Source organism: Acinetobacter sp. P1332 (assembly GCF_044057475.1).
GTDB classification, from domain to species: domain Bacteria; phylum Pseudomonadota; class Gammaproteobacteria; order Pseudomonadales; family Moraxellaceae; genus Acinetobacter; species Acinetobacter johnsonii.
On sequence record NZ_CP171158.1, the window covers coordinates 173015 to 230685 of the forward strand.

The 57671-nt window shown below is 41.4% G+C and carries 48 protein-coding genes, 4 pseudogenes and 1 other annotated feature (2 of these 53 running past the window's edge); of the genes and pseudogenes, 32 read left to right on the forward strand and 20 right to left on the reverse strand.

Going from position 1 to position 57671, the window contains the following annotated elements:
- The 6 genes and pseudogenes from merP to ACFN7Z_RS18370 form a co-directional block, all read left to right on the forward strand.
- Positions 1–66: the 3' portion of a mercury resistance system periplasmic binding protein MerP gene (gene merP / locus ACFN7Z_RS18345; protein WP_005028432.1), read on the forward strand. Its footprint begins 213 nt before the window's first position; 66 of the gene's 279 nt are visible here — the last part of the coding sequence; its start codon lies off the left edge, out of view; it ends in the stop codon at positions 64–66.
- A 186-nt stretch (positions 67–252) separates the two neighbouring features.
- Positions 253–1962, forward strand: a complete 1710-nt coding sequence (merA, locus tag ACFN7Z_RS18350) for a mercury(II) reductase (RefSeq protein ID WP_395442684.1) — start codon at positions 253–255, stop codon at positions 1960–1962.
- A gap of 35 nt (positions 1963–1997) precedes the next feature.
- The gene (gene merG, locus ACFN7Z_RS18355) at positions 1998–2651 is read left to right on the forward strand and encodes a phenylmercury resistance protein MerG (RefSeq protein WP_395442685.1); all 654 of its coding nucleotides are present in this window, start codon (positions 1998–2000) and stop codon (positions 2649–2651) included.
- 83 nt (positions 2652–2734) lie between these two features.
- Positions 2735–3373, forward strand: coding sequence for an organomercurial lyase MerB (gene merB, locus ACFN7Z_RS18360; RefSeq protein WP_063977244.1), 639 nt, complete (start codon positions 2735–2737; stop codon positions 3371–3373).
- Positions 3370–3600, forward strand: a pseudogene (gene merD, locus ACFN7Z_RS18365) (mercuric resistance transcriptional repressor MerD); the annotation flags it as partial. The gene merB and the pseudogene merD, both read left to right, overlap by 4 nt.
- A 93-nt stretch (positions 3601–3693) precedes the next feature.
- Positions 3694–4398, forward strand: a complete 705-nt coding sequence (locus ACFN7Z_RS18370) for an IS6-like element IS1006 family transposase (protein ID WP_174894744.1) — start codon at positions 3694–3696, stop codon at positions 4396–4398.
- Positions 4399–4433: 35 nt separating this feature from the next.
- Here the strand turns inward: ACFN7Z_RS18370 and ACFN7Z_RS18375 are convergent.
- The 3 genes and pseudogenes from ACFN7Z_RS18375 to ACFN7Z_RS18385 all read right to left on the reverse strand — a co-directional run bounded on the left by ACFN7Z_RS18375 (position 4434) and on the right by ACFN7Z_RS18385 (position 7871).
- Positions 4434–5626 (reverse strand): IS3 family transposase gene (locus ACFN7Z_RS18375; protein WP_395442686.1). Its coding sequence is split into 2 segments (ribosomal slippage): positions 4434–5350 and positions 5350–5626, totalling 1194 coding nucleotides; the frame shifts between segments, so codons are not numbered across the junction.
- Positions 5235–5351, reverse strand: a sequence feature (AL1L pseudoknot). (Overlaps the previous gene by 117 nt.)
- Before the next feature lie 50 nt (positions 5627–5676).
- Positions 5677–6843, reverse strand: a pseudogene (locus ACFN7Z_RS18380) (tyrosine-type recombinase/integrase); the annotation flags it as partial.
- A gap of 275 nt (positions 6844–7118) precedes the next feature.
- Complete coding sequence (locus ACFN7Z_RS18385) at positions 7119–7871, reverse strand: hypothetical protein (protein WP_171553502.1); 753 nt, start codon at positions 7869–7871, stop codon at positions 7119–7121.
- Positions 7872–8018: 147 nt separating this feature from the next.
- Here ACFN7Z_RS18385 and ACFN7Z_RS18390 point away from each other — a divergent pair, with 147 nt between their 5' ends.
- Together ACFN7Z_RS18390 and ACFN7Z_RS18395 are read left to right on the forward strand one after the other, a co-directional pair.
- A complete protein-coding gene (locus ACFN7Z_RS18390) occupies positions 8019–8660 on the forward strand; it encodes an N-acetylmuramoyl-L-alanine amidase (RefSeq protein ID WP_005028445.1) in 642 nt (213 codons plus the stop codon).
- 106 nt (positions 8661–8766) lie between these two features.
- Positions 8767–9911 (forward strand): IS3-like element ISAba14 family transposase gene (locus tag ACFN7Z_RS18395; protein WP_099046175.1). Its coding sequence is split into 2 segments (ribosomal slippage): positions 8767–9031 and positions 9031–9911, totalling 1146 coding nucleotides; the frame shifts between segments, so codons are not numbered across the junction.
- Positions 9912–9983: 72 nt separating this feature from the next.
- On the opposite strand, the gene ACFN7Z_RS18400 is transcribed toward ACFN7Z_RS18395, so the two are convergent.
- Positions 9984–10517, reverse strand: a complete 534-nt coding sequence (locus tag ACFN7Z_RS18400; protein ID WP_005006266.1) for a hypothetical protein — start codon at positions 10515–10517, stop codon at positions 9984–9986.
- Between the two features lie 189 nt (positions 10518–10706).
- Between ACFN7Z_RS18400 and ACFN7Z_RS18405 the strand changes: the two genes are divergently transcribed.
- Positions 10707–11135, forward strand: a complete 429-nt coding sequence (locus tag ACFN7Z_RS18405) for a hypothetical protein (protein ID WP_005006263.1) — start codon at positions 10707–10709, stop codon at positions 11133–11135.
- Between the two features lie 75 nt (positions 11136–11210).
- Here the strand turns inward: ACFN7Z_RS18405 and ACFN7Z_RS18410 are convergent, their stop codons facing one another.
- The 6 genes from ACFN7Z_RS18410 to ACFN7Z_RS18435 form a co-directional block, all read right to left on the reverse strand.
- The gene (locus tag ACFN7Z_RS18410; RefSeq protein ID WP_227553516.1) at positions 11211–11873 is read right to left on the reverse strand and encodes a hypothetical protein; all 663 of its coding nucleotides are present in this window, start codon (positions 11871–11873) and stop codon (positions 11211–11213) included.
- 20 nt (positions 11874–11893) lie between these two features.
- The gene (locus ACFN7Z_RS18415; RefSeq protein WP_171488522.1) at positions 11894–12061 is read right to left on the reverse strand and encodes a hypothetical protein; all 168 of its coding nucleotides are present in this window, start codon (positions 12059–12061) and stop codon (positions 11894–11896) included.
- A 429-nt stretch (positions 12062–12490) separates the two neighbouring features.
- Positions 12491–13441, reverse strand: a complete 951-nt coding sequence (locus ACFN7Z_RS18420; protein WP_227541429.1) for a tyrosine-type recombinase/integrase — start codon at positions 13439–13441, stop codon at positions 12491–12493.
- An 8-nt stretch (positions 13442–13449) separates the two neighbouring features.
- A complete protein-coding gene (locus ACFN7Z_RS18425; RefSeq protein WP_046127922.1) occupies positions 13450–14022 on the reverse strand; it encodes a hypothetical protein in 573 nt (190 codons plus the stop codon).
- A 113-nt stretch (positions 14023–14135) separates the two neighbouring features.
- Positions 14136–14981: a hypothetical protein gene (locus tag ACFN7Z_RS18430; RefSeq protein ID WP_395442687.1), complete on the reverse strand. Its 846-nt coding sequence runs from the start codon at positions 14979–14981 to the stop codon at positions 14136–14138.
- Positions 14982–15100: 119 nt separating this feature from the next.
- The gene (locus tag ACFN7Z_RS18435) at positions 15101–17017 is read right to left on the reverse strand and encodes a hypothetical protein (RefSeq protein WP_395442688.1); all 1917 of its coding nucleotides are present in this window, start codon (positions 17015–17017) and stop codon (positions 15101–15103) included.
- Positions 17018–17128: 111 nt separating this feature from the next.
- Between ACFN7Z_RS18435 and ACFN7Z_RS18440 the strand changes: the two genes are divergently transcribed.
- Positions 17129–18166 (forward strand): hypothetical protein, encoded by a 1038-nt coding sequence (locus ACFN7Z_RS18440; RefSeq protein WP_201954048.1) that lies wholly within the window; start codon positions 17129–17131, stop codon positions 18164–18166.
- A 263-nt stretch (positions 18167–18429) separates the two neighbouring features.
- Here ACFN7Z_RS18440 and ACFN7Z_RS18445 read toward each other — a convergent pair whose 3' ends face one another.
- Positions 18430–19119 carry a hypothetical protein gene (locus tag ACFN7Z_RS18445; RefSeq protein ID WP_042892482.1) on the reverse strand — a complete coding sequence of 230 codons (690 nt, stop codon included), beginning with the start codon at positions 19117–19119 and terminating at the stop codon, positions 18430–18432.
- A 218-nt stretch (positions 19120–19337) separates the two neighbouring features.
- On the opposite strand from ACFN7Z_RS18445, the gene ACFN7Z_RS18450 reads away from it, so the two are divergent.
- The 4 genes from ACFN7Z_RS18450 to ACFN7Z_RS18465 all read left to right on the forward strand — a co-directional run bounded on the left by ACFN7Z_RS18450 (position 19338) and on the right by ACFN7Z_RS18465 (position 23011).
- On the forward strand, positions 19338–19856 hold the full coding sequence (locus tag ACFN7Z_RS18450) for a DUF2726 domain-containing protein (protein ID WP_338841538.1): 519 nt from the start codon (positions 19338–19340) through the stop codon (positions 19854–19856).
- Between the two features lie 111 nt (positions 19857–19967).
- Entirely contained in the window at positions 19968–20429 is a 462-nt protein-coding gene (locus ACFN7Z_RS18455) for an H-NS family nucleoid-associated regulatory protein (protein WP_042892477.1), read from the forward strand.
- A 242-nt stretch (positions 20430–20671) separates the two neighbouring features.
- A complete protein-coding gene (locus ACFN7Z_RS18460) occupies positions 20672–21001 on the forward strand; it encodes a hypothetical protein (protein ID WP_024160894.1) in 330 nt (109 codons plus the stop codon).
- A gap of 201 nt (positions 21002–21202) precedes the next feature.
- Complete coding sequence (locus ACFN7Z_RS18465; RefSeq protein WP_024160893.1) at positions 21203–23011, forward strand: zinc ribbon domain-containing protein; 1809 nt, start codon at positions 21203–21205, stop codon at positions 23009–23011.
- 79 nt (positions 23012–23090) lie between these two features.
- Here ACFN7Z_RS18465 and ACFN7Z_RS18470 read toward each other — a convergent pair whose 3' ends face one another.
- The 3 genes from ACFN7Z_RS18470 to ACFN7Z_RS18480 form a co-directional block, all read right to left on the reverse strand.
- A complete protein-coding gene (locus ACFN7Z_RS18470) occupies positions 23091–23324 on the reverse strand; it encodes a hypothetical protein (RefSeq protein WP_024160719.1) in 234 nt (77 codons plus the stop codon).
- Between the two features lie 195 nt (positions 23325–23519).
- Entirely contained in the window at positions 23520–24530 is a 1011-nt protein-coding gene (locus ACFN7Z_RS18475; protein ID WP_270429363.1) for a hypothetical protein, read from the reverse strand.
- A gap of 16 nt (positions 24531–24546) precedes the next feature.
- On the reverse strand, positions 24547–27210 hold the full coding sequence (locus ACFN7Z_RS18480; RefSeq protein ID WP_024160892.1) for a type IA DNA topoisomerase: 2664 nt from the start codon (positions 27208–27210) through the stop codon (positions 24547–24549).
- 355 nt (positions 27211–27565) lie between these two features.
- Between ACFN7Z_RS18480 and ACFN7Z_RS18485 the strand changes: the two genes are divergently transcribed.
- The gene (locus tag ACFN7Z_RS18485) at positions 27566–28093 is read left to right on the forward strand and encodes a hypothetical protein (protein WP_270429361.1); all 528 of its coding nucleotides are present in this window, start codon (positions 27566–27568) and stop codon (positions 28091–28093) included.
- Here the strand turns inward: ACFN7Z_RS18485 and ACFN7Z_RS18490 are convergent.
- A pseudogene (locus ACFN7Z_RS18490) lies at positions 28090–29928 on the reverse strand (Tn3 family transposase); the annotation flags it as partial. The gene ACFN7Z_RS18485 and the pseudogene ACFN7Z_RS18490 overlap by 4 nt on opposite strands.
- A 60-nt stretch (positions 29929–29988) precedes the next feature.
- Between ACFN7Z_RS18490 and ACFN7Z_RS18495 the strand changes: the two are divergent.
- Positions 29989–30693: an IS6-like element IS26 family transposase gene (locus ACFN7Z_RS18495; RefSeq protein ID WP_001067856.1), complete on the forward strand. Its 705-nt coding sequence runs from the start codon at positions 29989–29991 to the stop codon at positions 30691–30693.
- 91 nt (positions 30694–30784) lie between these two features.
- Positions 30785–30964: a hypothetical protein gene (locus tag ACFN7Z_RS18500; RefSeq protein ID WP_000902128.1), complete on the forward strand. Its 180-nt coding sequence runs from the start codon at positions 30785–30787 to the stop codon at positions 30962–30964.
- A 153-nt stretch (positions 30965–31117) separates the two neighbouring features.
- On the opposite strand, the gene ACFN7Z_RS18505 is transcribed toward ACFN7Z_RS18500, so the two are convergent.
- Complete coding sequence (locus ACFN7Z_RS18505; protein ID WP_000018326.1) at positions 31118–31933, reverse strand: aminoglycoside O-phosphotransferase APH(3')-Ia; 816 nt, start codon at positions 31931–31933, stop codon at positions 31118–31120.
- Positions 31934–32062: 129 nt separating this feature from the next.
- On the opposite strand from ACFN7Z_RS18505, the gene ACFN7Z_RS18510 reads away from it, so the two are divergent.
- The gene (locus ACFN7Z_RS18510) at positions 32063–32767 is read left to right on the forward strand and encodes an IS6-like element IS26 family transposase (RefSeq protein WP_001067856.1); all 705 of its coding nucleotides are present in this window, start codon (positions 32063–32065) and stop codon (positions 32765–32767) included.
- A gap of 54 nt (positions 32768–32821) precedes the next feature.
- Here the strand turns inward: ACFN7Z_RS18510 and ACFN7Z_RS18515 are convergent.
- Positions 32822–33877, reverse strand: a pseudogene (locus tag ACFN7Z_RS18515) (DUF4158 domain-containing protein); the annotation flags it as partial.
- 125 nt (positions 33878–34002) lie between these two features.
- Between ACFN7Z_RS18515 and ACFN7Z_RS18520 the strand changes: the two are divergent.
- From ACFN7Z_RS18520 to ACFN7Z_RS18550, 7 genes are all read left to right on the forward strand, one after another.
- Positions 34003–34617, forward strand: coding sequence for a recombinase family protein (locus ACFN7Z_RS18520; protein WP_000904906.1), 615 nt, complete (start codon positions 34003–34005; stop codon positions 34615–34617).
- Positions 34618–34735: 118 nt separating this feature from the next.
- A protein-coding gene (locus tag ACFN7Z_RS18525) for an IS3 family transposase (protein WP_245118860.1) occupies positions 34736–35868 on the forward strand; the annotation gives its coding sequence in 2 pieces (ribosomal slippage) (positions 34736–34988 and positions 34988–35868; 1134 coding nt in all).
- A gap of 99 nt (positions 35869–35967) precedes the next feature.
- Positions 35968–36771: an aminoglycoside O-phosphotransferase APH(3'')-Ib gene (gene aph(3'')-Ib / locus ACFN7Z_RS18530; protein WP_001082319.1), complete on the forward strand. Its 804-nt coding sequence runs from the start codon at positions 35968–35970 to the stop codon at positions 36769–36771.
- Complete coding sequence (locus ACFN7Z_RS18535) at positions 36771–37607, forward strand: aminoglycoside O-phosphotransferase APH(6)-Id (RefSeq protein WP_000480968.1); 837 nt, start codon at positions 36771–36773, stop codon at positions 37605–37607. The genes aph(3'')-Ib and ACFN7Z_RS18535 overlap by 1 nt, the downstream gene beginning before the upstream one ends.
- A 1239-nt stretch (positions 37608–38846) precedes the next feature.
- Positions 38847–40046, forward strand: coding sequence for a hypothetical protein (locus tag ACFN7Z_RS18540; RefSeq protein WP_005028487.1), 1200 nt, complete (start codon positions 38847–38849; stop codon positions 40044–40046).
- Between the two features lie 68 nt (positions 40047–40114).
- The gene (locus ACFN7Z_RS18545; protein WP_024160890.1) at positions 40115–41023 is read left to right on the forward strand and encodes a hypothetical protein; all 909 of its coding nucleotides are present in this window, start codon (positions 40115–40117) and stop codon (positions 41021–41023) included.
- Positions 41024–41051: 28 nt separating this feature from the next.
- Positions 41052–42719, forward strand: coding sequence for a virulence-associated E family protein (locus ACFN7Z_RS18550; RefSeq protein WP_010591044.1), 1668 nt, complete (start codon positions 41052–41054; stop codon positions 42717–42719).
- 144 nt (positions 42720–42863) lie between these two features.
- Here ACFN7Z_RS18550 and ACFN7Z_RS18555 read toward each other — a convergent pair whose 3' ends face one another.
- On the reverse strand, positions 42864–43352 hold the full coding sequence (locus ACFN7Z_RS18555; protein WP_395442689.1) for a GIN domain-containing protein: 489 nt from the start codon (positions 43350–43352) through the stop codon (positions 42864–42866).
- On the opposite strand from ACFN7Z_RS18555, the gene ACFN7Z_RS18560 reads away from it, so the two are divergent.
- A protein-coding gene (locus ACFN7Z_RS18560) for an IS3-like element ISAba14 family transposase (protein ID WP_099046175.1) occupies positions 43314–44458 on the forward strand; the annotation gives its coding sequence in 2 pieces (ribosomal slippage) (positions 43314–43578 and positions 43578–44458; 1146 coding nt in all). The genes ACFN7Z_RS18555 and ACFN7Z_RS18560 overlap by 39 nt on opposite strands.
- A 17-nt stretch (positions 44459–44475) precedes the next feature.
- Here the strand turns inward: ACFN7Z_RS18560 and ACFN7Z_RS18565 are convergent.
- Positions 44476–44811 (reverse strand): hypothetical protein, encoded by a 336-nt coding sequence (locus tag ACFN7Z_RS18565; RefSeq protein ID WP_395442690.1) that lies wholly within the window; start codon positions 44809–44811, stop codon positions 44476–44478.
- 297 nt (positions 44812–45108) lie between these two features.
- On the opposite strand from ACFN7Z_RS18565, the gene ACFN7Z_RS18570 reads away from it, so the two are divergent.
- A complete protein-coding gene (locus ACFN7Z_RS18570) occupies positions 45109–47952 on the forward strand; it encodes a hypothetical protein (protein ID WP_395442691.1) in 2844 nt (947 codons plus the stop codon).
- Between the two features lie 321 nt (positions 47953–48273).
- On the opposite strand, the gene ACFN7Z_RS18575 is transcribed toward ACFN7Z_RS18570, so the two are convergent.
- Complete coding sequence (locus ACFN7Z_RS18575) at positions 48274–48939, reverse strand: hypothetical protein (protein WP_005006156.1); 666 nt, start codon at positions 48937–48939, stop codon at positions 48274–48276.
- A 168-nt stretch (positions 48940–49107) separates the two neighbouring features.
- Between ACFN7Z_RS18575 and ACFN7Z_RS18580 the strand changes: the two genes are divergently transcribed.
- The 5 genes from ACFN7Z_RS18580 to ACFN7Z_RS18600 all read left to right on the forward strand — a co-directional run.
- Positions 49108–51111 (forward strand): class I SAM-dependent DNA methyltransferase, encoded by a 2004-nt coding sequence (locus tag ACFN7Z_RS18580; RefSeq protein ID WP_005006153.1) that lies wholly within the window; start codon positions 49108–49110, stop codon positions 51109–51111.
- Positions 51112–51113: 2 nt separating this feature from the next.
- Positions 51114–52439, forward strand: a complete 1326-nt coding sequence (locus ACFN7Z_RS18585) for a restriction endonuclease subunit S (protein WP_044431827.1) — start codon at positions 51114–51116, stop codon at positions 52437–52439.
- Between the two features lie 140 nt (positions 52440–52579).
- Positions 52580–53617 carry an Abi family protein gene (locus ACFN7Z_RS18590; RefSeq protein WP_005006148.1) on the forward strand — a complete coding sequence of 346 codons (1038 nt, stop codon included), beginning with the start codon at positions 52580–52582 and terminating at the stop codon, positions 53615–53617.
- A 17-nt stretch (positions 53618–53634) separates the two neighbouring features.
- Positions 53635–56919, forward strand: a complete 3285-nt coding sequence (locus ACFN7Z_RS18595; RefSeq protein WP_044431830.1) for a type I restriction endonuclease subunit R — start codon at positions 53635–53637, stop codon at positions 56917–56919.
- 12 nt (positions 56920–56931) lie between these two features.
- Positions 56932–57671, forward strand: the 5' portion of a protein-coding gene (locus ACFN7Z_RS18600) for an ISL3 family transposase (protein ID WP_005006145.1). 610 nt of this gene lie beyond the right edge of the window; the window shows 740 of its 1350 coding nt (coding positions 1–740); it begins with the start codon at positions 56932–56934; its stop codon lies beyond the right edge, outside the window.

A 57671-nucleotide genomic window follows, 5' to 3' on the forward strand; every position in this document is an offset into this window, starting at 1 on the left:
ACCAGCGTCCAGGCATTGAACAAGGCGACGACGGACGTGGGCTACCCTTCTGAACTGAAGAAATAAGGCATCAAATGACGGCGGCGTCGCCAGAGCCAGATAGAGATGTTGTTCTGGCGATTCTACTGTCAGTCATTCCGTGCACAACCTGTAAATGACGTACGGAGCCTGTTCGCTGATGCGAAAAACTGATCCAGTTACCGAGGCGTTGTACGACTCGGCTTGGGCATAACGGATGAAAGAGAGAGCAAAATGCAAGAATTAAACGAAGTTGGTCTGAGCGTGGCGGGCATGACTTGCCCAAGTTGCACAAAGCACGTTGAGGACGCGCTGCTGGCGGTTCCCGGCGTGATACGAGCGTCTGTCGATTATCCGGCGAACAGGGCGCAGGTCACGGGCAATAGGCTTGACGTATCGGCACTCGTGACGGCGGTGGGGGCACTTGGTTATCGTGCTAAGCCTGCAGACGAAGTGGAAAGCAAAAGGCGCAGTGCTGAACGGCCAGGACTTCTTGGCAGAGCCGCCCAGTGGCTGAGCGGTGACCGCGCGGTGGAGGAGCTGGCCGGTCAGTTACATGTGGCGGTTATCGGTAGCGGCGGAGCCGCTGTGGCGGCTGCGCTCAAAGCGGCGGAAAACGGTGCCCGGGTCACGCTGATCGAGCGCGGGACTATCGGCGGCACCTGCGTCAACGTGGGTTGCGTTCCCTCCAAGATCATGATTCGGGCAGCCCATATCGCTCATCTGCGCCGGGAAAGTCCTTTTGACGTGGGGCTCACTGCGACGCCGCCTGTTGTCTCGCGTGACCGTTTGCTTGTCCAGCAACAGGCGCGCGTGGACGAGCTGCGAATTGCCAAATATGAAAGCATCCTCGAAAGCAATCCGTCAATCAATCTGGTACGAGGCAGCGCCCGTTTCAAGGATGGCCACACGCTTATCGTGGAAGCTGCAGAAGGGGACTGGCACGAAGTGGCGTTTGACCGCTGTCTCATTGCTACCGGCGCGAGCGCAGCCATTCCGCCGTTGCCTGGTCTTGCAGAAACCCCCTATTGGACTTCCACCGAAGCGCTGGTTAGCGAGACCATTCCGAAACGGCTCGCAGTAATCGGTGCCTCAGTAGTAGCGCTGGAACTGGCGCAGGCGTTTGCACGGCTGGGCAGCGAAGTCACGATCCTGGCGCGGCGCACGTTGTTTGCGAGCGAGGACCCTGCCATTGGCGAGGCCGTGACCGCTGCCTTCCGAGCGGAAGGCATCACGGTGTTGACACAGACACAGGCAAGTGCCGTGACCTATTCCGATCGCCAATTCATCCTCACGACCCCGCAGGGAGAGTTGCGCGCGGATCAATTGTTCGTTGCTACCGGCCGCGCACCGAATACCACCAGCCTGGATCTTGAACGAGCAGGTGTGGCGCTCGACTCGCAACATCGCATCGTGATCGATAAAGGCATGCGAACGAGCGCACCGAACATTTATGCAGCCGGCGATTGCACCGACCAACCGCAGTACGTCTACGTTGCAGCCGCCGCTGGCACCCGTGCCGGTATCAACATGACAGGCGGCGACGCAACGCTCGATCTCGACGCTATGCCGGCAGTCGTGTTCACTGATCCGCAAGTTGCCACGGTTGGCTACAGTGAAGCAGAAGCCCAGCGCATCGGCCTGCAAACCGACAGTCGTACTCTCACGCTCGACAATGTGCCGCGTGCACTCGCCAACTTCGACACGCGCGGCTTTATCAAGCTTGTCGCTGAGGCTGAATCTGGACGCATTCTTGGGGTTCAGGCTGTAACACCGGAAGCAGGCGAGATCATCCAGACTGCCGCGATTGCCATCCGGGCTCGCATGACCGTCCAGGATCTTGCCAACCAACTTTTCCCCTACCTCACCATGGTGGAAGGTCTCAAACTGGTGGCACAGACTTTCTCGAAGGATGTGACACAGCTATCGTGCTGTGCGGGCTAAACCAAGGACACGAAAAGAGCGACAGAGGAGTTTTTATGTTTTGCGATATTAGACTAACAGCACGTTGCACCCGTGCATGCTTAACCATTCTGTTGGCGGGTACTGCAGCGTTTGGCTTGTCAAACAATGCGCTGGCGGCCTACGACTTTTCTAAGCTGGGAGCAGCGATCGAAACATTGGCGCCGGAGACCGTCGACGGCTGGGAAAAGAAAGCGAGGGCGGGCGATGCCATGGCGCAGAACATCATGGGTCTTGCCTACAAATGCGGTATGGGCGTAAAACAAGACCATGCTGCATCGATCCAGTGGTTTCGCAGGGCGGCCGAGCAGGGTGAAGCTGATGCGCAGTTCAACCTGGGGCGCCTCTACGCAAGCGAAGTCGACGGTATGTATAAGAAAGGGCGTGCGGCTCCTGCCGACGATGCACAGGCGTTCAAGTGGTACCGCCTCTCTGCCGAGCAGGGACACACGCAGGCTCAAGTCAGGCTGGCTCAACTGTTTGCAAAGGGTCTTACCGACATCGCGCCCGACCAGGTGCAGGCATACCAGTGGATGAGTCTGGCCGCAGCGTCAGGAGAACCAACGGCAGCAAAAGTCATTGCCGACTATGCGGCTCAAATGAAGCCCGAACAGGTGCAGCAAGCGCAATTGCTGGTCCAGGAATGGAAACGCCGGCAAAGCGCACGCTGACGTGATCTTTGAAAAGCGCGGCATGTAATCGCCAAGGGTGGGTTTATGCCGCGTAACCGCTGCTTGGATGTTGGAGGTGGAAATTGGACAAGACTATATATTCCAAAAAGATTGCCGAGAGCCTCTCATCTGGCAATCATCCAGAAGAGTTCGCAACCCTCTTCGTCACCCTGCTTCGTCAGCTTGTGATGGGAAGGCCTGTGTCACGCGAAGCGCTCGGCACCGCACTCGGATGGTCTGGGCAGAGGGTTGCAACTGTACTTGAGCCGGCGCCCGGTACCGAATATGACGAGCAGGGCAATATCATTGGACTGGCCCTGACGCTACGCGAAACCCCTCACGTTTTTGAAGTGGATGGCCGCCGTTTATACACCTGGTGTGCGCTCGACACCTTGATGTTTCCCGCTTTGATTGGCAAAACAGCCCGTGTCACGTCGCGCTGTGCTGCCACCGGCAGGCCGATTACGCTCACAGTTGCGCCAGAAGCAGTGCTTCAGGTTGAACCGGCGGAAACAATGGTGTCTCTGCTAACGCCGGATGCTTCACCCGACATTCGCTGTTCCTTTTGCTGTCATGTGCATTTTTTTGCATCGCCTTCTGTTGCAAATGCATGGGCTTCGACGCACCCGGGGATAGAGCTCGTGCCTGTCGAGAATGCATTCGGTCTCGGACATCTGATCGCGCATAAGCTGTTAGAAGACAGCGAGCGAAACACGGCATGAATGCCTACTCGATTTCGAAGCTTGCTGAAGATGCAGGCGTAAGCGTGCATGTTGTGCGCGACTACTTGATGCGCGGGTTGTTGCATCCCGCCTGGCGAACCGAAGGTGGCTACAACGTTTTCGATGCCAAAACACTGGAACGGTTGCGTTTCCTGCGCGTGGCCTTCGAGTCGGGACCCAGGCTCGACGAGTTAACGCGACTTTGCAGGGCGTTGGATGCAGGCGATAGCAAGTGCGTACACGGATGTGTCGAGTAACGGCACTGTTGCAAATAACCACGAATGGTAAGCTGAAGACTGTTTTAGCTAAAGGTGCAGCATATGAATCCTTTCCATGGTCGGCATTTTCAGGGCGAAATCATTCTTTGGGCTGTGCGCTGGTATTGTAAATATGGCATTAGCTATCGTGAACTGCAGGAAATGCTGGCCGAACGGGGTGTGAATGTTGATCACACGACTATTTACCGTTGGGTTCAACGTTATGCTCCTGAAATAGAAAAACGTTTACGCTGGTATTGGCGTAATCCTACAGATCTGAGCTCGTGGCATATTGATGAAACCTATGTAAAAGTGAATGGACGATGGTCTTATCTGTATCGTGCAGTCGATCAACGTGGCGATACCATTGATTTTTATCTTTCTTCTAGACGTAATACCAAATCAGCATATTGTTTTCTTGGAAAAATTTTAAATAATGTGAAGAAGTGGCAAATTCCACAAGTGATCAACACGGATAAAGCACCCACATATGGACGTGCTTTATCACGGTTAAAACGGGAAGGTAAATGTCCACCAGACCTTGAGCACAGGCAGATTAAGTATAAAAATAACGTGATTGAATGTGATCATGGCAAGCTAAAGCGGATCATCAGGGCCACATTAGGATTCAAATCTATGAAGACGGCTTATGCCACAATTAAAGGTATTGAAGTCATGCGTGCACTACGTAAAGGACAAGCATCGTCATTTTATTATGGTCAGCCTCAGGGTGAAGTGTGTCTAATCAACAGGGTTTTCAGTCTCTAAGTACTTTTTAAAGGGAACATCATCGACTCAAATCTCTATTTGCAACAGTGCCCTTCAAACTCAAAAGGCGATACATAACCCAGTGCACCGTGTACACGCTTTTTGTTGAACCAATCTACCCAATTTAATGTCGCAAGTTGTACATCTGCTAAACCTTGCCAATCTGCTTTTAAATATTCAATCACCTCTGTTTTGTATAAGCCATTCACCGTTTCAGCCAAAGCATTATCGTATGAATCACCCGTTGTACCGACTGATGCTCGTAAATTTGCTGCTTCTAAACGATTGGTATAGCGAATAGAAAGATATTGAACACCTCTATCTGAATGATGAATTACATTCTTTGGCATGCCTCGATCGTGCAATGCTTGCTCCAATGCATCGAGCACCATATCTGTATTCATCCGTGTAGATACTTTCCATCCAACAATTGCTCGTGAGAACACATCAATAATAAATGCGGTGTAGACCCAGCCAGAATTGGTTTGAATATACGTAAAGTCACTGACCCATAATTGGTCAGGTCGATCAGCACTAAAATTCCGTTTCACTAAATCACCTGCCCGTTTTTGATCATCTCGGCTGCGGGTAGTTTGTTTGTTCTTACCACGCCAAACACCTTGTATATCTAGCTTTTGCATCAATCGAGCAACTGTACAACGTGCAATAACATAGCCTTCACGTTTCAATTGTTGCCAAACTTTACGTACACCATATCGACCTGAACTTTCTTTCCAAATACGTTTGATTTGTTCAGCATGATGCAGGTCATGCAGATCCCGTTTCGCTCGATGTTCTGTATTTACTGTGAGATCTAAAGTCCGGTAATAGGTTGAAGGTGCGATAGGTAAAATTTTACAAATCACATCTACGCCATACAGCTCTTTATTATTGTGGATAAAATCCACCATTATTTGTGTGGGCGGTCGAGTTCCGCCTGGGCGAAAAAAGCGGCTGCTTTACGTAGAATTTCATTGGCACGTTTTAATTCTTTAATTTCACGTTCCATTTGCTTCATTTTTTCTTGGTCAGATACCTGTTGTACTTTGGCGGGATTTTGTTGATCTAAGTATTTTTGATACCAAACACGTAGTGTTTCAGGAGTACAACCGATTTTGGGAGCAATAGCTGTGATTGCAGCCCAATTCGATGGATAATCTTTTTCAGATTCAATTAGTAATTGAACCGCTCTTTCTCTAATTTCGGGGGTATAGTTTGGTTTTTTCATCGGAATAGTCTCTCAGAATATTGACTCTCCGACAAACCCGGTACGGTTCAACTATCATTTTCTTTCTTATACTTCTCAAAAGAAAAGCTTAACATCATATAAGCCCAAGAATGTCTACAAACGTGCGGAGTGAGACGTTCTATTGAATCATATGCTGAAGTATCAAAACACTCAGGTAATAATGCTTTTAATGACGAATCTACTTGATCAAATATCTTTTTAACACTGGCATAACTTAAAGCAGAATAGGGAGGCTTTAAGGATGTAAATAAGATATGTGAAGGAATTTCTTTTCGGATTTCATTTATATAGATTTGAAGAATTCTGTAGTCTCGTTCCTGCAGTTTAATTACTCGGTACGAATATTCATTTTTGATTTTTGGCTTTTTTGATCGATCATCGAACTCATCATCTGTATTTGTAATAATTAAACTAAAACTATGATTCTGAATTGATTTTTTAATAGAGTTGGTTGTTAGTAGCATAAGCTCACCAATTCTAAGACCATAGTTGAGCATGAGATGTATGATCAGAAAGTTTCTGAGTTGTACATTTTTAGATCTAAAAGGATTTAATTCATTGTATTTATTAGAGTTACTTGGTGAAATGACTGAATACAATCCTTTAATCATTTCCTGATTCATGCTCTTAAAATTATGATTTATCTCACTTTTAATTGTCTTATTGGCTTTTGAAAAATTATTTATAATTTTTTTCTTTATTGTCATATATTTATTCAAGTTTTCTTTAATTTTTTGAATTTCCTTCAACGTAAGTTGTGGCTGTGATTGCATGCTTAAGTATTCATTAATCAAGAAGTTGTAAAACTTTAAGAAGGATCTAACTCTATGACCAATTGTTGTGTAATTAATATGTTCTGAATTGCTTAGCCGTATAAGATTACTTTCAAGTTTTTTATTATTTTCTAAGTAAACAATGAAATTATCAATTTCACATTGAATGATCTCAAAATTATAGGATGTCGAATAGAACGACTCACAAAAGGACGTGGCAAACTTTTCAAACCAAAATTCATACCAAAATTTTATTGCGATTAAATCTGCATGCTGCGTAGAGATACTTTGAAATCTAAGAAATTTCATGGTGTACAGCATAGGGTACATACATGGACAGAATGAATCTAAATCAAATAAAAGAATAATTTGATTTTCGTTTGAGACTTTCTTTTCTAAATGAATTGTTTTTAAAGCAAACATAGTAAAGTTTATGAATTATTCTTAAGGTCAACATATCATATTTTATGATTGAAATAGAAATTAGTTAAGTTATTGAATCTTAGTTCAAGAAAGAAAAATATGAAGTTATTGTTAGGTGTATCGGAATTGTCATAATTAAAATTCTCAACGGAGTAGAAAAGGCACTACCCCACAATTTTTTTCTCTCAAAATGTCATTCACTGTCATTTTTTAGTGGCAAGTACCAGGTGCAATTCTTTTTACGGTGTATTACACCGTAGATGTTTTGAGTGAGCTTAGCTGGCACCGTAAAAGTTTTGATCGACAAAATATCCAAAGTCAACTGGACTGTTAATCCATTTGCTAAACAAAACGTGAAACAGCAAATTATTGTAGTCTATATATTTTTCATAATTGTTCACGATACCTAAGTTCAGCAAGTTTTTTTCAAACTCAATGCGTTCAATGGGTTCTGATTTCACAAATGCATGGATGGATGCTTTGATTACATGATAATTATAACTTTCTGATGGACATTGACGTTCACATGAAATAATTCCAGCTTCAATGAACAAATTAATATTACGCTGCCAAGAACGTCCGTGAATGTGGTAATTCAGGCAGTCACCAAGTTTTTGCAGATCTGACAATTTAAAGGATTTGTTTTGGCAAACTGCAAAATATGTAAAGGTAAAATAACGATATGAAATATCTTTTTTTAATGTCTTAAACTTAGGATTGTCATAAAAGTTAACATTAGCATTCGTTCTATATATTTTAAGGAACAGCTCACCATACTTACTTAATCTATAATATTTAGATGAGCGACAAGTAGAACGCCCTAGATCCTCTATCATCCCCAATTGGACCCAATTTTTAATAAGACGCTGAATAGAACGAACGAGCCATTTAGACTTATAACCCTCTAATTCATCTATATAGGTGCCTTTCAGGAAGTGAACACTCAATGGTCGTGGGTGATGTTCTACAAACTGAGTGAACAGTCGATGTATAAATTTTATATCCAAAATTGTATTTAGAGCTCTCATGATAAGTACTTTAAAACCATCTTAAAACCATTTTAACAAAACCTTTTAAACCTTTTAATTTTTTTTAAATTAAATATACTTAAAACCATAATAATAGCTTAAAGGGTTTTAATTATGCTAAAGCTAAAATGTATATCGATATTAGCAATGTCAATCATTACACAATCTATCTTTGCTGAAAATTCAGTAGTACTTGATGTTGGCCATTCACCAAAACAAGCTGGATCTACTGCAGCTAACGGCTATCCTGAATACACTTACAACCTTAGCATGGTCAATTCTATTGAATACTTTCTTAAATCGCGTCATGTCCAAGTGCTCAGATCTTCAGTGAATGAAGATAAAGTCTCACTGGTTCAACGTGCGACCAGATACCCTAATGCTAATCTTTTTATTTCGGTGCACCACGACTCAATACCTACTGAGCTGACCAAGTACAAGAATCAACTCAAAGGTTTTTCAATTTTTGTATCAAAGAAAAATCCAGAATACGGAAAAAGTTTGAAATGCGCCAATCTCATTGGCCAGAACCTAAAATCAATTGGTGAAAGCCCTTCTACTTACCATGGCATTAATATACCAGGTGAAAACAAAAAGCTTTTGACCTCAAATGGCGTATATCAATATGACAATCTAGTGGTCCTGAAGAAATCACAAAAGCCGGCGGTTTTAATTGAGATCGGCGTGATTGCCAATCCTGAAGAAGCAAATCGCTTATCTAATCAGAAAGTAATCTGGAAAATATCTGAAAATATTGCTCAGTCGATACAGCAATGTTTAAACCAATAAGGTGCATGCTGCAGTAATCAATATGCACCCAGAGATGGATCCGGAAATTTGAACAACTCCTATAAGTGATACTCTGCTCCTCAAATGATGTTATAAACATCAATATATGGAGTATTTTATGGCACGTAGACCAAGAAGAAATCATTCAAACGACTTTAAGGCTAAGGTAGCACTTGCTGCGATCAAAGCAGAAAAAACACTTGCTGAATTGAGTTCTGAGTTTGATGTTCATCAAAACCAAATTATTGACTGGAAAAATCAATTGATCTCAGCTTCCTCACAAGCTTTCGATCAATCAAAAGCTCCATCAGAACCTCCCATTGATCTTAAAAAGTTACATGCAAAAATCGGTGAGCAGGCATTAGAAATTGATTTTTTAGAAGGTGTGTTGAAGAAACTGGGCCGCTTCAACCACAAAAGTTAATCGATCACTCACTTCAGATTTCAGTATCTAAACAAGCTAAGTTACTGAAAGTCTCTCGTGGTTGTTATTATTATCGCCCAAAACCTGTTAGCTCATCAGATCTGAAGCTGATGCGATGTATTGATGAATTACATATGCAATATCCTTTTGCAGGCAGTCGTATGATGCGTGATTTGTTGAATCGTCAAGGGCATCATATAGGACGACGTCATACACGTACTTTAATGAAGAAAATGGGTATTCAGGCGTTATATTGCAAACCAAATTTAAGCCAGGCTAATCAAGCTCACCGTAAATATCCATATCTGCTCAAAGGATTGGCTATTCAGCGCAGTAATCAAGTGTGGTCTACTGATATAACGTATATCCCTATGGCAAAAGGCTTTGTTTATTTATGTGCTGTGATTGATTGGCATAGCCGCAAGGTACTTGCGCATAGGGTATCGATTAGTATGGAGGTGGATTTTTGTATTTCGGCTTTAAATGAAGCGATTGAAAAATATGGATCACCTGAAATATTGAATACAGACCAAGGCAGTCAGTTCACCAGTGATGCATTTATTGATGTATTGAAATCAAATGGCATTCAAATCAGTATGGATGGTAAAGGTCGATGGGTAGATAATGTGATGGTTGAACGATTATGGCGGAGCGTTAAATATGAAGAGGTGTATCTCAAAGCTTATAGCAGTGTCACAGATGCGAAAAAGCAATTGAGTGCATATTTTGAGTTTTATAATCTGAAACGACCTCATTCGAGTCTAGACAAAATGACACCAAATGAGTTTTACTATGATCAGCTACCCCAACAAAACAAGGTGGCTTAACTAGAGCGGAATATCACTTATAAATACGCTTTTAGTTGTTCAAACAAGTGGAACCACCTCTCCCCTCTAGAATTAGAATCTTATGCCGACCGTTTCACCATCATCATTGACCGCACCAGCATCATAAGTGTTATGCCATACGCCATTAATCATGACCAAGTGTGGCGCCCAAAATGACACTGTTTGAATATTATGCAAAACATCATCTGGCGTATCGAAACTAGAAGCACCTATATAGCGGAAGAACATCAAGTTTTCGCCTAGTTCTTCAATATACATTTCAGGATCAAAGTCATCCAAAAACTCTTTATCTTCACGTATCACTTCGTTTAACTCAGTTTCAACGAGTTTGAGTAAAGCGGTAGGCGTAGGTAAACCATCATAAGCCCATTCAGACTCTTTACCTTCAAGTTCCATCCCATCTTTAATATCAAATGCAGCGACATATCCAGTAAAGTAATTTTCAGCTTGCGAGAAGTTATTCGGCATGTCTTGATAGTATCTATCAAGTACGGTCTTAATCTTTGCCAAGGTTGCATCAATCGTACTTTGAATTGCACTTTCAGCACGTTCTTGAGCTGTACCTCTTTGCTTAGCTTGCCCCATGTGTACCCCCTGATTATTCACATTTTGACTAGTATTTTATTTCTAAAGCCTATTGTTTCAGCACTTTAAACCGATTCAGTATATACCAAAGGTTTGCTATTTATATTTCATATATACGATAAGTCTCAAATACTACAAATGGCTTGGTAGCTAAGTGATATAACATGTTTTTGTGCTTCAGGCTTTACAATGCTTTTCTCAGATTATCTAGACCAACATGCCGTTATTCTTGCGCTATGTTTGGCAATCTGCATATCTTCAGTTGTGGTTTATACAAAGTATAGAACTCTACGCGCCGTTTATCTTACTGGTGCATCCCTATTCACTTTAACCGCCACAATATTTCTATCGATCGGATTTTATTTAACTACATTGGATGTATCTGCTTCAGATAGAAAGGAGATCCAAAGCATTATTTCTCAAGTGAGCCAAGACAAAAATATCGCTTCAGCAATTGAACTCAATCAAAGAAATAACTATGAATTATTGGTTGCAGTATCTCAAAAGAAAAACCTTACCTACTCAGATCTAGGCAGTATTCAATATGGCCAAGTACGTGACACAGTAAATTTGACGAAATATTCTCAATACAAAACTTTGGTGAATGCTGAGTACTAATATTTATTGTTGTTTGCGTTGTTCAAGAACACTGATTTATGCACTACTCGTTGTTCTTCCTCATATCGTATCACTTCATGAGCCACGCAATATAGAGATATATTTCTTAGACATTGTTTCCATAAAAGTTCTGGATAGAGTTTTGTATAGGTCAGGAATGTTCTTTTCCCAAAACAACAATATTTCACCCTTCGTTTTGCATAATTTAAAATCATCGGTATTGGTGAGATCCTCTACCTGTTGAATCATCACTTCCCTTTCTTTTTCTTTGGCTTGTTTTTCTAAAACTTTTTGTTCCTTGATTTTGTCTTGTTCAGACAAAAAGTTCCTACTTTTCTCGCGTTTTTCACTGTCAGTAATGAACTTAACCAAGTGGAATAAATGTTCCATCCATTCATCCGTATGGGTTAAGCCAAGGATGCAACCATTTAGATTAAAGCCAACATTAACCAGGCCTATATCTGATGATGTTTTATTTCTGATATTCAAAATGACATCTTCATCCAGTTCATTTTCTGCAATGAATTCGTCTATATAGTGTTGGTACTCTGGAGATAGAAAACCGTCAAAGGTATATCGAACAACTTCTACCAGTAAAAAATTAACCCCGAAAAGTTCAATGTGTTTTTCAATCTCTTCAACAGGGATTTCCAACTGCATTGTAGATACGAGGCTTTCTACGTGGACCAGTGGCTTACCAATTTGCTGTAACTTTTCATAAAGCTCATTTGCATTCATGGGTTGGTTCAATCCGTTTTTTATATTTTATTCAGCACAGCCAATGTCGCATTGAGCATATCGACTGAAACCTCTAATTTTTTTGCTAAACGGGCCATGTGGCCGTCATCAAGTATTCTTAATGCCTTATGTAATGAAGTATAGTTTTTTAGCTCTGAAAACTCTTCAATTTTTTCATTGATATCCAAACTTAAATAATTAAATCTAAACTTAATTATTTGATACAAACTTAATTATACGAACACAACGGGCCATGTGGCCGTCATCAAGTATTCTTAATGCCTTATGTAATGAAGTATAGTTTTTTAGCTCTGAAAACTCTTCAATTTTTTCATTGATATCCAAACTTAAATAATTAAATCTAAACTTAATTATTTGATACAAACTTAATTATACGAACACACATATGTTGATTGTTTTTGGTCTATTAAACCAAGTTTCACAGCAATTTTGTGGCTTTCACCACGCTTAGGTAGTCGATTGTTTGTGATGACCCTTGTATTGAAAAATTCTTTTTTTACTTGTTCAAAAGTCTTAGCCATTACGGGCACCATCAAAAGTTAATTATTTCGATCGTTTACGATATATCTTTAGAAGTACAAGAAGCGAATAAATTATTAATCTTGGTTCGCTCTAGCGCGTGGATGTGCATCTTTATAAGAACTAATCAACGTTTCGTGATCTACAAGAATATATACTTGTGTCGAAGATAGTGATTTATGACCTAGCATTTCCTGAACGGCGCGAATATTTTTTGTTTTGTTATACAAGTGCGATGCAAAACTATGTCTCAAAGCATGAGTACTACCAATATTTCCAGAACCATGCGCCTTTAACAGAGCTGTAATGCATGCACCTAAATGGTTTTTCGCAATATGTTTGCCAGATGGTGCAATGAATAAATATCCGCAGTCTTCTACTCCAGCTTTTGAAATCCAACGATTACGAACTAAAAGCCAAGTAGAAATAGCCTCTAGTGATTTTTTTCCTAAAAAAACAATCCGTTCATTATTTCCTTTACCCAATACCTTTAGTTGCATAGCACTGAGGTTGATATCACTTAGTTTGATGGCATGTAATTCAGAGATACGTAAACCGCCAGAATAAGCAATTTCTGCAGCTGCTAGATCTCTTAACTTTTGATTATTGTATTTCGGATTTAATGGCGTCTTGTTATCAAGTATCTCATTCAACGTATTCACGGCGATCGGGCGCGGTAAGCTTTGGTTTTTGAACTTAACCCGAATGTCAGAAAAGAAGTTTTCAGGTATATATTCCTTACGCAGACAATAGTTCAGGAAGTTTTTTAAAGCTGATAAATTTTTGTTGAGTGTTCTTGCAGAAACAATATCAACATCGATTCGATGCAACCGAAATGATGTGATGTAATCGCGGTCTAGTTCCAATAGATGTTTACCTTTAAAAAAAGGCATTTCTAACATCAAAAGTAAGCTCTTTTTGTATTCATTAATCGTCATGTCGGACTTATTTTCAAGCTTCAGGCTATCAAGCCATTCTTGAATCAATTCCTCATTCGACATGCTATGCATGGATAGATTTTCCGACATATGAATACCTAAAGCTCTTGAATAGTTTTCTCTAGCTGAACCTGTTTGTCAGCTCCACTTAATTTTATGACAATCTGCACAATATCCATATATTCTTTTACTGAGATTTTGCCATCTGCTTTCGCAGCATCCACGGTCTTACGTAAAAATGGATTGTCTGCATATTTTTGGAATAAAGGGAACGCTTTAAGGTCATTCAGCGCATCAGCATTAATTGAGTCATTTGAATGTTTAATGATGCAATTTTTCACCTGGTTTTCAGGTGTTTTGATGTAGGTCACTTCGGGCATGAATGGCTTGATTTTTGTCACCAATTCCACCTCATTAGAAGTTAAGCAACTATATACAATTTGCGATACTGGCTCTTTTGGACCACTAACACTCCACCCTTTCGTCACTAGAAAAAACGGTATTTTTGAATAAGGATACTTAAACGTATCATCAACAAGCTTATTAAATTGATGTGCAGTTGATAGGTAGCGATCGGAAGAAAAAACATCGATATGCGACATATCATTCGGCACTTCTGAGCATCCCCCGACCATGATTACAGTGGCAATTGATAGGAGAGCTTTTTTCATAGTTTTAACCTTAATTTGATTAGTGGGAAAAGCAACTTATAACTTTTGCTTAGGCTACGGTTAATATTTATCCAGGAACAAAATAAAGCGGTCGATAGTGACCGCTATATACATTAGAAATTGAATTTTTCAGTGTTGTACGCATAGATTTTATTAATATCAATGCGTTTACCTTGCATGGTTGTTATTGCAGTTGGTTGGAATTTAATTGCAAGATCTTTAATTTCAACGTCTTTCCATTCTGGCATGGAAGACGGTATATCAATAGTACGGCGCTCTTTGGTACGGGTAGCTGGTATCCAGTGGTTTAACTTAACCATTGAGTCACCTAACAATGTACCTGTTTTGCGATCAACAATGCGTAAGTTTCCTTCCACCGAACGTATTTTTAAACCAGAATAGTTATCAATTCCATAAGTAAATGTGTTTTGGTTTTTACCGTAAAAACGTACTGTAAATTGATCGCGCATATAATAATCGTAATGTGCTTTTAATGCTTGGAGCATCGTTTCACGGTCTACAACTTTTTCAACCAGGCCATTATCAGTACGGAATGACTGGAGCTTTTTAAGTACCGGCTCTACATTTAATTGTTCGTCAGATACGTTCGGATTGGTCAGCGGATTACGTTGAGGATAGAAAATATCGTTTAAGTACGCTGTATGTTGAAGCAATATATACATCGCACGTTGCTGAGTATTCATTTGCTGGTAAAGGTGAGCTGTCGCTTTATAACGCTGATTTGAATTGTTTTCAAAATAGCTATCAGACAGTTTGTATTCGCTAATCTCAGGTCTAAGACCACCAGCAACAACATTAAAGCTTTTAGATGGCGTTAAAAGTCCTACATACGCTTCCTTAAAGTTCGGTGTTGGGATAGTTTCATCCTCAAATGCGAAAGCTGTATGCGCTAATACAGTACCAAGGATACCCACCATCGCAGTTTTTAATAGTTTCATTCAGTATTCTCTATATAACTTTAAAAAGGGTTTTAAGTTTGAAACTATAATACTTTATTTTTGTGCATTTAAAAAACCACTATTTAAACTTAAAGTAAAAATAATAATATTCCTTAAACCTATTTAACGCCATTCGTTAAACTATCGCTTAATCTCATTAGTCTTTTAAAGGTCAGGTAGTTTTTTGGTAGTAGTTTAGAATTAAGCGTTAAATTTGAGCATTGATCTAAGTCAATTTGGGCATTTTGATCGATAGGAAAGAGTTGTCCTTGATATGCAAAACCTGTCGAATTTTTAGTGATCGACTCAATCAAAAATACACCGTATTTATCTTGTTCCGTGGCCACTGAATTTAAACCACCTAAGGATGTAATCAGGTTTTTAAAATATCCTGGTATTGCGTTCTTCGTGCGTAAGAATTCTATTTGATTTTCAAGTGCTTCAGGTGTGAGACATAACATAAAAGCATTTTTCTTTTCTTCTGGCGTTTCAAATACCTTGCCATTGGTCCACGACAGGATATTCGGCTTGAATACATGCAGTACTTCAACCGATTTAAGAAGATCCGCTACATTTGTTTTATGTTGTTCATCTGCTTCAGGCACAAACTGATTTTTGGTATATACCGCAGTAGAAAACCACTCATAATCAATTAACTGATTATCGGCATCTAATGGTTCATACAGCAAATACACGGCGCTATCACGCTTAATGGCCAACAGTGGTGATACTGCATATTGTTCTGCAAACTGAGTGATTGCATCCAAGAGCTCACTTGATATGTTGAGTTTTTTAGCATTGAATTCATCGCAGATTAACAGTAATTCTTGAGTGAGTGTTGGTACCACGTTTAACGGCGAACCAGTCTTGTTCAGCATCTCGTTAATAGCATTCTCAATTGCCCCTTTTGTTAGGCTATTGATGAACTGCAGCTGCTCTAATGAGATCCCTTCATGATCCAAAGCCTGTATGACCAGATCAAAAGCATGACGAATTTTCTTCTCAAAATGGTTTGCGTACGATAATCCCCAAGCGTCAGAAAAAAATGAGACTGTTTGTTCTGTATAGCTGGTATTCATTAGGGTTTTGGCAAGTTGCGCGTTACCGATTAAGTCACTTTCATCTTCTAATTTTTTACGCAAGTACTTCTCAATACCTTGTTTGCGAACGTACTGGATCTTCTTCAGGTTTTGACTTGATAGCCAAGTCTTATATTGCGATACAGCATATTGAATGTTCATATCGGCATATGCAGTAATACGGCAAGGCATACCATCAAAGAACGTTGGTAGAAGCCCCTGTAAGAGCTCTAAATCACAAAGAGAAGCATAGATAACGCCGTCAGCCACTTCAAGGTCTGTAATCTTCACTGAGAATGAGTGAATACCGGCTCGAACCAGTATTAATTTATCGGCATTTAATAGCACCGCATCATAAGAACTTTCACTGGTGATATTGTTTGCTTTAACCCATTTTTCCCAATGGTTAACGATATGGCCAGAAAGCGCTTCACGAGTATCGAAAGGTTGATCTAGATCTGCAGTTGCACTTATGAACGTATCTAAGCTAAACGCATATCGTAAAGGCTTTAGCTCGATATATGTCTCAATCGCTGTTGTATGCTGCTGAATACCATTAGTAATGCTTTGGAGCTTCAGTGCATAGTTCAAAGCCTCAAGCTGGAGCACTTCATCATCACCGATCTGCTGAAACACCGATGTAGCATATGAAAAATTAGTTTGTTCGCCGTGAATATAACGTCTTTTTTGCCCAATCTGCAGATACAGATTTTTGGCATCAGATTGGACTAAATCTAGGTAATTTTGTGGCTGAAGATCCTGAGCAAGTTGCGTAAAAGGTATTTTAATTTTTGATACTTTAGGTGCTTTTTTGAAACCTTCAATTGATGTCGGGAATTCAATAACATCTAAAATAAAATCTAGGTTTAAAGTTTTAACAACTAGGATCAAATGATTTTTATAAAAACGTCCAATCAGGTTATTAAAAAAACAAACTTGGGTTTTATGGTTTAGCATAAATATACCTTTATGAATCTTAAAGATCATCTTATAATACTAGTATAAGTTTTAATACTATTTATCATGTGGTATTTTTAAACAAAGATAAAACTTTTAGTGAGTTGTTTCATGACAGAATCAGTTGTACCAAATAATAGCGCTTCAGAGAACGCACAAATACCAGGTACGATCGGAACATCAGCCGTTGCAGAACACAAGGGCGATAGTTTTAACGGCACAAGCATCATCACGATTGGTCGAGTTGACTTAAGTAGTGCTATTGAGCCTCTATTTGTACCAGTCTCAACATTGTGGTCCATCACACCGGGTAATTATCCTTTAAGCGCAGAAAATATTAAAAACTGCACGGCAGTACGATTTGAGGGTGAAGAACTACTTACCCAAAACTTCGCATTAGGCTCAATTGTGGTTTATAAAATCAATGGTGTTTTAGGGAACCATGTAATTGTGGTCAGTGAGGATCGAGACGGCGGTAACGATAACCGTGCGATTTACTGCAATAGCTTCAATACAACATGTAATATCTTATCTCAGTACGGTATTGCCTTCGCTGAGCTATATCGCCGCAAAGTATTAGAGCTTGATCAAGTCCTCTATACCAACCTCAATAGATCCCTTTTACAAACTCTCTATGTAGAAAATGAAACTGACGTTATTGATTTAGAGTGGAATACAAAGCACCACCCTACTCTATACGTTCATGCGTCAAACTTAGTTGCATCTGAAGAGCACGGTTTTGTGAAATATGATGGTCGTATGGCTGGTATTGGTACCTTTTCTACAAAATGTCTAACTGCAGACCGTAACGGCAACTTAATTAAACCAGAGCTAGCCTTCCTCAATAACATTATTGAAATTAATGTTACTGAAAAAGATGCGTTAGAGTTCTTGAATTGCTCTATTACGAATAACCGCTTCTTTTCGCGTATGGTTGATCAACTCAAAAGTGCTGGTCGTAAAGAATATGACTTCATCACGAACAACATTGATTTCTTCGCCGTACATGTGAAGCTTAACCTTGAAGAAGATCGTCCTAAAATTACGCGAATGGTTTTAGCACCAGATTTACCAATTCTGGAAAACTATTTGTATAAGCAATACGATCCAACCTACCTTGGTGAAGCCGTTGACGACTTAATTCAGTAATACAGATCTAAAAAAGCTAAAAGCCTACAATGTAGGCTTTTTTAATGCAAAAAGGAAAAGGCTTAATAATTACGGAATCCCAACCTGAATAACATCTATCTAAAAGTCAAAGAACGTAGGTCGGCAATTTTAATTTGAAACTTTCCTTTATGATTGGATAAAACACCAGTACCACAAACAGTAATTTTTTTCCCTACATAACCTGATATTTGAAATGACTTTCCTTTTCAGCTACTCGAAAATATTCCTTACCTGTTTAGTGATTAAGGCGCTTTAAAATTCAATTGGATTTTATAAGTGTTCAAGACATCTGCTATAACAGTACCTTCAGGGATCTCAATCTTATCCCCTACTTTGTATGTGTTCACAAATTGCCAAAACACCGCTTTTTCTTGTGGATCTAAACGAGAAAGGATGTATAGATAAACAGCTTCAAGCTGTTGTTGGCTTGCATAGCTATCTACTGATACTACTGGCGTAGTTGCGAAGTTATAGTTCAATTCATCAAGAAGAGCTTCATATACAGTCGTACTTGCATACTTGCTGTATTTACCCTTGTTTTCTGGAACCGTATAGCCGTGGTTGTAATTGATCATACGAGCAACGTAACTAGCCAATAGTTCCGAGTTTTTAGGGTTTTGCTGTAAATAGTCTTCCAGCTTGGATTTATCAGCTTCGTGCGCCGTTAAAACCACTTCCCCGTTATTAATAACATTCAAGTTAAGTTTAATGCTCTTAATTTTACGAGGCGGTTGTTCAAATTCCGCACCGTTAAAGCGATGTTTAACGTTGATATAGTATTGTTCAATTGCATTAGCTTTAACTAAGGGAATTGGTGAAGATGATACAATTGGAGTTTGAGTGACTTTAACGGTTGTGTTGTTGGCATAGATGTGTGCTGATAGCGAGATTGTACCAATCAGTAAAGCTAAAGTACGTTTATTAAATACCATTTTAAACTTTTCCAGTGAAATAGTCGGTGTTATTTGTGAGAACCAGTTTTACTTTTAAAACTGGTTCTAAGCTGTCTTTACAAGATTATACTATTTTTAACATTGCATCACTAATAGTCCTTAAACATTTTTAGTTAATTCGTATCAATCACCGTTAAAACTATCTAATATGTTTAAGAAGTTTAAGCACCCTTTAAAATTTGTTATGTATTAGGTTTATGGAAACGATTTTAAATTCCTTATTGTTAAAATTCTTAATTTATTCATTATTGTTTTATATAGTGTTTAAGTTCATTTTTGCTTTATGTGGCGTATTTCGCAAACCTAAAACTAAAGCCAAAAAGAATTCACCAAAAGGCTATCGTAAGCCTCAAAAGAATCAGGAGCTTGTATCTAAAAAAGTCCTTACAAAAGACGAGATTATAATGCTTGATGCACTAGAACAGGTCATTCCATCACGCAACATTTTGGTGCAAGTAAGCATGAGTGCTTTTATGACCACGCAAAACATAAGTATCCGAAATCAGTTTTCTAGGCTTTACGTGGATTATTTGATCGTTGATGAAGTCTACAATCCTATATTATCTATTGAGCTTGATGGGCATTATCATAAATATACCCAGGATAAAGATAAAAGGCGTGACGAGCTTTTGAAGAGTGCTGGCATTCCTGTCATTAGGTTTAAGGAAATTCCCGACATAAAAGTTATAAGAAAAACCATTTCAAGGTATATTTAGGTATAAATACGATTAACTCTAATTGATTTTAATAATGTAATTGTGTAAAAATGGTTTTGTCGTAAGAGATATTTTGAATTAATTTTCAAATATATTTCTAAAGGTTTAATCATGAACAACTTAACTCGCAATACTGGAACTAATGACATGTTAAATGTATCAAAACCAGAAAATGTTGCTCAAATGTCACCTGTTGAACTTCAGACTTATATTGAAGAACTTCAACAACAACTAGTCGTTAAAGAAAACCAAGCTTTTCACGATGCTGTTAGTGCCATTAATGCAATCATTTCAGAAAAAATTACTGCCGATGGTGTTGTGGACATCCATACACTTAGCGAATATCTAAAAAACAACCACATTGAAACCACAAAAGTTGAGCCTGTAAGACGTCAAAAACGTAAGCTTACGCATGAATGGGTTCACCGTGAGAACAACAGCTTACGTTGGGCTGGTCGCGGTCAAGTAATCAAATGGTTACGTGAAGAAATGACTGAAAAGGGTTTTGATCCTACAGATAAAGAAGCAGTACGTAGTTATTGCGAACAAAATCTAGACCTTAAAGAGATTTAATCTTTAAAACTAGTGAAACCACCGTAAAAGGTGGTTTTTTTTTGCCACTATATAGTGTCCTTAAGCGATACCCTAGTCTATTAGCTTTCAGCCCATAACAAGAAAATTTGCAATTGGTATATACTTAAACCGTTTTTATAAAGGTCACGTTATACAACGGACTAGTTTTAGTTAAATTTTGGTATATACATTATAAGTATATGTGACTATACCTTTGCTTATGTTTCGCTGGAGGCGATTAAATGTCATTCAAAACTCTATTATTAACTGGCTTATTATCTGTAGGTTTGGTTTTAGTTGGTTGTAGTAAAAAAGAAGAATCAACATCTCAATCAAAACCTATTCAACCAGATGAACAAATTGACAAAGTAGATCCATCTGCAGACTTACAAGCAGCGCGTGAAACTTATGTCGATAATGAAAAACCTTCAAAAGTTGAGGGCCACGATTTTGATGCACATCAAAAAACTGCAGAACAAAATCCACCAAAAGAGGACGAGCAAAATGATATGTCTTCTATGCTGAACGCTGCAGCTGCAGATGCTCAAAAACAAGCAGATCAAAACAAATAACAGCACATAAGCTTGGTACATCTTTAAAGGGGATTCGTTATCCCCTTTTTTAATGCGCCTTTAAAATACTTTTTAAATTCCCTTATTAAAACTTAACTAAAACAGTGATTCATTTTAACTAAAAAAACTTTATACCCCACGACTTAGTTATAATTAACCAATTAAAACGTAATTAGATAAATGCGTTAAGGAGTATTAAAAATGGCATATGAATATAACTCGCAAGATAAGCGGTTTGAATTCCCTAATCCCTACCGAATAGAAAACATTTTTAAAGTGATCGGTGCCATCGTTTTTATGCTGGCTGGCCTAAGCTTAATTTTCAGTGCAAAAGGTCTATTCAGTAACGGTGTATTTGTTGCACTACCACCGCTTATAGTTGGTCTAGCAATGTTCAGTTATGGCGCTCTACTGCTGACCACAGGCTTATCAAACCTAAAGTTCTACTTTGGTCGTGATCAACCAGCCGGACTTGCACAGGAGTTATCCATTCAAGAAACTGGTGCTTATCCTGGTGCAACCGATATTAAAGAGATCCTACGCCAAAGCGCTTTGATTTATGAAGAACCAAAAGGCTCAGTGAACGGGATTCTATATTCACTGTTCCCTAATCTTATTTTTTCGCCATTATTCATCCGTAACGCTGCAGAAGCTCAATTTCAAAATGCGATTGTTTTTCTGATTACCTTAGTGAGTGCTCTAATCGCGTATGTGGGCGCATCACCCAATACAGGTGCTTGGCTTGGGATTGTTTACAACGCCATTATTTTGATTGTTTTATTGCGTCCTATGGCTAATCCGAACACAGGTGCACAAGAAATTGGTTTATCTAAGGTCATTGGTTTGGTTTTAGTTGCCATTCTTGGACCTGTATTGGTACCTATCCTTACCCAACATGCAGTTGCGCCTATTTGGTTGCCAAGCATGGATAAAGCCATTTTTACGTTAATTGCAGCGCTGATTGCGATTGCGATATTCTTCTTGGCCGTGGTTGCTCAAATGGTAAAACAGCCACCACAAGCCAGTGCTGGAGTCGTTCAGGATAGTTTGAGTATGAATTGCCAACCAATGCAATTGTTTGATGAACTTGAACGCCATCTACAAAAGAATTGGGAAAGTGCTATTCCTAACAGAATCTATTCACGCCAGTTGCCAGTTATCAACTCTAGCAGTAAAAACGGTGCTTTTGAGGGTGAGATCTTAGAAGAAACTCAACCAGTGCCAATCAATACCCTTCGTGATATGACATTGAGCTCATGCTTCAAAGAAGAAAAGTATCGCTGGTTAGCCATCCTCAATAGTTTTGGATTGTTAAGTTTTATTGCTTCAGTCGTTTTAATGACTATTTTTGCCAAAGGTCTATATAACGGAAGCTATCTGGATTTTAGCGACTTCACTTATGGTTTCTTTGGTGTATCGATGTGGATCTTAGGGAAGTTTTGTTTTGAGCACGGTAATTACCTATGGAGCCGTTTTGACTTTGTATCAAAACTAATATGGGTTGAGGCTAAAGGTAGCTATCAATTGTCTCAAATAAACTTTGGCCGTTACCTTGACGACAGCGTGAAATCACAAAAAGAAGTCATCAATGTTGAAACCATGACGTTACGTGTCTGGTACGCTGAAATTAGCACAACGACCTTCGGTAAATATCAAAACCGTGCGATCTTGAGCATGACTGCTTGTACTGATGATGCTGTTGTACTGAAAGAGCATTTAGCCGACTTTGCCAAAAGCCAAAGCATTGTGGTTGCCCCAACGTCTGAAGCAGATATTAACCGCATGTCATCTATGAACCAGATGAATAGCGCAATCAATAAAAGCTCACCAAGAACACATGGTACACATCTTGGATTGATGAATAACCCTGAAACACACGGTCAGGATCTATCAGATCAAGTACCCGTGATCATCAAACCGAAAAAGAATATGTTTTGTGTGAAATGTGGTGAACCACTTCAGGACAATATGCTGTTTTGCCCTCAGTGTGGTACCAAAAAAGAAAGTTAATCGTTAAAAAAATAAAGGAGTGGATTACGAATGTGGTCCACTTTTTTTTGACATCAAAAAAATAATTAGACTTCTAAAATTAAGAGTTTAATTGAGCATTGACATATTCTTCGACAGAAAATCCCTTTACGCCAGTTTCTATAAGTGCATGCACAAAGTCTGAGAACGTCACTGGAATGTACCCTACTTTGAATAGTGCCTCATTCAACTCTTTGTACTTCAGAAAAACTTCTTCTTTATGTTTTTTCTTCAGCTTAAACGTGGACGGCAAATCTGCCACTTGCAGATCTTGAATTTTGATTGGGTTGTTCATAGCGTACCCGGTTGCTTAAAAGTTGCGAATTTAAACTATTGTAATGTGAAAATTAAAAAATGCAGAATAAATCTGCATTTTATTGTTTCATTTTTTTAAGATCTATTTGATAAACAGATGCTTAAATTAGTATTCTCAACCAAAAGCCAATTAATAGCGGATTAACCAAAATCAATCCGTTTCTTATTGGTATGTTTAATGTGTTGCTTCTGGCGTACCAAATGCATCAGGACTTTGCGGTTGATATTGTGGTTGCTCACCACCACTTTGTTGAGCTTGACCAGCTTGACCAGCTGGAGTAGTAGTCTTACGTAAAGCTAAGTCCTTCATGATGTCTTGACAAGACATGCCCCCTGTTTCGTATAAGTTGTACGCAACAGGATCTTTTTTAGGATCTGGCGGTACACACTCCAATTCAGGTTCACTAGCAGTTGCAGAATCGGCATTCATTTTGTCCAGTTCGGTAGAAATCAATGTCAGATCGATGTCACTTGGCGTAATTGGACGACTGCTGATCTGCAAGCGATAAGTCATAGACGGCGTTAGCAGCGCATATAGTTCGCGGATCTGATTGGCCATAAGCGCAGGATTTTTCATTACGATTTTTTGGCATAAGAAAAGGTGCACGTTGTTCGGGCTACAAACACTTCCTTTACGCTGACTTGATTGTGGGTTTTGGGCATCCACTTTCAAGGGGTAGACTTCAATGTAAACTTCATACGGCGTATCTGGCTTAAATTGGAAGTTCTGCAAACTAGAAACGACAGTTGAATACGGTTCTGACGTATCTTGTGCATGACAGAATACTTGTGGTGCGTTACAGTCAAAGTTACGACTAATACGGTCGATAATTTCATTGCGCTGAGCAGCCAATTTCATACTTTCTTCTTTTACTCGTCTTGCAACTTCACTCTGCAGTCGAGCTTCAAGTTCAACATCGCTTTGTTGTGGACGTTCAACTTCGATGTTTTGATTGCCAAAAATAACCACAGCAACTAACAAAAAGAAAAGAACACCACCGCCAATCAAGATTAGCTTTTTATGCTTAGCAAAAAAGTTTTCATCAATGTCTACTTTTTTGCCCTTTTTTGCTGTTTTGGCCGGCTGTTCAGGCTCACTTACATGTTCATCATCGGGTTGGGGTTTGAGCGCTTCTTCAGCTTCCTTCCCGATGTTGTCCATATCATCTGGTTCGTGATTACTCATTTATTCACCTATTCAATTATTTACTTGATTTAGCTTTTGTAGAGGTCGATTTAGACTTGGCTTTCTTTTTACCACGTTGAACTGGCTCACCGTTGTTGTCGTATCCACTTGCACCACAGCTAAAGCAATCCCATTTAAACTTACGTTCACCACGTAAATTAAATGCAGACTGAATCATGGTCTGACCACACTCAAAACACTTGGCTTCGTTGCCAGTGCGAGATTTTGTAAGTTGGGTATCTGGTGATCCATCTGGCAATATGTCGAAATAACGTTTACATGATGCAGCTTCACAACTGTATCGCTCTTCGTAAACACCAGGTTCTTTGCGGTACTTGGTATGTATAAGAGGCTTTTTACAGATACATGGATACTCTGTTTTGGTCACTTGGAATCTTGGCTCGTAGTTAGGACTACCATCAGGGAACACCTCTAATGGACCCGACTTACATTTTTTGCCTTTCAGGTTTGGATTGGATTTTTCACAAGAAAAGAAGTGATACGGCTTACCTGAAGAAGTTGAAATACCTTTTAACTCACGCAACCAACCGCCACACCCTTCAAGCTGACATTTGTATGTATGGTTACGGCGATATTCGTCAAAATCAGGAACCAAGTTACCGCTTTCGTCATTTGTAGAACGGTATGTTTCTTTACAGGTGCCATCTACGAACGCACGTTGAGAGCACTCAAAAAATACAGATTTATCAGTTGTAACCTGAGTCAGTGTTTTGCCACATAAACATAAATGAGTAGTTGGCTCACGTACAGTTGGCTTACCCGGTTCATCTTTACCATCAACATTTCTGTTTGGCGCTGAACTTTTGCATGAATTACATGACCAGTAGACCGATGTTGTTTTGTCGCGATTGGTACCGATTTTCGGCAACATGCGTCCGTCATCACAGTTATTACATTTGTAGATAGGGAATGAATCAAGCCAATGTTTTGAGAACTGTCCTAATTCACTTTCAATCCCTAAATGGAACTTTTGGAGTTCTTGTTTGTAATCGGCATCACCAGTAGCGATTAGATCCAGTGTTTCTTCAATTTCTTTGGTGTAAAGCGGATCTGCAAAACTAAACTTACCTCTAATGTTTTGAATCAAGGTCAATCCATGCGGTGTAACTTCAATTTTCTTTTTAACAAGCTTGATATAGCCGTGCTTGATTAAACGTTCAAAGATTGATTGATAAGTACTAGGACGACCAATTCCTTTTTTCTCAAGTAATTTGACCAATGATGGTACGGTGTAGCGTGAACGTGGTTTGGTTTTGGTCGCGATAACTTTACCAGCAATAACATTGTGGTTTTGACCGACCTCAATATCCATAGGTAGCGTATGTTCAGGTTCTTTTTCTGAATCTTCTTCACCGTCCACGTATTCAAGTGCATTTTCATCAATACTGTAGGTCTTTAATAAACCCAACCAACCATCTTCCTTTAAGATACGGCTAGAAGCTTTGAATTCAGCATCTTTAGTAATGCTTTCACCATCTACATTGAGCGTGACATCTTTATAGACACCTACAACGGATTTAACTTCGTATTCAGCTGGAGCCATTTGCGATGCAACAGTACGCAACCAGATTAGACGGTATAGATCCTTTTGAACTTTGTCCTCACCAGCTTCAAAGGTAAAGAAGTCACTAGGACGAATACATTCATGTGCTTCTTGAGCACCATCGCGAGATTTGGCTTTATTGCCGATAATCGCAATGCCCTCTCTCTCACCAAAAGCTTCTAGAGCTTGCATGCCCTCAGGCGAAATTACGGCAGCATCAGTACGATGGTAAGTGATATAACCACCTTCATATAACTTTTGCGCTGCATCCATAGTTTGTTTTAGATCCAAACCAAGACGCGCTGCAGCTGCAGCTTGCAGATCAACAGTAATAAACGGCGCTGGAGCACTACGGAAAGATGGCTTAGTTTCAACACTGGTAATGGTTAAGTCTTTTTTATCAATTTCGCTTTGTAGACGGGTAATTGAAGCTTTATCTAACCACTGGTTATTGTGCACATCCTTCATTTCAGGATTAAGCCACTTAGAAAAATCCCATTTCGCAGCCCAACCTTGTTTTAGAGTTACTTCAAGGTTGTAATGTTCATGTGATTTGAAGTTTTTCAGTAGATCTTCTAAATCACCAAGCACAACGAGTACGGCAGATTGAACACGGCCAACAGGAAATTTGCCTTTTAAAATATTTGAAATTGGCTCATACAAGTAAAAACCGATCATACGGTCAAGGAAACGGCGTGTTTCTTGAGATGCCACCATACCTTGATCCAGCTCTTCACCATTTTGAAGTGCATTAGCGATCGTAGTTTTATCAATAGCGTTATATTTGACGCGAATATACTGATCGTCAGATAAGTTCAGGATACGTTTTAAGTGATATGCAATGGCTTCACCTTCACGGTCCAAGTCAGTTGCGAGGAAAACCGTATCTGCATTTTTAGCAGCCTGTCTTAATTCTTGAACAACGCGTGTTTTATTTTGAGATATTTCGTATTTAGGAACAAAGGCTGGATATGAGAAACCGATCTCATGATTAGGTAAATCACATACATGGCCAACTGAAGCGCGTACAACGAATTCGTGCGGATACAGGTCATCCAAGATATGTTGAATTTTTTCGACCTTTCCGGGTGACTCTACTATGAACAAACTACTCATTAAAATTCATCCAATTTTTAACTTTCTTTAGTAATAATTACTGAAGTTAATCTAGTAATGGTTTAAGTATATACAATTTTAAAATGTTTAAATAGGTTTAAGGGTTGATAAACAAACACTTTTAAGGGCTTATTTCTTAATCTTTAGTTGGATGAACATTTCAAGTGGTTAAATTACTTCCTGTTTTCAATAATCTACGCGAAAAAAGACAACAATATTTATCTAAAATTATGGGAAAAAATGGCTTAATTGTTTGAAAATGCACTGTTTAACCGTCACAAATTAAAATTCCAAAAATATTATTTAACGAATTAATGTTGTACTATAAAGGTATCGTTTGTTTTAAGCTAAAACCATGATTAAAAAACTTATAGTTTTAAGCACCTCATTGTTAATCATCGGGTGTTCGTCTACGCCACAAGAGAAACGCTTAGATCAATACCTTGAAGATACGAAAACTGATGCAAAGGAACGTAGTATTGACTGGTATTACAAACATGATTACGAGCGTAGTAATGTTTTAAATATTTGTTATTCCATTTATATAGATTCTGCTAAGAAAGCTGGTTATTACAGCGATGATGTTAGTGATGGCCGAGAAAAGTATTTAGACGATAGCGTACAAAAAGAAATGTACGCCTCAAATGACGAATGCAATAAGGCATATAAGGCTCAGGATATTCTAGATAACTTTGTTGCAAGCAATAGCCTTCCACAAGAGTCTTATGAAGACAAGTTAGATCCACAACAAGAACCAAATTCAACACCAGAAGTATCACCTGAAGTACCAGAAGTGTCACCTGAAGCACCAGCAAATGAACCAGTCGCCACAAAACCACCAACACTGGGGTCGTTTGCGGGAGGGGGCGGAATCCTACGCTAAGGCTTTGGCCAGCGATATTCTCCGGTGAGATTGATGTGTTCCCATCCGAGCGGCGAAACATGGGCCAAGAGATCGGGCGATAGCAGCTTTCCATCGCGTTTCTGGTTTGCAACGACCTCGCCGAGCTTCATGGTGTTCCAGAAGATGATGATGGCGGCGAGCAGATTCATGCCGGCGATGCGGTAATGCTGGCCTTCGGCGGAACGGTCGCGGATTTCACCGCGGCGGTGGAAGCTGATTGCCCGCTTCAGCGCATGATGAGCTTCGCCTTTGTTGAGCCCGATCTGGGCACGCCGTTGGAGTTCGGCATCCAGAATCCAGTCGATCATGAACAGGGTGCGCTCGACGCGACCGACTTCCCGCAGGGCTGTCGCGAGCTCGTTCTGCCGCGGATAGGAGGCGAGTTTCCGCAGAATCTGGCTTGGCGCGACGGTCCCGGCAGCAATGGTGGCGGCGATGCGCAGGATGTCGGGCCAATTGCGCTCGATCATGGCTTGGTTGACCTTTCCGCCGATCAACGCTCGCAGGTGCGCCGGGGCGGCCGACGGATTGAACGCGTAGAGCCGTTTGGATGGCAGGTCGCGGATGCGCGGAGCGAACCGGTAGCCGAGAATGGCACATGCGGCAAAGACGTGATCGGTGAAGCCGCCCGTGTCGGTGAACTGCTCGCGGATATGGCGTCCAGCATCGTTCATCAGCAGGCCATCGAGGATGTAAGGCGCTTCGCTTGCCGTTGCAGGAATCACCTGGGTTGCGAACGGCGCATATTGGTCGGAGACGTGGCTATAGGCTTTCAGGCCCGGGGTATTGCCATATTTCGCGTTGACCAGGTTCATGGCCTCACCTTGCTCTGTAGCGACGAAGAACTGTCCGTCGCTCGAAGCCGACGTGCCCATGCCCCAGAACCGGGCCATGGGTAACGCTGCCTGTGCCTCGACCACCATGGCCAGCGCCCGGTCATAGGCTTCGCCCTCGACATGCCACCGTCCAATGCGGATCAATTCCCAGAAGGTGTGGGTGTTTGTCGCATCCGCCATTTTGCGCAAGCCGAGGTTGATCCCTTCCGCCAAGATAACGTTCATTAGCCCGATCCGGTCAGCGCAGGGTGCTCCTGTGCGCAGATGGGTGAACGCTTCGGTGAAGCCGGTCGCCGCATCCACCTCCAGCAGGAGATCGGTGATGCGCGTGGGCGGGATCTGCTTGTAGAGATCGAGCACCAGATCTTCGGCGCCTGTCGGCGCGGCGGCTTCGAGTTTCTCGATATGCAGAACGCCGTTTTCAATCGACCCGCCCGGGATCGTGCCTGCGCGAGCGGCACGGCCAAGCTCGCGCAACCGCATGTCGAGGCGAGCTTGCCGGTCTGCCAGCCATTCCTCCGGCCGCAATGGCACAGCGAGACGACCGCCTTCCGCGATGGCTTGTGCCGGAACGAGTGCGTGTTTCAGATCGCCATAGCGCCGGGACCTAGTAAGCCAGACATCTCCGGAGCGGAACGCATCGCGCAGATGGAACAGCACCGCGATCTCCCATAGGCGAGCGTCGCCAGCCCTCTGGGCCCGAAGGTGGCGATGCCATTTCGAGCTGGGCCGCAAGAAGCTGGTCATCGCGGCATCGTTCAAACCGGTACGAAGGGCCGTCACCGCTTCCAGAAGCGGCAGTGCAACGGGCGCAGCTCGCAGATCGAGCAGGCGCAACATGCGTGGAGCGTATCGGCGGAAGCGGTGATAACCGTCGAGCACATGATTGAGCGGATCGTCGGCCATGGTGGCGGTCAGCCTGGTTGCCATTGCAACAAGGGTTTTTAAGCCGTCCCACCCTGACCCACTCGCGATGGCACTGTTGCAAATAGTCGGTGGTGATAAACTTATCATCCCCTTTTGCTGATGGAGCTGCACATGAACCCATTCAAAGGCCGGCATTTTCAGCGTGACATCATTCTGTGGGCCGTACGCTGGTACTGCAAATACGGCATCAGTTACCGTGAGCTGCAGGAGATGCTGGCTGAACGCGGAGTGAATGTCGATCACTCCACGATTTACCGCTGGGTTCAGCGTTATGCGCCTGAAATGGAAAAACGGCTGCGCTGGTACTGGCGTAACCCTTCCGATCTTTGCCCGTGGCACATGGATGAAACCTACGTGAAGGTCAATGGCCGCTGGGCGTATCTGTACCGGGCCGTCGACAGCCGGGGCCGCACTGTCGATTTTTATCTCTCCTCCCGTCGTAACAGCAAAGCTGCATACCGGTTTCTGGGTAAAATCCTCAACAACGTGAAGAAGTGGCAGATCCCGCGATTCATCAACACGGATAAAGCGCCCGCCTATGGTCGCGCGCTTGCTCTGCTCAAACGCGAAGGCCGGTGCCCGTCTGACGTTGAACACCGACAGATTAAGTACCGGAACAACGTGATTGAATGCGATCATGGCAAACTGAAACGGATAATCGGCGCCACGCTGGGATTTAAATCCATGAAGACGGCTTACGCCACCATCAAAGGTATTGAGGTGATGCGTGCACTACGCAAAGGCCAGGCCTCAGCATTTTATTATGGTGATCCCCTGGGCGAAATGCGCCTGGTAAGCAGAGTTTTTGAAACGTAAGGCCTTTGAATAAGACAAAAGGCTGCCTCATCGCTAACTTTGCAACAGTGCCGAATTTAGCGCGGTCGCTAAACATTTCGGCACCACCCAGGTGCTGCACGATATCAATCTGAAAATTGATGCCGGTGAATACCGGCTGGCTGCCGACGATCCGGATGAGGAGAACACCCTCGCCACGGCAGTTTTCACCCTCGATGCCAACCACGTCAGGTGGCAAATTTTCGACATTAACCGCGACGATGCTAAATTTCAGGGAGAAGTGCGTGGGTGAGATAGCCGGTCGTCAGTCATAAAGGGCAGGGTAGTACCGTTGGCCCGGCGTTCGATAGTACCGTCCGGATACTGCCAGATATCGGCGTCCAGGGAGATGTCCTGAAGCGCGGTGTCCGGAATTTCAGGTTTGTGTCTCTACAAAGACTAACTATCAGAAAAACTCATCGAGCATCAAATGAAACTGCAATTTATTCATATCAGGATTATCAATACCATATTTTTGAAAAAGCCGTTTCTGTAATGAAGGAGAAAACTCACCGAGGCAGTTCCATAGGATGGCAAGATCCTGGTATCGGTCTGCGATTCCGACTCGTCCAACATCAATACAACCTATTAATTTCCCCTCGTCAAAAATAAGGTTATCAAGTGAGAAATCACCATGAGTGACGACTGAATCCGGTGAGAATGGCAAAAGCTTATGCATTTCTTTCCAGACTTGTTCAACAGGCCAGCCATTACGCTCGTCATCAAAATCACTAGCATCAACCAAACCGTTATTCATTCGTGATTGCGCCTGAGCGAGACGAAATACGCGATCGCTGTTAAAAGGACAATTACAAACAGGAATCGAATGCAACCGGCGCAGGAACACTGCCAGCGCATCAACAATATTTTCACCTGAATCAGGATATTCTTCTAATACCTGGAATGCTGTTTTCCCGGGGATCGCAGTGGTGAGTAACCATGCATCATCAGGAGTACGGATAAAATGCTTGATGGTCGGAAGAGGCATAAATGCCGTCAGCCAGTTTAGTCTGACCATCTCATCTGTAACATCATTGGCAACGCTACCTTTGCCATGTTTCAGAAACAACTCTGGCGCATTGGGCTTCCCATACAATCGATAGATTGTCGCACCTGATTGCCCGACATTATCGCGAGCCCATCTATACCCATATAAATCAGCATCCAGGTTGGAATTTAATCGCGGCCTCGAGCAAGACGTTTCCCGTTGAATATGGCTCATAACACCCCTTGTATTACTGTTTATGTAAGCAGACAGTTTTATTGTTCATGATGATATATTTTTATCGGCACTGTTGCAAATAGTCGGTGGTGATAAACTTATCATCCCCTTTTGCTGATGGAGCTGCACATGAACCCATTCAAAGGCCGGCATTTTCAGCGTGACATCATTCTGTGGGCCGTACGCTGGTACTGCAAATACGGCATCAGTTACCGTGAGCTGCAGGAGATGCTGGCTGAACGCGGAGTGAATGTCGATCACTCCACGATTTACCGCTGGGTTCAGCGTTATGCGCCTGAAATGGAAAAACGGCTGCGCTGGTACTGGCGTAACCCTTCCGATCTTTGCCCGTGGCACATGGATGAAACCTACGTGAAGGTCAATGGCCGCTGGGCGTATCTGTACCGGGCCGTCGACAGCCGGGGCCGCACTGTCGATTTTTATCTCTCCTCCCGTCGTAACAGCAAAGCTGCATACCGGTTTCTGGGTAAAATCCTCAACAACGTGAAGAAGTGGCAGATCCCGCGATTCATCAACACGGATAAAGCGCCCGCCTATGGTCGCGCGCTTGCTCTGCTCAAACGCGAAGGCCGGTGCCCGTCTGACGTTGAACACCGACAGATTAAGTACCGGAACAACGTGATTGAATGCGATCATGGCAAACTGAAACGGATAATCGGCGCCACGCTGGGATTTAAATCCATGAAGACGGCTTACGCCACCATCAAAGGTATTGAGGTGATGCGTGCACTACGCAAAGGCCAGGCCTCAGCATTTTATTATGGTGATCCCCTGGGCGAAATGCGCCTGGTAAGCAGAGTTTTTGAAACGTAAGGCCTTTGAATAAGACAAAAGGCTGCCTCATCGCTAACTTTGCAACAGTGCCCTCGCGATGACATCGCCCAGCGGCTGGCCATCATCCTGTGCATCGACCAGGGCGCCCCCGATCTCGGCGAAGGATTTCAGGGTGTCACGCACCACCCCCGCTTCGTCTGCGACCTTTGCATGGCAAATACGCTCCGAAGCACGGTAGAGACGGCCGACGATCCGGTCGTGGGTTTCGACCACTGCGTCGGCCAACATCGCCTGCCATTCCGAGACGCAAACAGCCAAGATCGCAAGCCGCCTGTCCTCCGGGAGATCGCGCATGCCGTCGGCATAATACCGTTCACCCTGCCTGCGCAGACGAGTCACCCGATGGGCAGGAACGCCGGCAAGCAGATCCTCGGGGAGATCGATGCGTTGCAGATATTCGAGCCGGTCGAGCAGCCGGTTGGCCGACGAAGAGTTCGAGCCAGGCTCGAACTGGCGCAGCCACACAAAACGGGTCACCCGATCATCAGCCGTCTCCTCGAGCAATGCCAGCAACTGTTCTCGGATCGACATAGGCAGCCGACTGGCGATCCTCGTCTCGATGCGTCGCTCGGCATCGACGAGAGCCGCGGCACAAAGCCGCTCGATCGTGGATGTCGCGGGAAGGACAGTGCGGGTGCGTCGGCACTCGGCTACGAAGCGACGGGCGATATCCTCGTTCGACACCGCCATCTCGGCTTCTCGGAACAACCATTCCTTCAGCTCGCTCGCACCACGTCCGGAGAAGGTGCGGAAGCCGTAGAGCCCCCGTAACTCGGCAAGATGCTCGTGCCGTGTTTCCTCGCGGGCAGCATAGTCTACGAGATCGTCGGCACCCAGGCCAAGCTGCGCTCCGATAAATTCGATGACCTCTGCAGGGATCAGTTCGCCTGGAGCCAGCACCCGGCCGGGATAGCGCAGGACACACAATTGCAGGGCGAAGCCGAACCTGTTGTGAGCGCGCCGACGCAGCCTGATATGCCCAAGGTCTTCATCACTCAGCGTATAGTGCTTGAGCAAATCCGTCTGTGAAGTCGGCAAGCGCAACAGCGCGTCTTTCTGCCGATCGGTTAGAGTGACGCGACGCGGCATACATGTTCCTTTTTCAAAATCTGATAGCGTTCAAGACGCTTTGTTTATGAAGCTGGTTGAGATACATTTCCAGAGGTCAATGCAATCGTGGCCGAAGCGCCGCCTCAAACCAACGTTTGTGATACATGCTGATCGGATATGCCCGCGTCTCCAAAGCCGATGGCTCGCAGTCTCTCGACCTGCAGCACGACGCCTTGCGCGCCGCAGGTGTCGAACGGGACAATATCTATGATGATCTTGCTTCCGGCGGTCGTGATGATCGCCCTGGCTTGACTGCCTGCCTCAAGTCATTGCGTGACGGCGATGTGCTGGTGGTCTGGAAGCTCGATCGCCTCGGACGATCGCTTGCCCATCTGGTCAACACGGTGAAGGAGCTGTCAGACCGCAAGATCGGCCTGCGGGTTCTGACTGGAAAGGGCGCTCAGATCGACACCACGACTGCGTCCGGTCGCATGGTGTTCGGAATCTTCGCCACCTTGGCCGAGTTCGAGCGGGATCTGATCCGAGAGCGCACCATGGCGGGTCTCGCCTCCGCGAGAGCGCGCGGTCGCAAGGGCGGACGAAAATTCGCGCTCACCAAAGCTCAGGTGCGTCTCGCACAAGCCGCCATGGCCCAGCGCGATACTTCAGTTTCCGATCTCTGCAAGGAACTCGGCATCGAGCGCGTCACTCTCTACCGATATGTCGGTCCCAAAGGCGAGCTCAGAGACCATGGAAAGCATGTTCTCGGACTTACGTAGCAACTCGTTTCTTTTCGCAGGTTGAGCCACAGAGGTGGATCAGGAAATTTGAACAACACTTATAAGTGATATTTTGCTCCCCAAATGATGTTATAAACATCAATATATGGAGTATTTTATGACACGTAGACCAAGAAGAAATCATTCAAATGACTTTAAAGCTAAGGTAGCACTTGCTGCGATTAAAGCAGAAAAAACACTTGCTGAATTGAGTGCTGAATTTGATGTTCATCAAAACCAAATTATTGACTGGAAAAATCAACTGATTTCAGCTTCCTCGCAAGCTTTCGATCAATCAAAAGCTCCAACAGAACCACCCATCGATCTAAAAAAACTACATGCAAAAATCGGTGAGCAGGCATTAGAAATTGATTTTTTAGAAGGTGTGTTGAAGAAACTGGGTCGCTTCAACCACAAAAGTTAATCGATGACTCACTTCAGATTTCAGTATCTAAGCAAGCTAAGCTGCTGAAAGTCTCCCGTGGTTGTTATTACTATCGCCCAAAACCTGTGAGTGAATCAGATCTGAAGCTGATGCGCTGTATGGATGAGTTACATATGCAATACCCTTTTGCAGGTAGCCGTATGATGCGTGATTTATTGAATCGTCAAGGACATCATATAGGACGACGTCATACACGTACTTTAATGAAGAAAATGGGCATTAATGCGTTATATCGTAAACCAAATCTAAGTCAGGCCAATCAAGCTCACCGTAAATATCCATATCTGCTCAAAGGATTGGCTATTCAGCGCAGTAATCAAGTGTGGTCTACGGATATAACGTATATCCCTATGGCAAAAGGCTTTGTTTATTTATGTGCTGTGATTGATTGGCATAGCCGCAAGGTACTTGCGCATAGAGTATCGATTAGTATGGAGGTTACATTTTGCATAGAAACATTAAATGAAGCTATTGAAAAATATGGCCGACCTGAAGTCTTTAATACAGACCAAGGCAGTCAGTTTACCAGTGATGCATTTATTGATGTATTGAAATCAAATGGCATTCAAATCAGTATGGATGGTAAAGGTCGATGGGTTGATAATGTGATGGTTGAACGATTATGGCGGAGCGTTAAATATGAAGAGGTGTATCTCAAAGCCTACAGCAATGTTTTGGATGCGAAGAAGCAATTAAACGCATATTTTGAATTTTATAATTTGAAACGACCTCATTCGAGTCTGGACAAAATGACTCCAGATGAGTTATACTATGACCAGCTACCACAACAAAATAAGGTAGCTTAACTAGAGCAGAGTATCACTTATAAATAAGCTTTTAGTTGTTCAAACAAGTGGGACCACCTCTCACCTCCGCGCTTCATCAGAAAACTGAAGGAACCTCCATTGAATCGAACTAATATTTTTTTTGGTGAATCGCATTCTGACTGGTTGCCTGTCAGAGGCGGAGAATCTGGTGATTTTGTTTTTCGACGTGGTGACGGGCATGCCTTCGCGAAAATCGCACCTGCTTCCCGCCGCGGTGAGCTCGCTGGAGAGCGTGACCGCCTCATTTGGCTCAAAGGTCGAGGTGTGGCTTGCCCCGAGGTGATCAACTGGCAGGAGGAACAGGAGGGTGCATGCTTGGTGATAACGGCAATTCCGGGAGTACCGGCGGCTGATCTGTCTGGAGCGGATTTGCTCAAAGCGTGGCCGTCAATGGGGCAGCAACTTGGCGCTGTTCACAGCCTATCGGTTGATCAATGTCCGTTTGAGCGCAGGCTGTCGCGAATGTTCGGACGCGCCGTTGATGTGGTGTCCCGCAATGCCGTCAATCCCGACTTCTTACCGGACGAGGACAAGAGTACGCCGCAGCTCGATCTTTTGGCTCGTGTCGAACGAGAGCTACCGGTGCGGCTCGACCAAGAGCGCACCGATATGGTTGTTTGCCATGGTGATCCCTGCATGCCGAACTTCATGGTGGACCCTAAAACTCTTCAATGCACGGGTCTGATCGACCTTGGGCGGCTCGGAACAGCAGATCGCTATGCCGATTTGGCACTCATGATTGCTAACGCCGAAGAGAACTGGGCAGCGCCAGATGAAGCAGAGCGCGCCTTCGCTGTCCTATTCAATGTATTGGGGATCGAAGCCCCCGACCGCGAACGCCTTGCCTTCTATCTGCGATTGGACCCTCTGACTTGGGGTTGATGTTCATGCCGCCTGTTTTTCCTGCTCATTGGCACGTTTCGCAACCTGTTCTCATTGCGGACACCTTTTCCAGCCTCGTTTGGAAAGTTTCATTGCCAGACGGGACTCCTGCAATCGTCAAGGGATTGAAACCTATAGAAGACATTGCTGATGAACTGCGCGGGGCCGACTATCTGGTATGGCGCAATGGGAGGGGAGCAGTCCGGTTGCTCGGTCGTGAGAACAATCTGATGTTGCTCGAATATGCCGGGGAGCGAATGCTCTCTCACATCGTTGCCGAGCACGGCGACTACCAGGCGACCGAAATTGCAGCGGAACTAATGGCGAAGCTGTATGCCGCATCTGAGGAACCCCTGCCTTCTGCCCTTCTCCCGATCCGGGATCGCTTTGCAGCTTTGTTTCAGCGGGCGCGCGATGATCAAAACGCAGGTTGTCAAACTGACTACGTCCACGCGGCGATTATAGCCGATCAAATGATGAGCAATGCCTCGGAACTGCGTGGGCTACATGGCGATCTGCATCATGAAAACATCATGTTCTCCAGTCGCGGCTGGCTGGTGATAGATCCCGTCGGTCTGGTCGGTGAAGTGGGCTTTGGCGCCGCCAATATGTTCTACGATCCGGCTGACAGAGACGACCTTTGTCTCGATCCTAGACGCATTGCACAGATGGCGGACGCATTCTCTCGTGCGCTGGACGTCGATCCGCGTCGCCTGCTCGACCAGGCGTACGCTTATGGGTGCCTTTCCGCAGCTTGGAACGCGGATGGAGAAGAGGAGCAACGCGATCTAGCTATCGCGGCCGCGATCAAGCAGGTGCGACAGACGTCATACTAGATATCAAGCGACTTCTCCTATCCCCTGGGAACACATCAATCTTACCGGAGAATATCGTTGGCCAAAGCCTTAGCGTAGGATTTCGCCCTCTCCCGCAAACGACCCCAACACTGGAGGAATTAACCAATGCGAATCCGCAATAATGCGCTCATATGCCCAGGCCAATTTTTGATTCGATCTGCATTCTTTTTGCCCTAGCCATTTTACCTATAATAATTATTGGTATTGGCATACAGCTCAAAGAGAATTACGAGCGTAAGAAGCTCACTCAAAGCTATATGGATCAGCACTAAAGAAATGCAATAGGCAATAAAAAAGCAGCGAAATCGCTGCTTTTTTTATTTCTAATGAAGTTTACGAATAGGTTGAGTATAGGGGGAATCTTCTACTCGATGCACATGCATTGAATTGGTAATGTTCATTAAAGGTGAATTACTAGCCACTGAATGAGTCGTTGATGCTTTATGTGTGCGGTAGTTATTCAAAAACTGATCTACTACTGGCACATTGTTAGGCAATATTCCGATTTCGCGGTTAGTAATTTTAATCGTTTCTATTTGGTCTACATGGCTCATAACTAAGTCCACTACAATGATTAAAACTATGAGCATAATTATAGCTTAAAATTGAAGAAATTCCATTTTGGGATTTAATATTTGGTTTTTTTATGCACAGGTTTTTGTGGATAGTAGTGGGTATAAATGGCTAAGTTGCTGATTATTTAAGCTTTTAACATTGATTAAAAATTAATCAAAATAACGAAAAATAGAGTAAAATATGGAGAAATATAGCAGAAGCTATAGAAGAAAAAACAGGAAATGTCAAAAAAAGGGCAAAAAAAAACTATTAGAACAATCTCAGTCTAATAGTTTATTAAATAGGGTAATATCCCTTGATTCGTAATATAACCGATCTCTAATAAGTTTTAAAGCTTTTTTAATCATATTCACGGAAATTCCACAAACTATTATCTCATGCTGAACAAAAGTAATGATTAAGCCCTATACTCAGCTCTACCCTGATATATTGCAGATTAGTTAAACTGTTGTTTAGAAATCGCAAACAATATGATGTTATATTTGAGCAAGGTTAGAATTATGTATGAAATGTGAATGCTTTAAAAACTGATATATATTATCAACTTTTTAGAGTTTTACGCCTTATAGAATACATACAACTTGTTAGAATGCCTTATACTAATTAGCCACCCTCACACACCTTTTATGGAAGACCAGTATAGTGAAAGATTCAATCTTTGCTGATGTTATATCAAAGTTGAATGCGGAAGTTTTTACGCAAAAAGCTGGTCGCTTATACCCTCCTGTCAGTCAATTATTGGCACTGGAGAAAAAGTTAGCATTATGTACAGCATCATTGGTTAAAAGCGAAGACATTCCAGACTATAAACAGCTAGAACGCCTGTTTTGGGATAACGTAAATCATACCTATGGCACTGGTTATTTTGCGGAGATTCCTAAGTGGGGTTCCAACATCTTTATCCCATTACAGGTATGGGAAAGTGTGTTACAGCCTTATGCATTGTTCTATAAAAATATGAACCCTGAGTTTAACTTTTATGACTTTGCATTTACGACTGCAGCGTTGAGCGCTTGGCGGTACAGCCAACCCGTGCTAAAGCTTGAAAATGATGTATATCGCACCCTATTGAATGATGAAAACGGTCGCTATGTCGATGGTCATTTGCTGAATTACTACTTTCAGTGGACCAACTTTATTCATACACCAGGTCTAGGACACAACGACAAACCTTTATATGGTTTTTTCGCGCATCAAAACGAAGTTTTGTTTAACGGAAACAACGTTAAAGTACTGATCATCGTGTTTTGCTATGAAGATACTGAAGCCAACATATCTGATGAAGATCCTTTAAGCTTAACCTCTAATTGGGGAGACTATGTGGTTTTAGAGTATCGCACGGATACTATTAAAACCATTAAAGATAGTTTGATTGGTACCAACCTTAAAGGTAGTCCTGAGCTATTAATCTTACTTGGTAAAATGCTTAGCTTATTTAATTTTTCTATTCATCCTAAAACTGACATCTACAATCACCGTGGCTACCTGATGCAACCCACGTATAACGATACGATTGATTCATTTCTCAATAGTTATAGAAAGCACAAAGGTATGCCAGTACGCCGTGGCGTAGGTAAATCACCCTCTAGCAATCAACGCCGTGAAGTCCTCTATCATGTCCACGCACCAAGTTGTCCACGCCTGTTTGATACTGGTCTGAACACTGGTTTTGTGTCGCGCATGCACAAGAGTAGCCATATCGCTAATGACCATTTTAATACACTACATTGGCTTAAAACTGATACTGGCTTAAAACTAATTTCAGGTAGTTTATATACTCAAGAAACCGAAACTAAACTTATTAAATCAATTCAAAATTACTTTTATGGTAATAATACTTAAAGGTTTTCATTCTTTTTTCCTTAAACCTGTTATATAATTTTAATACCCATTTCAATCAATGAAGTATTATGCGTTTCGAGTTCGATCCATCATTTATATCTCATGTTGCAGTACGATTAGATGGCACTTCCTTAAAATCATTTTTAGACAACCTTGGAAACGTATCTTTTCAAGAAGCTGAAAGTTATTTAAGCAATCTAATTAAAGGGAATTATGAGCAAGACGAGTTTACTGTTGGCTTGAAAGTTAAACCTAAAAACTACAATCAAACAGAATTATTAGGGCATCTTTATAAAAATAGTGCCTTTCAATCGGTTTCAACTGAAGTATCGGATCTCGACACCCAAAACATGCACAATGACATAGCTCAATTCGTTCAAAGCTATGCCAATGTTGCAGATCTTCAGTACAACAGTTATTTCTTGGACAAGCAGACGTTTAAGCATGAAAAAACGTTAGATAGCTATATCTTCACAGAATTAATGCTGCAGTTCACCAACAATAATACCGTGAAGTTTCGTGTGGACGGCGAATATGTCACAGTGATTAATGCTGAGCTAACCTCTAAATACATCTATTTTAACGACAACAAGAATAAGCGGATCTGTAAGTTTTTAAGTAAAAATATGCATCCAGCTTATTTAGAGTCATTCTTAGAGCAGATGCATATTATTAAAATTGATTCTGAGCAGTACTTTTATAATGCAGTCGTGAATAACACAATAAGTTATGATGCTGACGTTAACGCCTTTATGGACCAATCCCAGAATTTTTTAAATACCCTTGTGAAAGGTTATAAAAAACTGATCTTAAACAACGTGCGATTTAATCTTTACGAATTCTTAGAAGACGACCTTGAAAGTGTCATCCTAAACCGTATCACTAAGGCATGGCATTACGCTCATGAAATCACGTTGCAAACTAACAACCCATCAAAATATGTCGTTGCTCAACCGCTGGTTATAAAATATTTATAAGTGAGTTTCTTTATTTATGAACCCCCTCATGATCAAGTATGGTATCGATATTGGTACGCTATCTAAAATATTTAGATCGCATCTTGAAAATGAGGGCATTGTATTTGATCGTGAGAGTGACTTTCAGCTTGAACGAAGCTCTAAACGTATTTACCTCAGAACCAATCACCACAATGACGCCACAAAAAATAAGAAAAAAACGGCCTGGTATCTTGTAGATCTAGATAACGCACGTATGTCTTATGGTTGGTTTCATGCTGGCGGTGCAAACTTCACTTACAGCTTGTATGAATACATTCAAGAAATGGATCTGCAACCTGGTGACACCGTATATACCAAGGAACAGCAAGAAGAAGATCTTAAACGCTTCTTAAACTCATGCAAAAGTGCTGAGAAGAACAAAAAAGACCAAGAGATATTGGCTCAAATCTATATGGGTTTTGAATGGGCCAGAAGCCTACCCTTGTCAAACCGTCCACACAACTACAATGTGAAAAAGCAGATTAGCTTCAGTCATGCTAGATTGTACAATCCAAGCAACTTCACTAAAAATGAGCTGATTGATTATGTCAGCCAGTACTACCCTCAACACAAGAACAACACCATTATTCTGAACCGTATTATTGATCTGCAACCAGATCTAGATCAACAGTCGCTACGCCAGAACAAGCTTTTAGTTGAGGGGCAAAACCTCAAAAATCAAATCATTTTCCTTCAGACCATCGCTGAACACAAAAACAAGCGTGGTGAAGATAAGTTTACATTACGTGGTGTACTTGCAAACGGCGCTTTCAAAATCTTATATAAAGATCCATTGGATGCATGGAACCAAGATCGGATAATCTTTTGTGAGGGCTACGCCACTGGTGAAGCAATTGCAGAATCAATTCAATACTCTATTCCAGTCATTGTCGTGTACGTGGCTGGCAACATCATGAATGTAGTACGTGATTTCCGTGCCGAATTCCCGTTTTCACGCTTCTATATTTTCAATGATAATGACCATAAAACAGCATTAGAAAGCAAAATAAAGCGCAATCCCGGTATCTATTACGCAACAGAAGCATGCCGAGCTGTAAACGCAGCCATGATTGGACCTGAATTTACTGAAGAACAGCTAGATCTAAGTGACTGGAACGATTTTAAATGTTTATACGGCGTTGATTACACGCGTGATGTTATACGTCATAAAATGCAAAATGCCGTGTGGACGACTGCAATTCAAAGCACGGTTAACCCGAACTACTCTATCAGTGCCCTATTCTTTGGCATCAAACAACAGTTGGATGATATAGGCCTCTATCCTGATAGCATGACCAAAAAGAATTGGTTTAGCTTGGTTTTACGCGCATACGCCTTACTGACTCAACAGGGATTTAGTCAGATCCACCCGATTGAGCTGGTCAAAGAACAATTTATTGAGATTCTTGGCCAGATTAGCAAGCAACCCCGTAAAGTCACTGGAGCTGAAGAACCAGAACTCCTTCAGGCCTACACAAAACTTGTAGAAATGATCGCACGTAATGATTCAACAACAGCACTGAATCAACAGATTATCACCGTGATTAACTTATACAAAAATGCAGATTATCCAATTGAAACATTAAAGGTTTGGCTCAAAGATATTTTGAGTAAATCGAACGATCCTGAATGGTCCGAAAACTTCATTAATAATATTTTTATTTCGATAATTTGAATGTCAAACATAGACCCCCAAAGGTAGCAAACTTTTGGGGTTTATTTTTCTCTAAACTTTCATTGAACTAGGTTTATCGATCTACTTAAGACAAATGTTTCCTGATCTAGTTCGGTTTAGTGTCTTACAACTAGGTTTATCGACCTATTTAAAACTAATTTGTCCTGAACCAGTTCGGTTTTGTGTCTTATGGATTGGGTTTCCATAAACTTTAACGTTGCCTGAGCCTGAAAGCTGTACTTGAGCTGAATTGATAGCTGTACAAAAGATATTGCCTGAACCAGATAGCGCCACTTCTAAATTGGTGCTTTTCAGTGGTAACGCATCAAAATTGCCTGATCCTTTCAAAGATAAGACACAGTGTTCAATGGTACCGTCTAAATCCATATTTCCAGATCCACTAATACTTGCGGTAAATTTATCTTCATTTAGATTTAAGATCTGGATATTGCCTGAACCTTTTAAATCAATAGCTTTTAAAGTTGGGTAAGTGATCGATACTTCTAACGGTGAACGAGAGAGATGGATCCGGAAATTTGAACAACTCCTATAAGTGATACTCTGCTCCTCAAATGATGTTATAAACATCAATATATGGAGTATTTTATGGCACGTAGACCAAGAAGAAATCATTCAAACGACTTTAAGGCTAAGGTAGCACTTGCTGCGATCAAAGCAGAAAAAACACTTGCTGAATTGAGTTCTGAGTTTGATGTTCATCAAAACCAAATTATTGACTGGAAAAATCAATTGATCTCAGCTTCCTCACAAGCTTTCGATCAATCAAAAGCTCCATCAGAACCTCCCATTGATCTTAAAAAGTTACATGCAAAAATCGGTGAGCAGGCATTAGAAATTGATTTTTTAGAAGGTGTGTTGAAGAAACTGGGCCGCTTCAACCACAAAAGTTAATCGATCACTCACTTCAGATTTCAGTATCTAAACAAGCTAAGTTACTGAAAGTCTCTCGTGGTTGTTATTATTATCGCCCAAAACCTGTTAGCTCATCAGATCTGAAGCTGATGCGATGTATTGATGAATTACATATGCAATATCCTTTTGCAGGCAGTCGTATGATGCGTGATTTGTTGAATCGTCAAGGGCATCATATAGGACGACGTCATACACGTACTTTAATGAAGAAAATGGGTATTCAGGCGTTATATTGCAAACCAAATTTAAGCCAGGCTAATCAAGCTCACCGTAAATATCCATATCTGCTCAAAGGATTGGCTATTCAGCGCAGTAATCAAGTGTGGTCTACTGATATAACGTATATCCCTATGGCAAAAGGCTTTGTTTATTTATGTGCTGTGATTGATTGGCATAGCCGCAAGGTACTTGCGCATAGGGTATCGATTAGTATGGAGGTGGATTTTTGTATTTCGGCTTTAAATGAAGCGATTGAAAAATATGGATCACCTGAAATATTGAATACAGACCAAGGCAGTCAGTTCACCAGTGATGCATTTATTGATGTATTGAAATCAAATGGCATTCAAATCAGTATGGATGGTAAAGGTCGATGGGTAGATAATGTGATGGTTGAACGATTATGGCGGAGCGTTAAATATGAAGAGGTGTATCTCAAAGCTTATAGCAGTGTCACAGATGCGAAAAAGCAATTGAGTGCATATTTTGAGTTTTATAATCTGAAACGACCTCATTCGAGTCTAGACAAAATGACACCAAATGAGTTTTACTATGATCAGCTACCCCAACAAAACAAGGTGGCTTAACTAGAGCGGAATATCACTTATAAATACGCTTTTAGTTGTTCAAACAAGTGGAACCACCTCTGAGTACTAAAACTCACATTGTCCTGAATAGCTAAAACCAATACACCACCCTGAAAAGTAGCACTAATAAGATCCACAATATTATCGTCTGCAGTAATTTCCATTTTAGAATCACTTGAAGCAAAAAACTTCAGACTCATTGGACCTTTCATACAGATTTCGTTAAATGGGCTTACAGGTACTTGCTTAGTCACTCGTTTTCCACTTCCAACGATTTGATGGTTTGAACCTGAACTGTATACATTGGCGTTGCCATTGATTACAACAGAACCCGAAAACAACTGTTTTGACATATAAACCTCAAATTAATAAAAGTAATTTAACCCTAAATAAGTGGTCACTCATAACCTATTTATTGTCTGTAAATTATAACATTGAGGGCTTAAATCTTTTTTATTAAAATAATAAATTAAAACTTTTAATTTTTCTTTAAACCTTTATTAGACATAGCTTATATTAAAGATTAAACAGAAATGTTTTTAGAATCGGTATATACTAAAAGTATAAATTTTCTTAAGCATATGATTAATAGTCCTATGCAACCTGGGTAGCACATTGCACCTGAATATATATTAGAAATTGGAATTGTTATGGCTGAGAAAGTACCGAGCGCCCGACATAATTGTGATTTAAATACGATGTTTCAGTTTTTCCAAGAAGAACTGGAGCGAAACTACGGATTCGTATTCAAGTCATCTGGTAAATATCAATTCGTGACCGTATTTGATGAAAAAGTGCCTTGCCTCACCGAATCAGATAACCCTAGTAAATCAAGTAGCAACAATGTCAAACCACGAGGGATGTATTGGATCTATCCAAACATGAACCGTGATACTGGTGAATACTGGCCAGTGCTCAAAGGACACCGCTTTGGTGTAACTGACATTGAAATCTCAATTGCTTTTGCTGACCACTATAAGAACGTAATCAAGCCTCAACGAGATTCAAACCCTAACTACAAACCACCAAGCAAAGAAGATGTTGATCGCCGTGTACGTGAGTTTGAAGAAGCTCAAAAGAAGCATCTACTTCAACAAGAAAAAGAGCTCTTAGCTGCACAAATCGCTATCCGTATTGAGTGGCAACGTGCTGGTAAAGTTATTGACGATTCATTTTTTAATAATAAAACTGGAAGCATTCAGACCTTTAAACGCGACATTCGACAAATGCCGTATATGGTTGAAAAGAACCTAGAGCCATACGGCGCTAAAATCATGCGTAAAGATAACTTTACCCGTGATGAAGCCATTGAAGCAGTAAAGCGTGAACTTCCTGAATCAGCCACCAATCAACAGCTTCTCGTTGAAACAGTAGAGAATGTATTAGCGTATCAAAAGCATTTTATCAACTTTGAACCTGAGCTTGAGGGCGAAAAGAAAAAAGGCTTTGATTTACGTAAAAGCAGAGCTGTCATTCTTGCACCGTTAATTGACACCAATAACAAAGTCGTCAATTTACAGCGTATCACCCACCATCGCCAAAAAAAGCGCAACAAAGAAACCAACAAGCTTGAAGAAGTACTGCATAAGGGCAAGTACTTTTTTGATAAAGCCAAAACGAAAGATGCATTCTTGCCTGTTAGCAAAAATCCTGATGTTGGCTATGAAGTCTTTAACCCAAATGCAAAGAACTATTTGATCAAGGAGGGTTGGGCAACAGCGATCAGCGCACGTAAGGCGTTGGATGCTGGTTTAGAGCTTGGTTTATTGGGTGAGGGTTTTACTGCAGAAAACACACAAGTTTTAGCGTCATACAGTAAATCCAATATCTCAAGTGTTGCTGAGCTTATCCGCAGCATCAATCCTGAAGCCAATATATTTGTTGGTTATGATAACGATGCTGGCCAAACGCTTGAGTCTGGTTTGAATCCTGGCTTACAAGAAGCTTGTCACAACTTTTCATTAAGTGGTGTGTTAGGTGATGTGAGCAAACATGAAAATACACGTATCACCCTACCCCCAGTTTTCCAAAATAAATTATCTGTTTCTGATTGGGATGATGCTCGTCAATATTTAGGTGTTGAACGTTTAGCTGCAGAGTTGGCAAAAGAACTAAATAACGCCGTCAAACGTATAGACAACAAGATCCCTGAAGTTGCGTATGCAATTAACCGCTACAACCGTCAACGCGAAGCTTATGCAGCCAAGTTCCCTAATAAAGAATACCAACCGAATTACGGCATTGTGATTGCACAATCAGATGAAAAATATCTGGAATTGCAGAACATACGAGCTAAAAACCAAGCAAATATTGAAAATTACAACGCAAATATTGAAAAGCGTAAACAAGATCTATCAAAAGCTAACTATGATGGACCAGCTGGTACAGGTAGCACGAAATCCTATGCAAAACCAAAGTACCAACCGCCGTCATTTGATAAAGCATTTGATGATAAATCAACTCCAACCGCTACGGCACCTGTATCTACGCCCGTCATGACTCTTGAGGGCATTAAGTCTTATATGGAGATCCTTTCTGAAATTGATGTCACCAAAGTTCAAAATGATGTTTTGAAAGTTGTAGCTACTGCAGATGGCCATCAAAAGATTAAAGCCGGTGATATTGAATTCGAGAAAATGGGTGCCAAAGAACCAACCACTAGCACAAACCCAAGTATGGATAGCATGCAAAATACCAAAGTACATATTGATGTATCCAAGGACATCAACAAAGATACAGTTAAATTGCAGAGTGTGGATCGTTCGACCATTCCCGAACAAAACCTTCAGCAAGGTATCGATCATCAAAGCTACGCTAAGTCAGCTATCTTTACCGCTTTTTGGCTTCATTCAGCAGAAATGTATAAAGCTAGAAAGTTAATTCATGAAGCTGGTATTAGTAATGCCGATGTTGAGGGTTCAATTGCTGTCGCTGAAGATAAGCTCAATAAAGCTCAGGAAGAAGTTTCTAAGAAGCGGTCGTATCCTGAACTTTTTGTGATTAGTGCGTCTGATAGCGAATACCGTGCGTCAATCATGAAAGTTTTATCTGATTTAGAGGCTGCACATCCAGAGTGGCAGAATCTCAAAACATTTAGAGAAAATCTTACTGATAGGACCATTGCATTTGATCAATTGAATCTGGATACATTGAAGATCAAAAACAAAGTAGTGCATTTGATTGTCAGTAATGTGACCAATGATCAAAACTATCTAAAGGTTCAAGAAAGCCTCACCACCCTTTTAGATACATCGAACAGCTTGTCTTTGGACCGTCAACAAAAGTTCAATCTTGTGAACAGTCTAAGTAAAACATTAAACAACATGGCCAAACTGTTAGATGAACCACCAGTCTTCCAAAGACTGAACGATTTCTTTACTCGTTTTGAAAAGCGTGTAGATGATCTCGTTCTAGGTGATGGTCTAAAGCTGTATGGTATAGAACCGCAGAATTTAAACAAAACTAACGAACGTGGACAGTCGTTCGATATGTAAAAGCAGATATGAAAAAGCCCCGAATATCGGGGCTTCTTTTTGAGTCAATGTTTTCAAGATTAGTGTGGCAATGTTGCCCTAAAATCCAGTGCAAAATCAGTTTCACCACGAGGATCGCTATTAAAGAACTTGAAGCCTAAACACTTAATCTCTTTATAGCCCATACTCTCCACCTCTTTTAAGGGCTATTTGCATTTTAGGGTGGGATTTTTATAAATCTCACCTTATTTTTAACTTAACAAACTCTAATTTTGCAATCTAAGGTTGAAACTACTTGAGCTAATCATTTTTAAAATTTGCATTATAAGGTTGAAAGTGAATTTAGCTTTTTAATAATCCTTTTAGTTGACTCAAATATTCATTTGCTTTTTGTTGAGCATTTTCTTCTGATAAATTCAAATCAGATTGAATCTTAATGATGCTTTGTTCAAACTGGCTTAATTCCAAATCACTCAATCGTTGTTCATCTTTGTACATATCTATAGTTGCTCGACACAAATGAATGAAGTGTGCTGTTGTTTTGTACTGATAATTACAACAAGCATGAATGATATTTTTGAGTCGTCTGTGGCGTAGCTCAATATTGATTGGTTTATAAGTTGGATGGCTTGCGCTAAAAAATAGTGCCTTATCTATGGCATCACCGCTATACCAACCTTTATCCAAATTTTCTTGTGCTGCTTGAATGTAAATTTCTGCTACTCGCTTCCTGTCAGCCAAAATGTATTTCTCAATTTCAGCTTGGTCAGTTAAAAGCTCAATTGGTTCAAACTGAACTTTAGTGCCATATCTGTTTTGGGTAGATTGATCATTTACTCTCAGAAAAATGGTTGCACCTATTTCTATATCTGATAGCACGGCATTTTTGACAAGTTGGGCTTGATAATTTTTTACACTACCGATCAGTTCAGCTTGAATATACTTTGTTCCAATTTTTAAGATACGAAACTGTCCAAATGCTGTCATTTTTTCTTGCTTATTTGGCATCTCACACCAAGCCTAATGATTATCCTGTGATAAATTTTAACATTAAGTCTTTATTATGAAATAAAAAAGTAGTCAGATTTGAAATTTTTAAATATTGCATTTCAAGGTTGAAAAATTTACGTTTATTGCATAATATTTAACTATTGCAAAATAAGGTTGAAAAACAAAATGGCTTCTGCACCAAACAATACCGAATCTACACTGGCAAGTTTTATTTGGAACAATGCGAATGATCTTTGGGGTGATTTCCCACATACAGAGTTCGGCAAAATCATTTTACCCTTTACGGTATTAAGACGTTTGGAATGTGTACTTGAGCCAACGAAAGAAGCTGTTCTCAATACTTATGCGCAATTCAAAGATCAAGGGATGGCGCTTGACGATATTCTTACTAACGTAAGCGGCAATCCGTTCTATAACAAATCGACTTATAACCTTTCCAATTTAGGCGGTACAAAAACCAAAGCTAATCTTGAAGATTACATCGCCAATTTCTCTGAAAATGTACGTGTCATCTTTGAACAATTTGATTTCAATACAACAATTAATAAATTAGCCAAAGCCAATCTATTACTGCGTATTTGCAATAATTTCGCTGCCATCGACTTACATCCGAATGTTGTGCCTGACCGTACCATGAGTAATGTCTATGAACATTTAATTGCAAGATTTGGTGCAGAAGTCGGTACGGGGTCTGAGGACTTTATGACTCCGCGCGATATTGTGCATTTGGCAGCAACTTTATTGCTTGAGCCTGATAATGAGCTGTTTGAACAAAAGAATGGTTTAATCCGCACTATTTATGATCAAACCTGTGGTACATCGGGCTTCCTAACCGACATGATGAACTATGTAGACGGTTTTAAGGACCGCTATAAAGTTGCCCCTGTACTTGTACCCCACGGGCAAGAATTACAGCCTGAAACTCATGCTGTCGCATTGGGTTCAATGCTGTTAAAAAAACTAGAATCTGACCCAAGCCGTGATTTATCGCAAAATATTAAATTGGGCAGTACACTCAGTAATGACTTATTTGCAGGACAGCGTTTCCACTATCAATGTTCTAACCCGCCTTTTGGTATGTCATGGGCGAAAGATGCCAGTGCGGTTCAATTAGAGCATAAAGAAAAAGGCTTAAATGGGCGTTTTGGTGCGGGCTTGCCTAAAGCCAGTGACGGCTCAATGCTGTTTTTACAAAATCTGATTTCCAAACTAGAACTGCCTGAAAATGGTGGTGGTCGTGGTGCGATTGTGCTATCAGGTTCACCATTATTTAACGGTGGTGCAGGCTCAGGCGAGTCGGAAATTAGACGCTTTATTTTAGAAAATGATTATCTCGAAGCAATTGTGGCATTACCGACAGATATTTTCTTCCGTACAGGTATTGGTACATATATTTGGTTGATTTCAAACCGTAAACCCGATCAACGCAAAGGCAAAGTGCAACTGATTGATGCAACTGGCATGGGTTCTTCCATGCGTAAAAATGAGGGCAATAAACGCAAGTTTATTGACCAAGATTCAATTGATACGATTAGCCGTATTTACGCTGATTTTGAAGAAAGTTCAGTCAGCAAGATTTTTGACTATACCGATTTTGGCTACCGCCGAGTGAAAGTATTACGTCCTCTACGCATCAATCTTCAATTTGATGGTAAAAAACTGGAGTTATTTAAAGCATCAAAAGAGTTTGGCAAGTTACTGGACAGCGACCGACAAACAATAGCCACTTATATTGAGCAGCAGTTTGGTGACGGCAAAGACTATGCTTGGTTTGAGAATACATTCCTGAAAAATCTACCACTCAGCAAAGTCAGTAAGGGCTTAAAGAATGCTTTGATCGCTGCGTTTGGTGTACAAAATCCTGATGCCGAAGCTGTTGAAATTAACGGTGAAGTGCAAATGGATAGTGAACTCACTGACTATGAAAATATCCCTTTAAATCAGAATATTCAGGACTATATGGCGAAAGAGGTGCTTCCTCATGCGCCTGATGCGGTGACTGATACCAGTTATACCGACACCAAGGATGGTCAAGTTGGTGTGGTGGGTTATGAAATTAACTTTAACCGTTATTTTTATGTATTTGAGCAACCACGCCATCCAAATGAAATTATGGCGGAGATCAAAGAGTTGTCTGCCGAAGTCGCACAATTGCTTGGGGAGGTTTAAAAATGGAATTTAAACAATACCCAAGTTATAAGCCGAGTGGTGTGGAATGGTTAGATGATGTACCTGAGCATTGGAGTTTGAAAAGGTTTTATTATCTTTTTACTGAAAACAAAAAGAAAAATATTGGCTTAAAAGAAACCAATGTTTTGTCTTTAAGTTATGGAAATATTAAAGAAAAGAATATTGATGACAACAAAGGCTTATTACCTGAATCCTTTGAAACTTATCAAATTATTAAACCTAATGATATTGTTTTCCGTTTTACAGATTTACAAAATGATAAACGTAGTTTAAGAAGTGCTATCTCAAAATATCACGGAATTATTACGTCTGCATATATTGCTGTCAAAACCAAACAAAATGCAGATTTTTATAATTATTTATTCCGTGCTTACGATTTACAGAAAGTATTTTATTCTATGGGCGAAGGTATGCGTCAATCTTTAAAGATGGACGAATTAAATAAAATGCCTGTTGTTTTACCAAGTGAGGATGAACAGAAACGCATTGTTTCATTCCTCGACACTGAAACCACCCGAATTGACAAACTCATTAGCAAACAAGAAAAGTTAATTGAGCTTTTAGAAGAACAGCGTAAATCCATTATTTCTCATGCTGTCACCAAAGGTTTAAACCCGAATGCACTGATGAAAGATAGTGGTGTGGAATGGTTGGGAAGGGTTCCCTGTGATTGGCAATACTATTCAATTAAACGTACGATAAAGGTTTTAACTGACTATACAGCCAATGGCTCGTTTGCAGATTTAGCTAAAAATGTAAATTATTTAGATTATGGTTTTTCTCGATTAGTACGCTTGACTGATCTTCGAGAGGATTTAAATAATAATGGAGTTTATATTACAGAAGATGCTCATAAATATTTGAAAAAATCAGAGCTTTTTGGTGGTGAATTATTATTAGCAAATGTAGGTGCTTACGCTGGATTTGCTTGCTTAATGCCGTATAAAAAAATAAAAGCCACTTTAGCACCAAATATGTTTTTGCTCCGATTTAAAGAACAAAGAATCAATAACAAATTCATGTATTACTTAATAAACAGCAAGACAATTCAATATCAATTTCAAGTTTCTATGACTTCTACTGCACAACCAAAACTAAATAAAGACAATGTTAAGAATATTGTGATGTTTTTGCCAACTTTACAAATTCAAAATGAAATTGTTGAGTATTTAGATTCTGAAAATCTAATATTAGACAATCTGATCTTCAAGCAACAAGCCTTAATCGAAAAACTAAAAGAATATCGTGCTTCAATTATCTCCCATGCGGTTACAGGCAAGATTGACGTACGGGAGCACATGGCATGAAATTTTTAGCAAATTGTAAATTTAGCTTTACTTCAATAGCGACATTTGTCATTATTCTTTCCAACATACCTGCCATGCCTAGGTTCAAGTTCGCTTGTTCACGCACAAATCGGCAGGTTTTTTTTGCCTGAGAAAATACTATGGTTCAATTCATAAAACAGGCAAAAAGCAATCAAGATCATCTTCAAACATGGCAAGATCGTGGCTTGATCATTCCTGATCTTGCACGGGCAGACCGCTACCTCAGTTTTATAGGCTACTATCGCCTATCTGCTTATACCATTCCTTTTCAGCAAGCAGTTACAGCTAATTCAACGGTATTACATCAATTTAAAGCCAATACCACATTTGATGATGTACTCAACCTATATATCTTTGACCGAGAGTTAAGGCTCTTGGTCATGGATGCCATTGAGCGTATTGAAGTGGCAATACGGGCACAAATTTGCAATGTACTGTGCCATCAATCGGGTGCTGCCTTTTGGTACACCGATGAACAGCATTTTAGCCATAACTATGCCCACATGCGTTTACTTGCCAGTATTGAACGGCAATTAATGGATGAAAAAAGCCGTTTAGAGCGTGATGAAAAAGCTATTGATAAACGCCCACTCTCTCAGACTGACAAAGATGGGTTGAAAGATAAAGTGCGTAAAGAAAACTTCTTACGCCACTACTTATCTAAATATGACAGCCCGAAATTACCGCCTTCATGGATGATGATCGAAATGCTGACATGGGGTGAACTAAGCCATCTCTATGTCGGGCTAAAATCCAATCAAGCCAAAAAACAGATCGCTCAGAATCTAGGGCTACATGCTGAAGTCTTGGAATCATGGCTGAAAAGCCTGAATGACGTGCGAAACTTATGCGCCCACCATAGCAGACTATGGAATAAAGAACATGGTCGCAGCATTAAGATTCCAACTTCAAATGCAATTCAATGGCTTCAACAACCAATCATATTGAGTAATACCGCGATTCGCTATGAGAAGCGTACCTATATGCTTTTGGTGGCAATACAAACCTTACTTTATAAGATCAGCCCAAATTCAACATGGGCAAAACGACTCAAAGATTTAATTGAGCAGTATCCATCACTCTCTAAAGCCAATATGGGAATGCCTGAGTTATGGCATCAAGACCCGTTTTGGCAACAGGCATTACAACAGAATTAAAAATTAGGGGAAAAAGCATGAATATTTTGGCAGACAAAGCCCATTACGAAAGTCACTTAGAAGCCTATATTGTGCAAAAACTGCAAGCGCAAGGTTGGGTGGTTGGGCAAAGTAAAAATTATCATACCGAATATGCACTCTATCCCGAAGATTTAATCACATGGATTCAAGCTACACAGCCTGAAAAGTGGGAAAAACTGCAAGCACTGAATGGTAGTAATACCGAAAAACGCATCATCGACCGCTTGGATGATGAACTGAATAAGAAAGGCACAATCCATATCTTTCGTCATGGCTTTAGCATGGCGGGCGCAGGCACAATCGACCTCAGTGAAAGCGCACCCGAAGATGGACGCAATCAAGCCGTCATTGACCGCTATAACGCCAATATTCTACGTGTTGTCCCACAACTCAAATATCATCCATCCAAAGATGCAGGGATTTTGGACCTTGTGTTCTTTATTAATGGCTTGCCAATGGCAACGGTGGAAATTAAGACTGAGTTTAACCAGTCTTTAGAAGATGCCATTGAGCAGTATAAAAATGACCGTAAGCCGATAGACCCTAAAACAAGACGTAAAGAGCCATTGCTGACACCCAAGCGTGGTGCAATTGTGCATTTTGCCTTGTCTGAATCTGAAATTGCCATGACCACCGCTTTAGATGGTGAAAGCACCTATTTCTTGCCGTTTAACAAAGGTAATCAGGGACATGCAGGCAACCCTCCTGCGGATGCGGCCAAAGGTGAGGATTATCCAGTGGCGTATTTTTGGGATTATGTCTGCCAACGTGATAATTGGCTGAAAATTTTCCATAATTTTGTCTATGTAGAAAAGAAAAACAAAGTCGATCTATATGGTAATTGGACGGTACAGGAACGCTTGATCTTCCCGCGTTATCATCAGTTTGATGCGGTGAATAAAATCATTGCCGATGTGCAAGAAAAAGGCGTAGGACTGAATTATCTGTGTGAACACAGTGCAGGCTCAGGCAAAACATCGACAATCTCTTGGGTGTGTCATTCACTGGTGCGTTTGCGTCACAATGACGGTACACCGTTTTATAACTCCGTCATTGTGGTGACAGACAGAACGGTACTGGATGACCAGTTACAGGAAGCGATTCAACAATTAGATCATCAGAAAGGCTTAATTGCTGCAATTAACCGTGATGACAAAGAACATGCAGGCAAATCGAAAAGCAAACAGCTTGAAGATGCACTATTGTCCAATAAACAGATCATTATTGTGACCATTCAGACTTTCCCGCATGTGATGGAAGCGATTCTGACCAATACCAGTTTAAGCGACCGTAACTACGGTATTGTGATTGATGAAGCACATACCTCGCAAACAGGCTCAACAGCATCTAAACTGCAAGCGACATTGGCATTGCAGTCGGGTGAAGCAATGGCTAACCTGACTGTTGAGGAACTGCTTGAGCAGATTCAAAAAGCGCGTGTACAGTCCAAAAACATCAGTCACTTTGCCTTTACTGCAACTCCAAAACACTCGACTAAAATGCTGTTTGGGCGCACTAAAAATGGTGAGCCTGCCAGTGATGAAAATTTGCCTGAATCCTTTCATTTGTACCCACAACGCCAAGCGATTGATGAAGGCTTTATTTTAGATGTGCTACAAGGTTATGTACCTTATAAAACTGCGTTTAAACTCGGCGGTGAAGCTGTTGACGATGATAAACGAGTCAATTCTAAAGCAGCCAAGAAAGCCTTAGCTCGTTGGATGGCTTTACACGCGACCAATGTCACGCAAAAGGTGCAGTTTATTATTCAACACTTTCACCACAATGTTGCCAATTTGCTCAATGGTCAAGCCAAAGCCATGATCGTGACCAGTTCACGCCCTGCGGCAGCACGATATAAAATTGCCTTAGAAAAATATATTGAAGATAACCCTGACTACAGTGCCTACCATGTCTTGGTGGCATTTTCGGGTAAGCTCACGGGCAAACAGATTAGCCATGAAGCAGATGGTGATAGCGAAAACGGGGCACTATTTCAAGTTGGTGAAGATGCTGAATTTACCGAAGCCAATATGAATGCCGATGCACCTAATTCTGATTTACGCATCGCATTTGACCGCCCTGAATATCGCTTAATGGTAGTGGCGAATAAATTCCAAACAGGCTTTGACCAACCCAAACTCTGCGCCATGTACATTGATAAAGTCATTGCCAATGAAGTTGAAGTGGTACAAACCTTGTCACGCTTAAACCGTACCACCACAGGCAAAGATCAAACCTTTGTAATTGACTTTGTAAATGACCCTGAATGGATTTTAAAGTGCTTCAAAAAGTACGACAACGGGGCAAAAATGGTGGATGTACAAGACCCGAATGTGGTTTATACCATCAAAGACAATATTGAAGAACTTGATCTGATTACCGAAGATGATTTGGAGGAGTTTAAAGCAGCTCGTTTTAAAACTATCCGCGATATTAGCAATCATGATTTCAAAGAAACCACACATCCCGACCTGTTTAAAGCAACCGATCGTGTCGCCCGCCTGTTTAACCAAAAACTGAAAATGCTCAAACAGGCGATTGAGCTACAGGAAACTGCATTTGATCAAGCCAAAGCAGACGGCAATGATGAAGGCGCAGAAAAAGCCGAATTTGAGCGCAAGCAGTTAGACGTAGAATTACAAACTTTAATGCGCTTTAAAGGCAATTTGGATAAGTTTAGCCGTATTTATTCCTATGTAGCACAGCTTATTGACTTTGGCGATCCTGAACTTGAAAACTTCTCGGCATTTACCAAGCTCTTATCCAAACGATTAAATGGTATGTCTGCTAAAGAAATTGATATTTCAGGCTTGGTACTGACTGGCTTTGGCATCTTTAAAAAGAAACTTAAAACCGATGATACCGATCATCCCGAAGCGGATGAACCTCAACCATTAGCCCCCATCCAAGGCACAGCCAATGGTGATTTACAGCCAACCAAAATGACTTATCTGAAAGAAGTCATTGATCTTATTGCTCAGACTTTTGGCGATATTTCCACCCGTGAAGAACAGGTGGTATACATCAATCATTTAGTAACCATTCTACGAAATAACGATGTAGTTATGGCTCAGATTGAAAATAATCCTGAATCCACAGCCTTGCAAGGTAATTTGCCATCGGCAACGAAAGGCGCAATTATTCAAGCACTGACCTCACATCAAGACTTATCAGCATTGTTGCTCAAGACCGATGCACAAGCGATGCAGAATGTGATCAAGGTGCTGTATAAATTGCTTAAAGATGGTGAAACCATTGATGTGCATCGTCTAACATAACGGAGTATTGGAATGATTGATATTCTGCAACTGGAAGGTGTACAGCCGATAGATTACCGTAATGAAGATGGCTGTATTATGATTACCGTACAGTCAAGCGGTGAGCATTTGGAAACATGCCCTGAATGCGGTGGACGCTTATATAAGCACGGCCAGCGTATCAATCATTTTGCTGATACCCCCTTGCAGATGCAACCTGTAAAAATTGAGGTGATACGAACACGCTATCGCTGTTCTGAATGCAAAAGCATGATTACCCCTCAACTCAGCTTCTTAGATGAAAAACGCAGAGCGACCCATCGGCTGATTCAGCAAGTACGCAAGCGTTGCTTAGATCGAACCTTTACGCAACTTGCCGAAGATACGGGTGTAGTCGTGAACACCATTAAAAACATTACGCTCGATTTCGTGGAGGAATTAGAACGAGATATTAAGTTTGAAACTCCAACGATTATGGGTATTGATGAACTTAAATTGATGGGAACATATCGCTGTGTCATCACCAACCTTGCTATGAACAGCTTATATGATATGTTGCCTGAAAGAACTCAAGATACATTGATACCATACTTCGCCAAACTGCCTGATGCAGAAAAAGTAGAATGGATTTGTAGTGATATGTGGCGACCCTTCAAAAAGTCATTCCGTCTGCACCTACCAAATGCCAAGTTGGTTATTGATAAGTTTCATGTAGTGAGAATGGCAAGTGAAGCTTTAGACACTGAACGTAAAGCTTTACAAAGTAGTTTGGA

Coding starts and splice junctions, on each gene's coding strand:
- ACFN7Z_RS18590 (WP_005006148.1), top strand. CDS start 52,580: ATGGTTCAATTCATAAAACAGGCAAAAAGCAATCAAGATCATCTTCAA.
- ACFN7Z_RS18435 (WP_395442688.1), bottom strand. CDS start 17,017: ATGCTAAACCATAAAACCCAAGTTTGTTTTTTTAATAACCTGATTGGA.
- ACFN7Z_RS18400 (WP_005006266.1), bottom strand. CDS start 10,517: ATGGGGCAAGCTAAGCAAAGAGGTACAGCTCAAGAACGTGCTGAAAGT.
- ACFN7Z_RS18510 (WP_001067856.1), top strand. CDS start 32,063: ATGAACCCATTCAAAGGCCGGCATTTTCAGCGTGACATCATTCTGTGG.
- ACFN7Z_RS18385 (WP_171553502.1), bottom strand. CDS start 7,871: ATGAGAGCTCTAAATACAATTTTGGATATAAAATTTATACATCGACTG.
- ACFN7Z_RS18425 (WP_046127922.1), bottom strand. CDS start 14,022: ATGAAAAAAGCTCTCCTATCAATTGCCACTGTAATCATGGTCGGGGGA.
- ACFN7Z_RS18445 (WP_042892482.1), bottom strand. CDS start 19,119: ATGGTATTTAATAAACGTACTTTAGCTTTACTGATTGGTACAATCTCG.
- ACFN7Z_RS18410 (WP_227553516.1), bottom strand. CDS start 11,873: ATGAATGCAAATGAGCTTTATGAAAAGTTACAGCAAATTGGTAAGCCA.
- merG (WP_395442685.1), top strand. CDS start 1,998: ATGTTTTGCGATATTAGACTAACAGCACGTTGCACCCGTGCATGCTTA.
- ACFN7Z_RS18535 (WP_000480968.1), top strand. CDS start 36,771: ATGTTCATGCCGCCTGTTTTTCCTGCTCATTGGCACGTTTCGCAACCT.
- ACFN7Z_RS18460 (WP_024160894.1), top strand. CDS start 20,672: ATGTCATTCAAAACTCTATTATTAACTGGCTTATTATCTGTAGGTTTG.
- ACFN7Z_RS18545 (WP_024160890.1), top strand. CDS start 40,115: ATGCGTTTCGAGTTCGATCCATCATTTATATCTCATGTTGCAGTACGA.
- ACFN7Z_RS18505 (WP_000018326.1), bottom strand. CDS start 31,933: ATGAGCCATATTCAACGGGAAACGTCTTGCTCGAGGCCGCGATTAAAT.
- ACFN7Z_RS18450 (WP_338841538.1), top strand. CDS start 19,338: ATGGAAACGATTTTAAATTCCTTATTGTTAAAATTCTTAATTTATTCA.
- ACFN7Z_RS18480 (WP_024160892.1), bottom strand. CDS start 27,210: ATGAGTAGTTTGTTCATAGTAGAGTCACCCGGAAAGGTCGAAAAAATT.
- ACFN7Z_RS18465 (WP_024160893.1), top strand. CDS start 21,203: ATGGCATATGAATATAACTCGCAAGATAAGCGGTTTGAATTCCCTAAT.
- ACFN7Z_RS18580 (WP_005006153.1), top strand. CDS start 49,108: ATGGCTTCTGCACCAAACAATACCGAATCTACACTGGCAAGTTTTATT.
- ACFN7Z_RS18495 (WP_001067856.1), top strand. CDS start 29,989: ATGAACCCATTCAAAGGCCGGCATTTTCAGCGTGACATCATTCTGTGG.
- ACFN7Z_RS18595 (WP_044431830.1), top strand. CDS start 53,635: ATGAATATTTTGGCAGACAAAGCCCATTACGAAAGTCACTTAGAAGCC.
- ACFN7Z_RS18470 (WP_024160719.1), bottom strand. CDS start 23,324: ATGAACAACCCAATCAAAATTCAAGATCTGCAAGTGGCAGATTTGCCG.
- ACFN7Z_RS18575 (WP_005006156.1), bottom strand. CDS start 48,939: ATGCCAAATAAGCAAGAAAAAATGACAGCATTTGGACAGTTTCGTATC.
- ACFN7Z_RS18555 (WP_395442689.1), bottom strand. CDS start 43,352: ATGATTTCTTCTTGGTCTACGTGCCATAAAATACTCCATATATTGATG.
- ACFN7Z_RS18420 (WP_227541429.1), bottom strand. CDS start 13,441: ATGTCGGAAAATCTATCCATGCATAGCATGTCGAATGAGGAATTGATT.
- ACFN7Z_RS18565 (WP_395442690.1), bottom strand. CDS start 44,811: ATGTCAAAACAGTTGTTTTCGGGTTCTGTTGTAATCAATGGCAACGCC.
- ACFN7Z_RS18455 (WP_042892477.1), top strand. CDS start 19,968: ATGAACAACTTAACTCGCAATACTGGAACTAATGACATGTTAAATGTA.
- ACFN7Z_RS18585 (WP_044431827.1), top strand. CDS start 51,114: ATGGAATTTAAACAATACCCAAGTTATAAGCCGAGTGGTGTGGAATGG.
- ACFN7Z_RS18390 (WP_005028445.1), top strand. CDS start 8,019: ATGTCAATCATTACACAATCTATCTTTGCTGAAAATTCAGTAGTACTT.
- ACFN7Z_RS18475 (WP_270429363.1), bottom strand. CDS start 24,530: ATGAGTAATCACGAACCAGATGATATGGACAACATCGGGAAGGAAGCT.
- ACFN7Z_RS18485 (WP_270429361.1), top strand. CDS start 27,566: ATGATTAAAAAACTTATAGTTTTAAGCACCTCATTGTTAATCATCGGG.
- ACFN7Z_RS18520 (WP_000904906.1), top strand. CDS start 34,003: ATGCTGATCGGATATGCCCGCGTCTCCAAAGCCGATGGCTCGCAGTCT.
- merA (WP_395442684.1), top strand. CDS start 253: ATGCAAGAATTAAACGAAGTTGGTCTGAGCGTGGCGGGCATGACTTGC.
- ACFN7Z_RS18370 (WP_174894744.1), top strand. CDS start 3,694: ATGAATCCTTTCCATGGTCGGCATTTTCAGGGCGAAATCATTCTTTGG.
- ACFN7Z_RS18440 (WP_201954048.1), top strand. CDS start 17,129: ATGACAGAATCAGTTGTACCAAATAATAGCGCTTCAGAGAACGCACAA.
- ACFN7Z_RS18550 (WP_010591044.1), top strand. CDS start 41,052: ATGATCAAGTATGGTATCGATATTGGTACGCTATCTAAAATATTTAGA.
- ACFN7Z_RS18570 (WP_395442691.1), top strand. CDS start 45,109: ATGGCTGAGAAAGTACCGAGCGCCCGACATAATTGTGATTTAAATACG.
- ACFN7Z_RS18405 (WP_005006263.1), top strand. CDS start 10,707: ATGCTTTTCTCAGATTATCTAGACCAACATGCCGTTATTCTTGCGCTA.
- ACFN7Z_RS18430 (WP_395442687.1), bottom strand. CDS start 14,981: ATGAAACTATTAAAAACTGCGATGGTGGGTATCCTTGGTACTGTATTA.